This is a genomic window from Leuconostoc mesenteroides subsp. mesenteroides (assembly GCA_009676745.1).
In the GTDB taxonomy this organism is placed as follows: Bacteria; Bacillota; Bacilli; order Lactobacillales; family Lactobacillaceae; genus Leuconostoc; species Leuconostoc koreense.
Genome location: CP046062.1, coordinates 1,588,339 through 1,646,009 on the forward strand (window position 1 = coordinate 1,588,339; position 57,671 = coordinate 1,646,009).

Genomic DNA, 57,671 nt, shown 5'->3' on the forward strand with positions numbered 1-57,671 from the left:
ACTCTCTATGACCAATCGTCAAGTAAAAATTTCTACATAAACTTAGTCATCGATGGTCCAAAATTAAATAAAAATGGTTAAAAAATAAAAAGACTTGGATAGATCCAAGTCAAACATGCTCACAATATCTTACAAAGATTAAATTGTTAACAATTCTTTTTCTTTTTCAGCTGCTATTTCATCAATTGCTTTGATATTTTCATCAGTCAACTTTTGTGTCTGATCTTCTGCCTTACGGGCATCATCTTCAGGCATCTCTTTGTCTTTTTTAATGTCATCCATAATATCACGACGAACATTACGAACTGAAACCTTCGCTTTCTCAGCTTCAGCCTTCACTTCTTTAGCAAGTTCTTTACGACGTTCTTCTGTCATTTGTGGAATCGCCAAGCGCACAATATTACCGTCAGAAGCGGGATTCAAACCAAGATCAGACACGTTAATTGCATGTATAATGGCTTCCAAGGCACTTTTATCAAACGGTGTAATTAACAGTATGCGTGCTTCCGGAACTGAAATTGAAGCTACTTGGTTCAATGGTGTCATTGCCCCATAATATTCAACTTCAACACGATTCAAAATATTAGGATTCGCGCGTCCTGTACGGATGTTAGCTAATTCACGTTGAAGTGCCTCTTGTGCCCCTTTCATACGTTCTTTGGCATTAGTTAAATCAAAAGTCATTATTTTTCTCCTGTTACTGTTGTTCCGATTGCTTCACCAAGCACAACTCGTTTCAAGTTACCTGGTGTGTTAAGGTTAAACACCACCAACGGCATATTATTATCCATAGATAGCGAACTTGCTGTCGAATCCATTACCTTCAGACCTTTTTGCAAAATATCAAGGTGAGTCAATTCAGTAAACTTTATTGCATTCGCATTTTTATTTGGATCTGAGTCATAAATACCATCGACGCCATTTTTTCCCATCAAGATGGCGTCAGCATTAATTTCATTTGCACGCAAAGCTGCCGTTGTGTCTGTAGAGAAATACGGAGAACCTGTACCCGCCGCAAAAATAACAATTCGTCCCTTTTCGAGATGGCGAATCGCACGACCGCGTATGTAAGGTTCAGCAATCTGCTGCATTGTAATAGCAGTTTGCACACGTGTTTGGACTCCAGCGCGTTCTAATGAATCTTGCAAAACTAGCGCATTCATTGTTGTACCAAGCATACCAGTATAATCAGCACGAGACCGCTCCATACCAATTTTTGATGCCGGCTCTCCACGCCACAAGTTTCCACCGCCAACAACAATGGCAATCTGAGTACCTAGGTCATGAACATCTTTTAGCTCTTCAGCAATTGCAGAAACAGTCTCAAGATCAATACCCTGCCCCTTATCTCCTGCCAATGCTTCACCAGAGAGCTTCATCAAAACGCGTTTGTACTTAATATCAGTCATGTTTAACCTCTTTTATTTGCTTATACAAGTATATCAAAAAATTTCAAAAATTTCCGAAAAAAAAGTGCGCTATTTATATAATAGTACACTCTTTAGCTAATTAATCTCATTAATAAACTAATTAATGGTAATTAGTAATTTTTAAATATTAACCAAGTTGCTTAGCAACTTCTTCGGCCAAATCAGTAACTTGCTTTTCAATACCATCACCAACTTGGTAACGAACAAATGACTTAACTGATCCATTTTGTGAAGCAATAAACTGTGCAACTGTTTGGTCACCATTCTTAACAAATGGTTGATCCAACAAAGAAATTTCTGCCAAGAACTTTTTAATGCGTCCTTCGACCATGCGTTCCTTGATGTTATCAGGCTTACCATTCAAATCTTCAGAAGCTAATTGTACTTCTTTTTCCTTAGCAATCACATCAGCAGGTACTTGATCATCAGATACAAATTGTGGTGCAATAGCGGCAACATGCATCGCGATATCCTTGGCAGCTTCTTCTGAAGCACCATCAACAACAACCAATGCTGAAATTGAGCCTGCCAAGTGAGAATATGAACCAAAGTTTTCTGAATCTGACTTTTCTACTACTGAGAAACGACGCAAAGTAATCTTTTCACCAGTAATTTGAGTTGTTCCGATGATCTTGTCGTTCAAAGTTTGCCCTTCTTGAACCTCAAGTGCCAAAGCAGCTTCAACGTCAGCAGGTGCAAATTCAACGATTGTGTTAGCAACCGCATTAAGCAATTCGTTGAATTCAGCGTTGCCGGCCACGAAGTCAGTTTCTGAGTTTAATTCGATGATTGCAGCACGGTTACCCTTAACCGCAACAGCTGTCATTCCTTCGGCAGCGACACGATCACCCTTTTTAGCGGCCTTTGCCATACCCTTTTCGCGCAATAAATCAATTGCCTTATCTAGGTCGCCATCAGCTTCAACCAATGCTTTTTTAGCATCCATCATTCCAACAGATGTCTTATCACGTAATTCCTTTACTTGTGCAGCAGTAATTGCCATTATAGTGCTCCTCTAAAATAGTTTAATATATTTTTATTATAACATATAAAAATACCATTCCGCGTCCCGAACAGGTCCGCTAGGAACGGCATTCATAGAATATAATTAATTAGTTATTGCCTTCTTCAACAATGTTAGCAATTTCTTCGATTGATTCTGTATTTTCGTCACCTTCAACGAATGCATCTTCAGGTGCTGAATCTTGGCCTTGACGGCCTTCAATAACAGCATCAGCAATCTTTGACGTAATCAAACGTACGGCACGAATGGCATCATCGTTAGCAGGAATCTTAACATCGACTACATCTGGGTTAGCATTTGTATCAATCATAGCTACGACTGGGATGTTCAACATGTTTGCTTCCTTGACGGCAATTTCTTCCTTCTTTGGATCAACAACAAACAATACATCTGGCAAACCAGGCATATCTTGAATACCACCTAAGAACTTTTCCAACTTTTCACGTTGCTTGTTCAACAAAACAACTTCTTTTTTAGGCAATTGCTCAAATGTTCCGTCTTCGGCCATTGTTTGCAAATCCTTCAAGCGTTGGATACGTGTCTTGATAGTGTTCCAGTTTGTCAATGTACCACCCAACCAGCGATGGTTGATGTAGTATTGACCAGCACGTGTTGCTTCTTCAGCAATTGCATCAGAAGCTTGTTTCTTCGTACCAACGAATAATACATTAGCACCGTCAGTAGAAGCGTTACGAATAAAGTTATAAGCTTCATCAACTAACTTAACTGTCTTTTGTAAATCGATGATGTGAATACCATTACGTTCTGTAAAGATATATTCGTCCATCTTTGGGTCCCAACGACGTGTTTGGTGACCGAAGTGTACTCCTGCTTCGAGGAGTTCTTTCATTGAAATAACTGCCATGATATGGCCTCCTAGGTTTTTCCGCCGACAAATTCGTTGTTCACGCTGACATTTCTGCACCTACGTGTTCTCATTTATCGTGTGTATTTGCCGCTTTTCGCAACATGTTTCATTCTACATTAGTTTTAGCACCTTGGCAAGTACATTACCAAATTTTGACCACGTGATGTGTTAGTAAGTACTGTTCCTTGTTAGTTCGTGTTAATTTCTTAAAATTCGCTTCTGCTTTTAACGCTTCGCTCTTTGTCTGAAACTCTTCATAGTGAATTAATTTTAATGGGTGTCGCGACTTTACTCGAGTAAACTTAGCACCTTTACCAGACTCATGTGTCGCTAGACGACGTTGTACATTGTCTGTGAATCCGCCATAAAAATAGCCATCAGCTGTATATAAAACATAAAAATAATAATATTTCATTACCACATTTCACCATAGAGAATATCGTGCACTTCTGGTGTATAGTTATTGTCGTCAGTATAGGCAATAAGAGGCGGCATAATACGTACACCACCTGGTCGACCAGATTTGATAGCTTCTATTAAGACCATATTAGCTTCACGGTTCTCTTTGCCATACACAAATTGAACTCTTTTAATCATAAGCTTTCGTGCAGCAAAAGCTGCAAATATATCTGCTAGTCTTTCCGGCCGATGTACCATATAGACCTTGCCATTATTTTTCAGCAGTTTATTAGTAATTTGGGCCAATTCAGGGAGGTTAATCATCAATTCGTGACGCGCAATTTCATAATGTTTATCCATATTCGTCTTGGTCGTCTCATTTAAAGGAAAGTAAGGTGGATTGGTCAGAACAGTTTCAACAGATCCAGGTTTAATTTCGTTAAATATATCTTTCATGTCAGCTTGAACAACAGAAACACGTTCATGTAAATTATTCATTTCAATACTGCGTTGTGCCATTTCAGCTAATTCTGGTTGTATTTCTACTAACTTTATTTCTCCAGTCACTTTGGGGGCATAAAACAGGCCAACTGCGCCAGTACCCGATCCCAAGTCTACAGATAATCCTCTACCTTTCCCCTTTACGTCAGCAAAGTGCGCTAATAAAATTGCATCTAGAGAGTATGAAAACATGTCTGGATTCTGGATAATATTAATATGTTGTGATGGCAGTCCATCGATACGTTCATTTGTTTTAATAAATGGTTGTGTCATTTGCGTTTCTTTCTGTTTATCTGTAAAATTGAAATGATTAATTTATGAGGTAAATAAATATGAAATTCTATGATTTTTTACGTGGCATCGCTGTTGCTTTAATATGGACAGTTACTGGTCGCATTAAATATATGAATCGCGACAGAATACCCCAAGACGATAATTATGTGCTAGTTGGTCCACACCGCACTTGGTGGGATCCAGTATGGTATGCCATGGCGGCCTACCCAAAGCACTTTATTTTCATGGCAAAAGTTGAATTATTTAAATTCAAGCCACTTGCATGGTTAATCAAATCAGCCGGGGCCTTCCCAGTCGATCGTGAAAATGTTGGCCCAAGCGTCATCAAAATTCCTGTACGCGAATTAAAAGATGGCAATCGTTCTTTAATCATGTTTCCTTCTGGTTCTAGACACAGTGACGAACTAAAATCAGGTTCAATTTTAATTGCAAGAATGGCAGGAAAAACAATTGTACCAGCTGTCTATCAAGGTCCCGTTAAGTTCAGTCAACTTTTCAAACGTAATAATACCACAGTTAACTTTGGTGAACCAATTATTATTGATCGTAAAGATCGATTGAACAAAGAAAATATTGCTAAATATACTGAGCAGATGCAAACGGCCTTTCAAGAACTAGATGCTGAGATAGACCCCAATTGGAAATATGTAGATCCAAAACGCTCAGAAAAAAAATAAGCCGATTGGCTTATTTTTTTTGCGAATTGGCACTTTGTTGTTTCATCTGAGCCATCATTTGGTTCAATTTCTTTTGAGATGGTTTTTGTCCCATTGACATCATCATTGACTTCATCATTTCTTCTGAAATAGGTGGGTTTTTTGCAAGATAACTCTTCATTGAGTTACGTGCCAAGAAAAAGCCACCGACTAAACCAATAACTAAAGTTAACACTGCAATCAAAATTGCTAGCCATGTGCTAATCATGCATATTCTCCTTACTAAAATGTCTGATAGTTATTATAGCACAGCCAGCAAAGGCGTGCTATAATAACTTGCAGAGTTAACGTTTTCTATATGAACTATTTTGTTCTTTCAAAAAATAAATAACATAAATTTTTACGAAAATAACGAACAAACGTTTGATTTGTTCGTGTTTTTCCGTTATACTGGTGATAGTAAATTCAACAAGTAGGAAATCCAACATGGCAATTACACAAGAAAGCAAACAAATTCAAGTGCTTCGATTTATCCACGAAGCACAATCAGAAAATGGTTACCCACCAACTGTCCGAGAAATTGGTGAAGCTGTTGGATTGTCATCTTCTTCAACTATTCACGGACACATTGAACGTTTGGTCAAAAAAGGTTATCTCTTAAAAGACGCTTCTAAACCAAGAGCACGTGCGATTGAAGTAACCGATATTGGTTTAGAGATGCTTGGTATTTCAACAACACCAGGAAAGATTCCAGTACTTGGAATGGTGACAGCTGGCACACCAATCTTAGCAGTAGAAGAAGAAGCGACTGAATTTTTCCCTATCCCAGACAATTTAATGCAATTTGATGGTGACCTATTCATGTTGAATGTCCATGGTGATTCAATGATTAACATTGGCATCCTAGATGGAGATAAAGTTATCGTACGTAAACAAGAGAATGCCGACAATGGTGACGTTGTTGTCGCAATGAATGATAGCAATGAAGCGACCGTTAAGCGTTTCTTCCGTGAAGCTGATCATTATCGTCTACAACCTGAAAACAACAACATGGCATCAATTATTTTGCAAAAAGTTTCTATTTTAGGAAAAGTTATTGGATTATATCGCGACGCTATTTATTAAAAAACAAGTAAAAAGGCTCATCTCTGATGAGCCTTTTTACTATGCTTGCCAAGCATTCGGATTTTTCTTCCAATTTTGTAAGGCTTCGACCTGTGTTTTTTCGAGATTTCCACGCTTTACGGCTGTTTCAATTAGTTGTGAGTATGTCGTTAGCGAATTAAATGTTAGTCCTGCTTCTGCAAAATTTTTCCTACCATCTGGTAATTCATAAGAAAATATGGAAACAACACCGAGGACAATTGCGCCCTCATTACGCACTGCTTTTACTGCAGCCAATACAGATCCACCTGTTGATATTAAGTCATCAATCAAAACGACTTTACGATTTTTAACCAATGCACCCTCTGTTTGACGACCGGCCCCATGATCTTTGGGTTTTGAACGTACATAGATCATTGGTTTATTCAATTCTTCAGCTACCCAAGCTGAGTGGGGAATCCCTGCAGTGGCAACACCACCAATAATCTCGACGTCACCATACTCTCTTTTAATTAATTCAGCCAACCCTTTATAAATGTTTTGGCGTACCGAAGGAAATCCAATGGTCATTCGATTATCTGTATATATTGGACTTTTTATACCTGAAGCCCATGTGAAAGGTTCTTCTGGCGAAAACTTTACGGCACCAATTTCAAGTAAATCGTTAGCTACTTGTTGTTTATAGTCTGTCATTTATCTTCTCCATTCGTTAATAACACGTTGGTATGCAACTACTGGGTCAGTTGATTCTGTAATTGATCGACCAACTACTAATCCAGTTGAATTCAACTTCTTGGCTTCTGCTGGTGTTGTCACACGAACTTGATCTCCAACTGCATCACCAGATAAACGAATACCAGGTGTTATACGTAAAAATTGATCATCTGTGTGCAACTTAATTAAACGAGCTTCTAAAGGTGAACTAATTGTTCCATCAATTCCTACTGAGTAGGCGAGCTCAGCCAAATGTGCAACACTTTCTTCAATAGTCGCTGTGGTTAATTGTATCTCTTGCATTTCAGCTTCAGAAAAAGAAGTTAATTGTGTCACCGCAAGTAATTTTAACGAATCACCTTTATTGGCGACAGCTGCCTCTAACATTTTTTTTCCTCCAGCTGCATGTAAGGTTAAATATTGTACATCTAGTTTTGATATATTAGCGACTGCATGACCAACAGTATTTGGAATATCGTAAAGTTTTAAATCTAAGAAAATCGTATAACCCAATGCACGTAGATCTGTGATGAACTCTGGTCCCATACGATAAAAGAGCTCCATACCAACTTTCAATGCAGGCTTTTCTAGCAAATCTGAGAAGGGTTTCAAAAATTGGTAAGTAGTGGTTGCATCAGGAAAGTCCAAAGCAATAAAGACTGGCTGTTCTGTCATTATGATCCTCCTATGTACATAAGCCGAAGCTTATTTGAAAAAATTTTAGTGCATTTCTTTCACTGTAAAACTGCGTGATTCTAATACTTCTAGGAAGGCACTAACTGTATCTAAGGCAGTAAACAAAGGTACAGCATTTTCAATCGCGGCGTTTCTAATTAACCGGCCATCACTTTCAGCACGATCATCTGCCTGAGTCGTGTTAATAACAACCTGCACTTTTTGCTGACGCAGTGCTGCAACCGCATTATTATCGGATTCCGAAATTTTATCGAGTACTTCCACGGGTAAGTCATTGTCTGACAAGTAAGCACCCGTACCTGCAGTGGCAAACAAAGCAAATCCCAAATCATTGAATCTCTTTGCTAATTCAAGCGCCTCTTCTTTGTCATCATCAGCAACTGTGAATAAGACATTACCGTAACGTGGTACTTTGATATTAGAAGCAATAAAGGCTTTATATAACGCTTTTGACAAGTTAATATCTGAACCCATGACTTCACCAGTAGATTTCATCTCTGGTCCAAGCAAAGAATCAACATCGGGCAACTTCGTGAACGAGAATATTGGTGCTTTAACGTGTACCATATCATCGTTAGGAACAAGCCCCGTCTCAAATCCAATTTCTGACAATTTTTCACCTAACATCACTCTTGTTGCTAATTGAGCGAGCGGAAGATGTGTGACTTTAGAGATGAAAGGTACTGTACGTGATGCACGTGGATTTACCTCGATAACATATGCTGTATTTTCATGAATAACAAACTGTACGTTCATCAGTCCTATCGTATTCATAGCTTTAGCCAAGTTAATAGAGGCCTGCACCATTTCATCTTGAACTTTTTGTGACAAATATTGCGGTGGGTAAACTGACATGGAATCCCCTGAGTGAACCCCTGCTCGTTCGATATGCTCCATAATACCCGGGATTACAGCCGTCTCACCATCTGACAAGACATCTACTTCTGCTTCTTGGCCCACTAAGTACGAATCAATCAATACTGGATGATCATTTGAAACCTTGACTGCACGTTGCATATAATCCTGAAGTTCATCGTCAGAAGAAACAATCTCCATTGCTCGACCACCCAAAACATATGAAGGACGAATCAATACAGGATACCCAATGGATTGTGCGGCAACTAATGCACCGTCAACCGTGGTCGCTGTCTTACCAACAGGTTGTGGCAAAGCGAGTTCTTTTATAACCTGATCAAATGCTTCACGATCTTCGGCACGATTTAGATCCTCTACAGAAGTTCCCAAAATATTTACACCATTATCTAATAAAGGTTGAGCTAAATTAATTGCAGTTTGTCCACCGAATTGAACAACTGCACCGATTGGATTTTCTAAATCAATTACATTGAGAACATCTTCCAAGGTAAGTGGCTCAAAATATAATTTATCCGAGATAGAGAAATCTGTTGAAACAGTTTCTGGATTAGAATTCATAATAATTGCTTCGTATCCCGCCTGTTGAATAGCCTTAACTGCATGAACAGTTGCATAATCGAATTCAACACCTTGCCCGATACGAATCGGTCCAGAACCTAGTACAAGTACTGATTTTTTTGTACTAATAATCGATTCGTTTTCCTGTTCATAGGTTGCATAATAATACGGTGTTGCCGATTCAAATTCCGCCGCAACAGTATCCACCATTTTATAAACTGGTTTAATTTCTTTATCTTTACGTAATGTTCTAATTTCAGCAGCTGTCTTACCCCAGATTTTGGCAATAGTTTCGTCAGCAAATCCATTCTTTTTCGCATACTGCAACTGATCGCTATCTCCAACATGGTTGGCAAGGTCTCGCTCGATTTCAATAACATGCAATACTTTATCCAAGAAAAATTCATCAATTAATGTTTTATCATGAATCGTTTCAATTGAAACGCCTCGACGTAATAAATCAGCAATCATAAACAAACGATCATCTCGAGCAGGCATTAACGCTGCTAACAGTTCGTCATCTGAAAAATCTTTATAAGTGATATCATCTAAGCCAATAGCACCAATCTCTAGTGAGCGAACAGCCTTTAACATGGCTTCTTCCATATTGCGACCAATAGCCATCACTTCGCCAGTTGCCTTCATTTGTGTACCTAGGCTGCGATCTGCTGTTGAAAATTTATCGAATGGCCAGCGTGGAATTTTAAACACAACATAATCTAAAGCTGGTTCAAACTCTGCCTTTGTCGTGCCAGTTACCGGATTAATGATTTCATCAAGTGTCAAGCCTACAGCAATTTTTGCAGCCATTTTGGCAATCGGATATCCAGTCGCTTTTGAAGCTAATGCTGAAGAACGACTAACACGTGGATTGACTTCAATAATATAGTATTTGTATGAATCAGGATCAAGTGCCATTTGAATATTGACACCACCCTCAATTTTTAATGCACGAATAATTTTTAACGCTGCGTCACGCATCATCTGAACTTCACGATCGGATAATGTTTGAACTGGTGCCGTAACAATTGAATCACCAGTATGAACACCGACTGGATCAAAATTTTCCATTGAAGCAACAACCAACGCATTGTCATGAGCATCACGCATCACTTCAAATTCAATCTCTTTGTAACCCGCAATCGAACGTTCAATCAACACTTGTGTTACAGGAGAAAGTTCTAATCCATTCGCCGTAATTTCCGAAAGTTCTTCATGCGTTTGAGCAATACCGCCGCCGGTACCGCCTAGTGTATAGGCTGGACGAACAATTACTGGATAACCATGTGTGTCAGCAAAATTAAGAGATTCTTCTAAAGTAGTTGCAATGATAGACTCTGGAATAGGTTCGTTCAAACGTTCCATCAAAGCTTTAAATTCTTCACGATCTTCGGCCTCTTCGATTGCCGATAACTTCGTTCCAAGTAACTCGATTTTTAGTTCATCCAAAATTCCTGCTTCGGAAAGGTCTTTAGCCATATTTAATCCAGTTTGACCACCTAATGTTGGCAAAATAGCATCTGGACGCTCTTTACGTAATATACGTTCAATAAAGTCAATTGATAGCGGCTCAATATATACTTTGTCAGCAATTTCAGCATCAGTCATAATCGTTGCCGGATTAGAATTGACTAAAATAACTTGATAGCCTTCTTCCTTTAGAGAAAGTGCAGCTTGTGTACCAGAATAATCAAATTCAGCTGCTTGACCAATAACAATTGGTCCGGAACCAATTACTAATATTTTACTAATGTCTTGACGTTTAGGCATTTGTAGTCTCCTTCTTTGATTCAGCTATCATATCCAAAAATTCATCGAATAAATATTCAGCATCGTGCGGGCCAGGTGCTGCATCTGGGTGGAATTGAACAGAGAAAGCATTGTAACCTTTCAGACGAACACCTTCAACAGTCTGATCATTGATTTCCTCATGTGTCACAACTAGATCTGTTTTCTCTAAGCTGGCTCGTTCTACTGCATAGCCATGATTCTGTGATGTAAAGTCTAGTCTCGTTTTGGAAATTGTACGCACAGCATGATTGAAACCACGATGGCCGAATTTCATTTTGTAAGTTTCTGCGCCATTGGCGATTGCGAACAACTGATGTCCCAAGCAAATCCCCATTAGCGGCAGATGATTTTGCAACTTCTGAATTGTTGGAATTGCATAGCTTGCATCTTTGGGATCTCCAGGTCCATTCGATAGTAAGATACCATCAGGGTTCGCTGCCAAAACTGTTTCTGCATCCACATTAGCAGGAAATACCATCACGTTAACGCCACGCTTGGCAAGCGAACGAAGAATTGAATTTTTCAGACCAAAATCAATGAGTGCGATTGATACACCATCAGTTGGGTTTTGATACTGTGTTTTTGTTGTTGCATCTCCAACCATTGTTTTCGATATTTCAAACGCTCCTAGTCTCGCAACGACGTCATCCGTTATTTCATCAACAAGAGCTGCTTTCATTGCGCCTTGATTACGCAATTCTTTTGTTAAAGCACGTGTATCAACACCTGTTATGCCAGGCATGCCAGTTTTTTCTGCCCATTCAGGTAAACTCATCATTTTACGCCAATTACTTGGACGTCGAGCGATTTCATGCACCACAATTGCAGATGCAGCTGGTCGCAAACTTTCAAAATCATCGCGATTAACCCCATAATTACCGATTAGTGGGTAAGTAAATACAATAATTTCACCTCGGTATGATAAATCTGTAATCGATTCTTGATAACCAGACATACCAGTGTTAAAAACTAACTCTGCCATGATATCAATATCAGCACCAAAAGCTTCACCTTCATATACTGATCCGTTTTCCAATAATAAGTAGCGTTTTTTCATTTTACGTTATCCTTATATACAATTTCACCATCAACCCATGTAGCCAATGTTTTCCCATACACTTGCCATCCAATAAATGGTGAATTTTTTCCCATTGACTCAAAACTTTCAGCATCTATTTTATAACTATTATCGAGATCAAACAAAGCGAGGTCTGCTTGCGCACCTTCTTCAATACTAGTGGGCGCCTGCAACTGGAATTCGCTGACTGGAGCAGTAACCATTCGCTCAAGCAAAGTTTCTAGCGTCATCACACCATTTTTAACCAAATAAGTATAAAGCAGTTGGAAACTTGTTTCGATCCCGGTAATACCAAATGGTGCCTCTAAGAAAGACTGCTGCTTCTCTTCTTTTCCATGTGGTGCATGATCAGTAGCAACCATGTCGATGGTTCCATCAAGTAATCCAGCAATAACTGCTTCACGATCTTTTTGCGTACGTAATGGTGGATTCATTTTGAACATTGCATTATCAGAATTGATAGCTTCTTCTGATAATAATAAGTGATGCGGAGAAACCTCAGCACTCACATGGATACCTTCATGTTTGGCAATTCGGACTAAGTCAACCGATTCCTTAGTTGAAATATGCGCGACATGGTAATGAACACCAGTAGCTTTCGCTAGTACCAAATCTCGAGCAAGTTGTGAACTTTCCGCCAATCCTGTAATTCCTGGTAATGCTAACTTTGTAGATTTTTTCCCCTCATTCATGACACCATCATGAACCAACGTATCGTCTTCCAAATGCGCGGCTAAAGGTTTGTTAACCGATGCAGCGGCGACCATTGCTTGGAGCATGGTATTTGCTGTCTGTACCCCTTTACCATCATTGGTGAATGCTTTGGCTCCAGCTGCTGACATGCCTTTAATATTAGTTACTTGATTTGACGTCAAATTATTTGAGATGGCACCATACTGTTCAATATGAATCACACCATTTTGTTTATTTCGTGCAATTTGATTCGCTATCTTATCTTCATTATCAGGAACTGGATTTAAGTTAGGCATGGCAACCACAGTCGTAAACCCACCGCGTGCAGCCGCTTTAGATCCGCTATTAATCGTTTCCTTATATTCAAAACCCGGTTCACGAAAATGTACGTGTACATCTACTAATCCTGTTGAAAGAAAAGCCCCTTTAGCATCAAAAACAGTAGCTACATTACTTTCGATGTGACTACTAATCTTTTGAATGATGCCTCGATCAATTAAAACATCTCGAGGAACGAGTTGACTATTCCATAAAATTTTAGCATTTTTTATTAGTTGCATTTACTTACTCCGTAACGTATTCTAAAATGGCCATTCGTGCATAAACGCCATTAGTCATCTGGTCAAATATTCGTGATTTCGGTGCTTCAACTAAATCATCAGCAATCTCGACGTCTCGATTAACTGGGGCTGGGTGCATAATAATGCTATTTTCTTTCAAACTCGCGTAGCGTGATTCAGTCAAACCATACATTTCATGATACTTTTTGGCCGAAAAATTTTGATTTTCAGTATGTGTGATACGTTCATGTTGTACTCTAAGAAACATCACAACATCCTGTTCTGACCAACCAACATCAAGATCAACATGTTCGCCAAATGATTCAAAATCGACTGGTTGCCAGTCTTTTGGCCCACTGAATGTTACTGTTGCACCGAGATTATTGAGTATTTCTGCATTTGAACGTGCTACTCGTGAATGTGCTAAATCTCCAACAATTCGAATTTTCAAACCTTCAAAGTGTCCAAACTCTTGATAAATTGTCACTAAATCTAATAAACTCTGTGAAGGATGTTGACCACTGCCGTCCCCTGCGTTTACAAGTTGTGGGATCGCATGTCCTTCACTCCGCAAGACACTTTCATACCATGAATTTTGAGAGTGACGAATTACTGCAACATCCACACCAATCGCCTTAAGTGTTTTTAAAGTATCAACCAAACTCTCTCCTTTTGTCATTGAACTAGTTTGAGGGTCGATTTTTATTTGCTTCCAATCAAGTTGATTCTCTGCCATTTGGAAACTACTATGCGTTCTCGTTGAATTTTCAAAGAATAAATTTACAGCCGTTATCGATTTTGTTTTAGGTTGCTCACCTGATTTTAACGCTAATGCACGTTGTATTAAGTGTAGCACGTCACTTTTATTAATTGCATTTATATTCAAATAGTTTCGCATATTACCCTTCTTTATACAAAAAACCAAGCGATCTGAGCGACCGCTTGGTTCTAGAAAATAAGGGTAAAAGTGTACACTTTACCAAAAGTATCTAAAGCCTTGCAGGTCTCTCTGGACCTGATTAAAGGTTTTATTTTATTGATAGTAATCATAGCATCTTTTAAAAATTAATGCAACTTACTTACTAAAGAAATTTTTGTTTCCTTGATTGATATTTTCTTTGGCTGTTTTGTTACTATTCCAGAATGGCACAATGACTCTACCAACAACGTGCTTTTTGTCTACAAATCCAAAGTATCGTCCATCATTTGAAACTGATCGATGATCACCCATGACAAAGTATTTATCCTTTGGAACTGTAGAATGATTACGATCTTTGCTCTGCCATAAAGTGCCAGAAGAAAGTGTCTTCAGAGACCATGTGCTGCCAAAAGACATCTCTGTTCCCTGTGTACGTTCATTCAAACCAATGAAGTTCTGATTAACTTTCTTGCCGTTGACATACAGATTAGATGCTTTGTATTCAACCGTATCACCTGGAATTGCAATAATACGCTTCACATACTTATCGTCGCCAGATTGGTACCTAGGATCTTCGTCTTTAGCCTTAAATACAATAACGTCTCCACGCCTATAACTTGCCACCTTGTTTAGAAAAACATTCTCTCTATCTTGTAAGTTAGGTTCCATTGATGGTCCGCTAACTTTTACGCGCGTAAATAAAAATGAGCGAATAAGTACTACAATTAGAATTGCAATGGCAATTGGAAAAACCCACTCCTTCAAAAACTTCATAAACATAAATATCTTCCTTTACATAAAATCACCAACAGAATATCTGTCGGTGATAGTGAGCTTAAATTACTTCTGCAACTTAGAATATGCTTCGGCAACAGGTTTTGTAACGATGTCATTTAATTCTGTGAGCAAAGTGTTCAACGCCTGCTCTGCCTCCATCAGTGCATTGATTTTTTCGTCCTTTTGTACTTTTGCAGCAACAGCATCCCATTCCTTTTCTTGTTCAGGTTTTGGTTGTTGTTGGCTTTGCATCATTTGTTGAACTGCCATTTGAATTGCTTGGAATTCGCCAAACAACGCCTTAGAATCAGCGTCATTTTGTATGGCGTTAAATGCATTTTGCCATGCATTATATTGTTGTGTCTCTGTCAAAACATTTGCCATTTCATTGGCATTATCGTAAATATTTACTGTCATGTTGTTTTCCTTTTTTAACGTTATGTTATATTACTAAAATCATATCACAATCAATAACTAATGTGAAACACTATTCAATCTAACCATTAATTGCCAAATAATCCTTTAACATTGTTCCACAATTGACCAGCTCCTTCAACAGCTTTGTCAACGCCACTATTGAAGTCATCTTGAATTGTTCCCCATAAGTCACTACCCTGATTTGTACGACTTGATGGGGTGTTAGGATTTGTTACTGTAAAGGCAGTCTGATCCGTATTTGGTAAAATTTGTTCCAAAGACGTTTTAACCAAAGGTCCCATTGTAGACGTCAATCCTAACGGCAAAGAACCTGTATTATTCCCTTCAAGCCCCATCCAAGTTGCTTGAACAATATCCTTTGTGTATGCCATTCCCCATGAATCTTTTGATGAACTAGCGTTATTGGTACTGTTAGGATTTTCAGTAGTACCGGTTTTACCGGCAATAGTGTAACCTGATGGCGCAGACCCAACACCTGTACCATCTGTATAAGTACCAAGCATCATCCGTGTCATGTTATTTGCAACCTTACTACTGATGACCTGTGTTTGTTTTGCTTTTGGTGAGCTAACAATTACTTTCCCACTTGCATCAACTATTTTAGTAATATAATGTGCCTGACTCATCACACCACCATTGGCAAAAGCAGTGTATGCTTGTGCCATTTGTTGTGGAGATACACCTTTAGTCAATCCGCCTAATGCCAGTGACAGGTTCTTATCTTTTTCACTCAATGGTAGACCAAACTTAATACCACTCTTATAACCAACTTCTACACCCATTTTATTCAGTAAATAGACTGCCGGAATATTGTATGAATGTTCCAAAGCCGAATACATTGGGACATCGGCTGTTTCAACATTCATAGCATTGTTTGGTGTATAATTGTTCGTCCCAAAACTCATCGACTGATTAGGTAATTGCGTGCTAATACTATAACCTCGCTGTAGAGCTGGTGCATAAACGACCATTGGTTTGATTGCTGAACCAGGTTGTAATTGTGATTGATTAGCTCGGTTAAAGCCACGGAAAGTATGTGATGTTTCACGGCCACCGACTACAGCCAATACTCCACCAGTTTTAGCATCTAATACAATAGATGCTGCTTGTGCATCATCAACATAGTTAAATAATGCTGAATTATCAAAATCATTTTGTAAATTCGTTTGATCTTTTTGGTCTAACGTTGTATATATTTTATACCCACGATTCATAACATCGTTTTCTGTTAAACCATAGGTATTGATAGCTTCGTTAATCACTGAATCAAAATACCAAGGATAATTATAATCACCAGAATCATCATAGGTATCATACAGCGCATCCGTCGTTGATTTAGCTGTGTTAGCCTGTGCTGAGGTTATTTTTTTATTATCAACCATAGTTGTCAAAACTAAATCACGTCGAGCTTTGGAAGCTTCTGGATGATCGATTGGATTAAATTTAGCGGGACTAGTTAACATACCCGCTAGTGTAGCGGCCTGTGTTGTCGTTAATTCACTAGCATGAACACCAAAATATTTCTGTGATGCGTCTTCGACACCCCAAACTCCATGACCAAACCAAGCATTATTAAGATACATCGTAAAAATTTCATTTTTAGTGTAATCTTGTTCAACCTGCATGGATAAAAAGATTTCTTTAGCTTTTCTAGTAAATGTCTGTTCTTGCGACAAATAAGCATTTTTAACCAATTGCTGTGTCAACGTAGAGCCGCCACCAGAAATAGTATTCGATCCGGTTATTTTGTTTTTGACCAATAGAACCGCTGCACGTGCAATTCCTTTTACTGAGAAACCATATTCATGATAAAAATTACGGTCTTCAATTGATAAAACAGCATCTCGCATATTCTGTGAAATTTTATTATACGAAACATAGGTGCCTTTTTGTGAATATAATTCACCTGCTTTTTCACCCTCATCATCGTAAACCGTTGCTGTTTGAGAGAGCGTTGCCTCTAAATTTTTAACGTGTGCAGTTTTAGCTAAAATTGATAAGTAGGCACTTGTGACCAAAAATAATGTTAAAAATAAAATAATCAACAAGCGACCAAATTGCCACCGATGCCAGATTGGTCCTAATTTACCCCACACTTTTTGACTTATTGCTTTCAACCACTTCATTCATCAACCTATCAATTCCGCCCAATGATTAGCTAGCTTTGCGGCATCTGTTTCATTTCTACTTGTAACATAAATTGTATTAAATCCCGCTAGGGTCGTGATTACTTCAGGTAAATTTGCGTCATCAATAATGCCTGCAACTGAGTTACCACTACCATCAGTTGTTTTAATAATCGTTAAGAACTCAACATGAGTCACATATGAAGCATACTCTTTGATTGCTTCATCAACAGCGTTAGTTGTTACCAGATTTTGAACATTTTTCGTTGTATCATTGAGTTGCTGGTAACGTAATTGCCCGCTGTCACTCTTTTGACGAATAATATTCATTGCCCGAATATCTCGTGATACGGTTGTTTGTGTTGTCTCAACACCATGCTTAATCAGCTGAGCAAGTAATTCTTCTTGGCTGGCAATAATATTATCTTGAATAATATCTAAAATAAGCTTTTGCCGTTCTTGTTTTGAAATCATTGATTTCTCCTTTGTATCATGATGCACGGTTATCCAAAAAAATATCATGCCGTTTTATGCATCACTTTAACAGTTAGCTTAAATCATACTTGATTTTTTCAAACTAGTTACATTTCTTCAGGTGCCTTGACGCCTAATAATCTCAAGCTTTCTGTCAAAACAATAGATACTGATTTAACCAACACTAAGCGAGCATTTAATTGCGCATCTTCTGTTAATATTTTTGAATTAGCGTAGTACTTGTTAAATGCTCTTGACAAATTCAACGCATATTTAGCAATAATGCTAGCCTCACGTTGTTGCCATGCACGTTGTACTGTCTTGGGGAAATTGTTAAGTGTCGTAATAATATCCCATGTTGCCGGATCAGTCAAATTCAAACCATCACTCGTCAATTGAACCGACGCCTTGCGTAAGATTGATTTTGCTCGCGCATTTGTATACTGTACGTATGGTCCAGTATCTCCTTCAAAACGAACAACTTCTTCCAAATTAAAGTCAAAGTTGTTGGTACGATCATTCATTAAGTCATGAAAGACAACGGCACCGGCGCCCACTTCTTCTGCGACTGTATCTTTATCAGATAAAGCAGGATTTTTCTCTTGAATTTGCTTCAAAGCCAATTCATGTGCATCATCTAATACATCCTTCAGCAAAACAACATCACCCTTACGTGTTGACATTTTTTTACCATTGAACGTAATTAGACCAAAAGAAATATGTTCAATGTCTTCAGCCCACTCAAAGCCCATTAGTGATAAAACAGCCTTCATCTGTACAAAATGTTCACGCTGCTCCCCACCAACAACATATAACGATTTCGCAAAATCATATGTTTCTTTTCTATAAAGTGCGGCTGCTAAATCACGAGTCATATATAAAGTTGCACCATCTGAGCGCTTAATCATAGCTGGCGTTAGATTTGGATTGATATGGCTCAAATCAACAATTTGCGCTCCCTGTGATTCAACTAAAAGATTTTTGTCTTCTAGAAGATCAACGATTTTATCCATTTTATCATTATAAAATGCTTCGCCGTTGAATGAATCAAACGTGATATCCAAGCGATCATAAATATCAGAAAACTCTTTCAATGATTCAGCACGGAACCATTGCCATAAACGATACGCTTCTTCATCGCCATCTTCAAGCTTCTTAAACCAAGCACGACCTTCATCATTTAATGCGTCATTTTCCTTAGCTTTCTCGTGAAACGTTACGTAGTACTTTAACAGAGTAGCGATTGGGTCTGATTTCACTTCTTCTTCAGAACCCCAAGCTTTGTAAGCATATATTAGTTTACCAAATTGCGTACCCCAGTCACCCAAATGATTTATTTTGACTGGTGTGTAACCATTTTTTGCTGTGATATTTGCTAGTGCATTACCGATAACAGTCGAACGTAAATGTCCCATTGACATTGGCTTAGCGATGTTTGGACTGGACATATCAATCGTTACCTTAGCTCCATGTCCATCTGCATTGTCACCATAAGCACCTTCCAAGTCAAATACTGTCTTCAATACTTGATTAGAGGTAGCTACTTTGTCCAAGAAAAAGTTAACATAAGGTCCAGTAGCTACAACCTTTTCAAATCCTTTTTGATTAATTGCTGCAACGATATCTGCAGCAATTAATTGCGGTGCTTTATGTAATTTCTTAGCCAATGTAAATGTTGGAAAGGCAACATCGCCAAGATCAGATGATTTTGGTGCTTCTAGTTTCTCAGAAATCTCTTGCAAAGTAAGGTCTGTGAGCACTGCATTAAGTGCCTCAACAATTTGTATATTATCTACCATTTTTTTTCCTTTTGGTTTTTAATTATGATTTTTAGTAAAAATACATTATAATCAAAAATTCGATATTCTTATTATACCGTATTTTAAGCATTATTCATCTAAAAATAAATAAGCTCGTCTCTTGTTTTCATCAACAAAGAGACGAGCCTAGCCCGCGGTACCACTCTAATAGCTTTCGCCACTCAAATTTATTAACTTCAGACTCCTAGTACGCGCCGTTTTGACTATGGCTTGACTCTCATCAACTCAAGCTCGCTTCATCATAGCTTCCAAACTTCTTTACTTATCTTCGTCTTTTACAGATTTTTCGGGTACAGGGCCATGTTTGATTACTTCAACCTCATCCATACGAACAACAGCGCGGTGGTTCATTTCGTTAACTGCTGGTTGGTCAGCCGCCGCATTTTCCGTAATTTCAACTAATAATGAATTTTCATAAATCTTTTCAACTTGACCTGTAAAAGGTTTTTCTAAGTTACCATAAGCTGGTGCTAATAAAACATCTCCAAGGTTAAATCCAGAGGTATTTTCTTCTACTTCTTCTGCCATGTTTGCCTCCATTTTAACGTTATTTAACAGTTCATTTTAGCATAAAACAAATGTTTATGCGAGTGTTTTAATTACCCTATCTAATATAGTTCGCGCAATATCAATTTTGGGTAACATTTCAATTTTTTCCGGGTCTTTATCACGTGATAGAATTGTTACTTGGTTATTATTAGCGTCAAAGCCGACATTCTCATCACTGACATCATTGGCAACTAAGAAATCTGCATTCTTCTTGGATAACTTTTTTTGTGCAAACGCAAGAACATTTTGCGTTTCAGCAGCAAATCCAACAACAAGTTGTCCGTTTTTCTTCATATGACCAATATCCGATAATATGTCCGGATTTTGAATTAATTCAATTGTTAAATTCTCGTGCCCTACTTTTTTAATTTTGTTTTCAGCCTCTGAAGCAGGCCGATAATCAGATACAGCTGCCGAACTGATAAAAATATCTGCGTCAGTAAATTCTTTCATAGCCGCTGCATGCATGTCACGTGTAGAAGTAACAACTATTTCTCGAACGCCATATAACTCTTCTCGTTTCGTAGTGGTTATAAGCACCACTTTGGCACCTAACTCTGCGCCTGCCTGTGCCAAAGCATAACCCATTTTCCCTGAAGAACGATTTGTTAGGTATCGTACTGGATCAAGTGCTTCACGTGTTCCGCCAGCTGTAACAACAAGTTTTCTTCCTTCTAACTCACCGCCACGCGCCTGTATACGAATAGCTGCCTGATTTATAATGGCCACTGGTTCCGGTAGGCGGCCTTGCGACTCATAACCTTCTGCTAAGAAACCAATTGCTGGGTCAATAATAAACCAACCATCACTTTTTAATAAATTCAAATTACGTACAACCGCAGCATTGTCTAGCATAACATCGTTCATCGCTGGGGCAATGACTTTAGTCGCAGATGATGCCATTATCGTTGCAGTCACAGCATCATCAGCGATACCATTTGCTATTTTTCCAATAATATTGGCAGTAGCCGGGACAACAAATATCATGTCTGCCCACTTAGCCCATTCAATATGAGTAACTGCAGCACTATCATCACGAAAAAGATTAGTTAATACATCGTGCTTAGACAAAACAGCTAATGTTTGCGCGGTGATAAACTTTTGAGCTGCAGCCGTCATGCCCACACGAACACGAGCACCACTTTTAACAAATTCGCGTACTAATGTTGCTGACTTGTAAGCCGAAATACTACCTGTCACCATCACTAATATATTTTTATTTCTATAGAAATTATTCATGTCATACATTATATCATGGAATATTTTAAACACGAAAAAAAGCGATATTCTAAAAATATCGCTTTTTTCTATGAACTCGTAGAACTAGAACTATGGGCTTGTGCCTTAACATAATCAATTGCTACCACTACAGCCACAACAACAGATTCCAAAGACTCGTCTTCAATTGTCATGTCATAGGTACTTGTCATTGCCAACCAACGCTGATCAACAGAACCAATTGCACGTCCATCTTGCATGATAGTAAAATTCATGTCCCAGATATTACCTTCGACACTTAAACCAAGTCCCTCAATTTCGTATCTTGGTTTAAAAAAGGAAAAACGTTTAATAATTTCAACTTCTTCCGGAAATTCATTAATAACTAACTTAAACTTTGGTAAAAAAGCAAACATTTGATGCGTTAAACGCGCAATAGGTATACTGTTTGAATCCAGAATATCAAAGTACTTTGGTATACTAAATGTACTACCAGAAACCGTGTAACATGTATTTTCATTGTCGTCGGTTATATCAAACTTTCCGCCCAAAGAAAACAAATGTTGTTTCATCAGTAAATGTTTCATTTAAGTCCTTTTTCTAGTAATTTACCAGCAACTGGTATTTGGCCCAATTGGTCTACTTCCTGACCATTCACAACTACCAAATTACTAGATGATTCAGCCAAAGTTGAGAAAGCATTGATTGACTGATTTTGGAAGTACTTATCATCAGCACCAGCTAGACCAGCTTGAACAGTGTCAATACGATATTTTTCAGCTTCAGCACGCGTTTTTGTGGCGTCAGCTTCAGCCTTGGCAGTAGCCATCAGGGCATCATTTTTAGCTTTCGTTGTTAATTCAATTGAACGTGCTTCACCTTCAGCCTTAGCAATTGTGGCAACTCGCTCACGATCTGCCGTTAATTGTTTATCCATCGCCTCCTGAATTGAAGCAGAAGGGCGTAATTCATCAATATTGATACGATCAACATTGATACCATACGTATTCGTTAAATCACCAATGGCAGTGGCTAATTGGACGTTAATTTTGGTTGTAGAGCCAAGCGCTTCATTCAACTCCATGCGACCAATAATATCACGTAAGTGTCCACGCACAAGTTGTGCCATAGATTCAACTGAATCTGTGTTTTCATACATGTATTTCACCGCGTCAGTCACATGATAATTTAAAGTAACACTTGCCTTAATATCAGCATTATCGGCAGTAATCACTGAGTAATCAGGCAAACGTAGTGGACGCATAGCCAAACTTACCTTACGAATTTTTTGAAAGAACGGAATATAAAAATGTAATCCAGCCTCTCTTCGAGCACGATATTTTCCCAATGTCTCTACGAGTCCCGCATTATTCTGCGGAACAATCTTAAAAAAAAGCATAACTTCTCCCTCTAATCTTTCATGATTTGCCGTAATGTCAATATATTCCCGTTTGCCTCGAGAATCACGTAATCTTCATTACTTTTAGCAACAGCACTATTATCAATCAAATATCGATAATAGATACCAGAAACATTGACTAAACCGCTCTTAATGTCAATATCTCTACCTGGAATAACCTGACCTACAAATTGACGATCCTCAAAGTCGCTTGGATGATAGTTAGCCATCAGTAATTGCGTGATATAATTATTTAATGACCGCCCTTCCTTACTAGCCTGTTCCGCCAAAAACTCATGTAGTTTTGGATCAATTCTTAATGGTATGTTGCCTGACTTCATGTTTTTTTCTTTAACCATATCTTTATGATATCACAATTAAATCATTTTGCAATTACTAAATTATTTTTAGATAATAAAAACGCCTAACTATTATGAGCTAGGCGTTTTTTACTTGTTAATTACTTTTTATCATTCTTTAAATTGTCAATACTATCTTTGACAGCATCTTTAGCTTCCGTTACAGCATCCTTGGCTTTTCCAAACAAGCCTTGTGCCTTACCTTCTGCTTCACGTTGCTTATCACCGGTAACCTTGCCTTCAACTTCTTTTGCTTTACCAGCAACCTTGTCCTTAGCATTATCAAACTTTTCTTCAACTGACATATAATACGTTCTCCTTGAGGTTTATTTGATGTTACAAATTCATTGTAACATTTCTACAAAAAAATGACAGTAAAAAGAACTATTATGGAAATCTGACCTAACTTGTCGCATTGAAAGTTATAATTGTCAGGGTAATTGATCAATTGAAAGCCACGAGATTATTTCATGTCTACACAGAAAAATCTTCCCATTCAATCAACTACCTTATATTCAAAAAAACCACGTGGCATGAGCGGACACGTGGTTTAAAGATTAGAGTTCTGGTTTCCGTGGCAAATAAAAAATCGAAAACCATACACATATTTTAGTTTTATTTATCGCATAATACAACAACCTTTGCTAGGCAATCTCACTTGGTTTGTTCAAAAATAGTTACAAATAATTTTTATTAATTCTTTATTGACGCAGATATCACTTATTCAGTGCATTCGTTAATCGTTTTAAACAAGAAACCGTTTATTACATATGTACGATGCCCCCGAAGGGAAGAAGCAATACATTTTGGGAGTGTATTTAATAATTTCTAGGGACATCTTACCTAAATGTTAGCACGCTAATGACATTTTCTCTAGTAATAACACTTATAACAGCTAATTAGCCCGTCAATCATCGTGTATCCATATCAATTAAAGTTCCATACAAAATAAATACCGACCAGGATGTTTTCTGGCCGGTATTTTTTGGAATGAGTTTCACTCTTTCTATTTGAGATATTTACTCAAAACAATTTCTTCCCCATGCATAAAGCATATCATGAAACACCAATAGAAAATTCAATTGTCCATTATTAAAATTAACTTATTGAAATGAAATCTAATTATTATTTTAAATATAAAAATATCCAAACTATAGCAAAAAAAGCACCCGAAGATACCTTTTTTAGCAATCCAAATAACGGTGTTATGATTTTGTATATTAATCAAGTTTCAGGAAATTACATAATGCATCTGGATCACTACGAGCTAAATGGTAACATACTAAAACTGTCTTGTCACTAAAACATTTGTACGATTATGAAAACTAGAAATATATTCGTCTTTATAAATCAACTTGTTCATTAAAATACTGTAGCTATTCATTCTAATTGCAAACTGTTAACAACAAAAAAAGCAAGACTTAATTTCTCACTCAAGAAAAAGCCTTGCAAACTCAGTAATTCTCGGCTTACCAAGTTTATCGATAAACATATATAATGAATATCATTTTTGTAAACATCTTGGTAACGCTTACATAATGATTATATACATTTTTAATATGATTGGCAATAATTATTTTGCATAATGTCTCATTGATATTTACCACTGAATTTTAGTTTGGTGATTATAGTTTATCAGAAGTTATTTCCAATCTAACCACCAATAAATAATTTGACATCCACTACAACAATGATAAGCGGATAAGAAACTGTCTGTAAAAACTTCAACTCAATACTGAGATCTTGTTGATCAGTTAACCACTTAAATTTCATGCCATTATTTGAGTACTATCCGTGTTTTGGCACATAACTCCCCCTCAATGTCATTTAGTTTTATGGTCGTGCTTATAAAGGACCTATACTTTATAGAACTCCCTAAAGCAGTGTAGCAAATAACCTTATTCTACTTTAGACTATTATGCATGCTTGCAGTATACTTTCTCAATTGTTATACTGTAGTTTCATATGCAACAATCTACATTATAAATATTTGGGAGAAAATAATGGAAGAAAACGAAAAGAATGTGCCAGAAAATGTTAAAGGTTGGAATTGGGGCGCATTTGCGTATACTATTTTTTGGGGAATTGGAAACAAGACGTACCTGCCTTTATTATGTTTAATTCCCGTTTTTAATTTCGTTTGGGCTTTTGTGTGCGGATTTAAAGGCAATGAATGGGCATGGCAAAAAGGTAATTACAAAGATGTCGAAACATTTAAGGCTGTACAATCCACATGGAACCGTGCGGGATTAGCAAATTTCATCGTTGGCATCGCATTTTTACTGGTTTACCTCATATTTATTGTTGTGCTTATATCATCAGCAACGAACGCAAAAAATTTTTAACAGCCAACTAAAAAATTAATAACGAACAATAAAAAGCCGACTAGTATTAATCTAGTCGGCTTTTTAACGAGTTTCATTTTAATAACTGTCTTTGAAATTCAACTCCCCCATTGCTTCATGGTAACACAACTATGCATATTTAATTATATAGTTTTGGAATATTCATACAAAAATCTTAGCAGAATTCATAACAAATCGAGAAATATCTTGGTGTTTGCCTACCCAATGACGTTAAATTTAATTCTGCTATGTCCCCAATTTATGCAAATTAAAAGCCTAACAGGTTCCACAACTGATAGCCAGAAACACTTAAGGGAGTAAGTCACTCTGTAAAATGGAATGCCTGTCAGACCATACATTCATTATACATGATGATTTGTTAAAAATGTAACAAACTGTCGTGTTTTAAACATCGCTACCAAAACTGTATAATGTTTATTTTTTTAGTCGAAAGCACTAATGTCCATTCGGTGGTTTATTCATTGAAAGAAAAATAATGCCTTTTTGATAGTGAGTTAAAAAATAAAACCAAAAATACCAACCGTAAATTCATCTGATTGAACGTTTTTATTATATTTAAATTTAAAACCACTCATCATCTACTGCTCTTTGTAATGTCATTGGGCCAGTTTGCGATTTAATCACAAAATCATCTGATGTTAATCCCGTCCTCTTTACAAAATTTGTAATGAAAGTGCTGATATCTGTATTGGGATCATCATTTGTGCGTAAGGTTACAAGATAGTGTTTACTTTCGGGATTACTCCAGATGCCTAAATCACTCAGCGCATCCAAGTCTAATCTGCTAATTGAGTTATCAATTGTAATTTTATATTGTCGGCGATGCAAAACATTACTTATTCCCATGATAGTCTCCTATGATTACTTATTCTGATATTAAATACCTAAAAAATATCATGAAAACGCTTTCTTGTCAAACAAACAAATTTTATTCGCTTTTTCTTATTTTATATTTTGCCAAATCTATCAGTAAAACCATCAATAATTAATGTGATTAAATATGTTTCAAACAAAGGTATAGCCACAAAAAATACTTGCATCACGTTAGATAGCATCGAAATTTTATCTTCTAGTCCCCCAATTCCCCAGATAGCAAAAAACAACGCCCAGATCAGACGTTGTTTTTTGTTTGTATAATGCTCTGTAATCCTTGTGAATCTAAAAGTGGGCTTTTATCTTATAAATTGGTTGACCTTTAGCCATAAACTTCTGTTCATACTCGGTCTCAACATTCCCTTGTACCTTATCTTCATCAGCATGCAAATCCAACGTGTAATCTTCCGATGCCCATCGCATGCCAAAGTCCATAAAACTAACCATTGAATACTCAAATAAATGACGATTATCTGTTTTGAACTCAACTTCGCCATGATCTGGCAAAACCGCTTCATAAGATTTCAAGAATGACTTATAAGTTAATCGACGGGATTCATGACGCTTTTTTGGCCAAGGATCAGAAAAGTTCAAGTAAACTTTGCTAACTTCTCCCTTCTCAAAATATGTCTCAACACCATTTCCATTACCATAAATATAACGTAAATTTGGTAATGTACCGACTTGATCAAAGCTCTTACGCGCTGCAATGGCAATTGCCGTTTCTTGAATTTCCATACCAATATAATTAATTTCCGGATGTGCCAAGGCCATGCCAAGAATAAACTGCCCTTTACCAGAACCAATCTCCAGATGTATTGGTTGTTCTTGATCAAATAATGATTGCCATTGTCCAATTTGTGCCGTTGCACGATCTTGACCAATCACTATATCTGAATGCTCAGCTAGCCAATCGCTAGCCCAAGGTTTTGAGCGTAAATGCATAAAATTTCTCCGTTACTTTTTCATTTTTTTAATCATGTATGGAATATAACTTTTTTGTAGCCCAACAGTAACTACAATCAATAATACAAATAATAACAATATCCGTTGTAAAGATCCACTTGTTACGGCTACCGTAACAATCAACAACGTGCAAACAATGTAATTCACTAACCTATGCACCCGAATAAAGGCGCTTTGTTTCTGAGAATTGGTAATTGGCATTAAACGCGTCCAAATTTTCTTCTGCGTATCTGAAAATAGTGGCAATAACTGAAAATTAACAAGATATACGACCAATGCACCAATCACAGCAACTAGCCAATCGGGTGCAGTCTGCAACACACCTACGACAATCATCCCCACAACTATTAATCTAAGCACTAAAGGCAATATTTCCGTGTCTCGCGCCAACCTTGTCCAGTATAACCGCACCATTGCTGGCTTGTCCTTTATCAAACATTGCAAACAAAAATCAAGGTAACGTCGTCTTTTAATCGATTTAGGTTGATTGGGAATTTCAGCAAAAAGTGCAAAAAAATGCAATACTCTTTGCTTTTGCTGTTGTGCTTGTTGTGTTGCGATGACCCAGTTAATTGCAAATGATTTTGCCTTATGATTGCTGATATGAAAATAGTAAGCCGTTACTACCATCAGTATCAACCAAGTACTCATCAAAATACACACTTGCATCTGAGTCAATATAAGAATAAATTCTAAGAAAATGCTAGGCAATAAAACACGAAAGAGAAGTCCTTCAGCTGTTGAATTCGCTTCAAATATTATAATCGTTTGCACACGTTGCTTCAAAAATAGTTTATCTCGTTCAAATAACAAGAGAAGCATCTTATAACTGATTGCAAAAATCAGCAAAGAACTAATCCGTAATAAACCGTTGACATAAATTCGCAATAGAATTGGTACGATGGCACCGACAAAAGTAGCTTGCCATACACTCGCATATACAATACTCAAGGTCACAGAACGCGTCAAATATTTTTTGATAATTTCCGAGTCATTTCCGAGTAAGTAAAGCCGGTCTGCTGGCTTAAAGTACGTAATTAAATCACCTATCTGTAGTCCTATAAGTAACCACGCAATGATGATTACTTGCCACCAATTAGAGCGCCAAAACATCATCGACTGCGGCGTACTGAGCAATTCGCGATAAGCAAGTACAATACCACCCAAAGCAATAACCAAAAAAATTACAAAATGATCATTAAATAATAATCGCAGATACTTAGCACTTGTTCGTTGTTCATCCCGAAAACGCCGCCAAAATAAATCGCTAGCCTTCATTAGCTAACTCCTTTTGCATTAAATCAAACAAATCATCAAGATGATCGACTGTCAACTGATTTTCTTCTGCTAAAGCGGAAGGCGTCCCCACGAAACGTACTTTACCGTCATGCAGCACAACGAATCTGTCCACAAAGGTCGCCGCGGAAGCTAATAAGTGCGTTGTCATTAAAACACTATTCCCAAGTTTTGCTTGTTCCCTCATCAAAGATACGACATCCCGCTGCGCTAATGTATCTAACCCCAAAAAAGGCTCGTCAACAATTAGCAATGGGGCGTTTAACATAAATGCAGACACGAGCATTACTTTTTGTCGCATCCCTTTAGAAAAGTGAATTGGTAACCAATTTAGCTTATCTTCTAGTCTAAACATAGTTAATAATGGTACAACACGTCCCCAAGTATTCTTGTCATCTTTTTCATGTGCCGCTAGCATCAAATGTAAATGTTCACCCAATGTCAATTCGTCATACAATATTGGTTGTTCAGGAATGTATGCAATTTGTGATTTAAAGGCTGTCGGCTCTGATACTATATTTATATCATTAAGAATAATAGAACCCATTTGAGGCTGTAACTCCCCGATGATGTGATTAATTGTCGTTGATTTCCCAGCACCATTTAGACCAATCAGGGCAACGATTTCACCATTAGGCACGTCAAAAGAAATGTTTTTCAATATATTATTTCCTGCGTACCCACCAGATATATTGTTAATTTTTAATCCCATATATTTATTATAGCAAGCATTACGTGACATTTGTATGAAATATGTAAATATGGATAATAACTGTCTCTTTTCAATTCGTTTACTAAAACAACGCTTTATTTTTGTTGAATCCTCTTATTTGTTATAATAGAAAATAACAAATAGAAACGGAGATTATTACATTGGATATTTTTGACAAAATTATTGCAGGTGAAATACCAAGTTATAAAGTTTATGAAGATGAAGACGTTCTCGCATTTTTGGATATCTCACAAGTAACTCCTGGACATACACTCGTTGTACCAAAGAAAAACGTTGATAATATTTTTGACTACGATGATAATACTGCCAAAAAGGTTTTGTTGAAGTTACCTGTCATTGCGCGTGCCATCAAAGCGAGTGACGACAAGATTACAGGCCTCAATGTTCAATCAAATAATGGTCCTTCTGCCGGCCAAACCGTTATTCACTCTCACTGGCACTTAATCCCTCGTTATGATGATGACAATCTAAATAGTGTTCTCGCTCCAACAATTGATAATAGCGCTAATTTTTCTGCGGAACAATATCAAGCAATTGCTGATAGTATTGCTTCACAATTTTAAGACATCCGATGTAACGGTAACGATGTTTGGGAGAAATAATTATGAAATTATTTGATCAATTCAAAAATCTCATCACGAATATAAAAGAAATCACAGCTTTACTCAAACAACTCCAGGTACAACAGCATGAATTAACAGAACAATTAAAAGAAATACAAAGTGTTTCTGAAGATATTCAGTCAGATATTGAAAAAATGAATTTCAAAAATCAACCACATATTTCACGTATTAATGAGGCTACTGAGCATTTAAATACTGAATTATCTAAGTTTAAAGCGCATTAGATTCATTTGTGGTAAAATACTTAGTATTGTATCTAGAAAAGGAAAGTATTATCACATGCGAAAATTTATTTGGGGACTTCTCGTCGTTGTTTTTGTCGGGGGACTGGTCTTTCTTGGTTTCAACTCATCAAAAACATTAATGACTTCAAAGGTTGGTAAAATTACTGAAAAACAGTTTTACGAAGATATCAAAAAATCATCAGCCGGTCAGCAAGAATTTGCTAATATGGTTATTAATAAGGTTCTAGGAGCTGAATATGGTGACCAAGTTTCTGACACAGATGTACAAAACGCTTACGACGCGCAAAAGGCGCAATATGGTTCATCGTTTAAGACTGTTTTGGCATCAAACAACACAACTGAAGCTCAATTCAAAAAGAATATCAAAAATAATCTGATTATCAATGCCGCTATCAAGGCTAATTATAAGGTAACTGATAAGCAACTTAAATCTGCTTATGAAAATTACCACTCAGATACGACGATTTCAATGATTACGGCTAAGGATGAATCTAAGGCTAAAGAAGCCATTGACGCATTGAAGAATGGTGATAACTGGAATACAGTCTATAAAAAGTATTCTACAGATAATACTTATAAATCATCAAATGGTAAAATGCCGGCATTTAATTCAACAAATGCAAGTATCGACTCAGCTGTTCAAACTGCAGCATTCAAACTAGATAAAGTTGGCGACTATTCAACGGAGCCTGTAACTGGTACAAGTGGCAGTTACTACGTTATTAAATTAGATAAGAAAACAGACAAACCTTCAATGAACAGTTTGCGTAGTACCTTATCCACTCAGATAGTGACTGATTTCATTAATGATTCAAAAAATACCAGTGAAATACAAGGTATTGTTGGAAAGATTTTGCGTAAAAACAATGTTAATGTTAAAGACAGCGACTTGAAAACAGCTTTGAACGCCTACCTAACAGCGGGCATTTCTTCATCAAAGTAACTGTTGCATCATTTATCGTCAATGATTGCGCGAAGAAAAACGATCTAATTGCTTAGATCGTTTTTTTACACCAATTTTTATGTAACAGCTGTTGAGTTATCCTGAAAAATTCTGAATCGAATTGTATCCTCTAGTCATATTACACAAGAAAACTAGGACGAATCCCAAACATACTAAATCCATAACAAAATGCTATGGATTTTTACTTATAAACAGATGTTTTTGTTCAATGTCCCAATGTCCAACCACCGTCAATTGGTACCACCGTACCATTAATATAGTCAGCTTGAGGACTTGTCAAAAATAGTGTTAAATCGGCAACTTCTTGTGGCAGAGCCCATCGTTTTGCGGGAGTTTGATTGGCAACTTGTTGGGCCATACTAGCATCACCGGCAAAGTCTTTGGCATTCATTGGTGTATTAATTGCTCCCGGCGCAATAGCATTAATGTGTAGTCCTTTTGATGCATAGTCAAAAGCTAACTGTTTGGTGTATCCAATAATTGCATGTTTGCTGGTTGTATATGCTGCCCCGCCTCCACCAGCAGTAAATCCAGCTATGGAGGCCATGTTAATAATGTGTCCATACCCAGAGGCAATCATTTTGGGTAATACAGCATTTGATAAAATAAACATGGGTGTTAAGTTTATATCCATCACCTGTTGCCAAGTGTCTAAGTCAATGGTTAAAGACGGCCGATAATCATCTAATATGCCTGCTGTATTCAATAGAATGTCAATTGAAACAGCGCTAGTTATTTGTTTCACTAACGTTTCTAGTTTTTTGTGTTGTCTCATGTCAATTTGATATGTATGCAAGTTAACATGTGTGTACACTATTTTCTCTTTGTCTAAAGCATATACAGTTGCACCTTGAGATAAGTAAGTTTTCAACTGCGAAAAACCGATACCTGACGCGGCACCGGTTAATAAAACATTTTTATTTGTATAATTTTGATCAATCATTTATCTAATCTAATCATCTTACTCAGTGCAAAAATCAAAATACCACCAACAAGCAATGACACAACTTCCCCTGGCAAAACACTAATGTAGTACGCGAACCATTGTGAAAAAAGACCGCCTGATACGCCAGAAGGAAACGAACCACTGGCACCAATATTAAAGGCAAATGTAAACTCTGCTGCTAAAATACCCATTCCCAATGTAGAAACTACGAAAGAGCTAATTAAAATTTTTACCACCGTATTTGTTACTTTCCGAGTTAAAAAATAAGTCACAGTGGTCATAATCAAGGTACCTGCGGTACCAAATATCCAATCAATCCAACCTAATGGTGAAATGAGATTAGCGATAAAAACACCCAGCCCCAATGCCAAAATATATCTCTTATTCCACGCAGATAAGTGATTTAAACCCTCAGATAAACGTAATTGAACTGGTCCAAATCCAATCGGTGCTATGACTAATGTGATTGCTGCATATAACGCAGCAACAATTGCTGTTAATGTAATATTCCTTGTGCGGTTGCTTTGCTGCGCACTTATTGTCTTTTGCATAAATAGTATCTCCTAGTTTTTTTAAGCGGGATGGTTGATGAACCGCTATTATTAAGTTTTAGAACAAAATCAATTAATTTGTACTCTCATCCATGAAATCTTTCAGTTGCTTTGAACGACTTGGATGACGTAACTTGCGTAATGCTTTCGCTTCAATCTGACGAATACGTTCACGTGTTACACCAAATACACGACCGACTTCTTCCAATGTACGCGTACGTCCGTCTTCTAATCCGAAACGTAAACGCAAAACATTTTCTTCTCGGTCAGTCAATGTATCCAAAACAGATTCCAATTGTTCTCTGAGCATTTCATACGCTGCAGAGTCAGCTGGAGAAACTGCCTCATTATCTTCGATGAAATCACCCAAATGAGAATCATCCTCTTCACCAATAGGAGTTTCAAGAGATACTGGCTCTTGAGCAATTTTTAAGATTTCACGCACTTTGTCGGCCGTCAAATCCATTTCCGCACCGATTTCTTCTGGAAGAGGTTCACGTCCCAAATCTTGTAACAATTGACGCTGTATACGAATCAGCTTATTAATTGTTTCAACCATGTGGACTGGAATACGAATCGTACGCGCTTGATCAGCTATGGCACGTGTGATGGCCTGACGAATCCACCATGTGGCATACGTTGAGAACTTAAAGCCTTTGGTATAGTCGAATTTATCTACGGCTTTCATTAAGCCCATATTTCCTTCTTGGATTAAGTCCAAGAATTGCATGCCACGCCCAACATAGCGCTTAGCAATTGAGACAACCAATCGTAAATTGGCTTCTGCTAACTCTTGCTTGGCTTCGATATCACCATTTTCAATACGCTTGGCAATATCGATTTCTTCATTTCCCTTCAATAAGTTAACACGGCCAATTTCTTTAAGGTACATGCGAACTGGATCATTAATTTTGATACCAGCTGGCGTTTCCTCGGCTTCTGCTAACTCTTGATCAGTGGGTTTGTTTTGTTTGGCCTTTAATACTTCTGGTGCTGGATCACCATTGTCATCAACAATTGCAATACCGGCATCTTCGACTTTTTCCATCAGACGTTCAATGTTTTCTTCGTCTAGGTTAAAAGGTTCCGCCAAACGCTTCGATAATGCTGCATATGTTATTTGTTTTGCTGCTTTATACTCAGTAATTAAAGCTTTAGTTGCCTTGTCGTACTCAGGATTTTTCAATGGGCCAGACTTTTTAGCTGATTTTGGCTTGGAAGCTTTTCCAGCTGCTGCTGCTTGTTCCGGAGTTTTCCCTTGCGCCAAAGCTAGTAATTCAGCCTTTTTTGCACGACTATTATACGCTATTTTTTGCTCATCGAGATAATCTTTAATATCCGAAATTTTACTTGAACTTGAAATGATTGTCATTTTTACTCCTATATTTTACAGTGAGACTATTTACTTAACATCGATTCGATTAGTGTTGGCGTTTTTTTATGTTTATTAGTTCCGTTGAAAGTTGGACTAATTTGGCATCATCATGCTGCTGCTTAGCGACTTCAATTAGTTGTTTTAACTCCTGAACACGATTTGACACAGGTGCTTCTTCCATAATTATACGCAAATAATCTTGAACTGCATCATTTTCGACCTTTATGTCACCAAAACTATGATCAATGGCCATTATTTTTTGGTTCAAATTTGGTTTTTGAATAAAATCCATAAACTGAGCAATATCAAATGTCCCCAGATGATCTTGTTGATAAATCTCCGCCAGCATCATGAGTAATTGATATTCAGGATGAACAAAAGCAAACCCCGCTGTCGATTTAACACGTTCTAACGTATATGGATCTTTAATCATTGCCATGATTAAAGCACGTTCTGCCAGCTCTACTTTTGAAATTTTTTGATATTGATTAGGCTCAGCTGGAAAGCCAAGCTCATATTCAGGGGACTTTGGGCTAAAGTCATTCGCAGTATGAGATACTTGCGAAACTAATTGATGATTATTTTGTACTCTTACCGACTGCTTAGTTTGCTGTAATTGTGCTTGCAATGCTTGCTTTGATGTGCCAAATTCATTGGCAATCCGAGTCAGTTGAATATCTTGTTCAACTGGTGTAGCTGTATATAAGATCTGCATGACTTCATGCAAGAAAGTTAGATACTGTGCTTGATTGCTCAGATTCTTACCATTTTTGGCTGCATTAACCAAAAATTCAATTGGTGTTAAAATACTTTGATTCAGTGACCTTTTTAAAACTGGTAATCCGCGCTGTATTCGAACTTCGTCAGGATCAAGCAAGTCAGGTAGATGAACAACACCGATTTCTATATCTTTAGCATTATTTTTGAAGAGCTCAATTGAACGCTTCGCAGCATTTTGCCCAGCTTCATCACTATCATAAACAAGCAGTATTCTTTTTGCAATGCGTGCAAGCTGTCGGACATGATCAGGTGTTAGCGCGGTTCCCATGGTTGCCACACCAACTTTTTCATCGGCCATGTGTGCTGAAATAACATCCATAAAGCCTTCAAAAATCATCGCCGTACCCGTTTGTCTAATGATATTTTTGGCTCGATCTAGATTATATAGAATACGCCCTTTAGTAAAAAATGGACTTTCTGGGCTGTTCATATATTTGATTGCATTTTCAGCGTCTAACGCTCGACCAGAAAAACCAACCACTTGACCTCGTTCAGTTTTAATTGGCCAAACGATACGTCCTGAAAAACGATCACGCATATCGCCACTCACACTATTCTCGATAAATAGCTCAGAAGCCATTAATATTTCATGGGATAAGTTTTTCTCTTTCGCATAACTCAATAGCAGGTTATCGTCCGGAACAAAACCAATCCCAAATTCTTTAATAATGTCATCACTTAACTGCCTTTTGTCATGTAGATAGGCCAATGCCTGTTCACCGGAAGTCGTGTTCAGTAATGTATGCTGATACAATCGTTGTGCATCAGTGTGTAATTGATAAATTGCTTGCGTTGTGCCGTCAATTTGATTACCATTATTTGCAGAAATATTTGCATCAATTGGAATATCAACACTTTCCGCTAGTGACAAGATTGCCTCAGGATAGCTATATCCTTCCTTTTCCATAATAAAGGAGAAAACGGATCCGGATCGGCCACAAGAAAAACAATTAAATACTTGCTTGTTCTCTTCAACAAATAAGGAAGGATGCCTGTCATCATGGAAAGGACATGAGCCTGTCCATTGCCGACCTTTTTTAACCAATTGTGTATATTGACCGATAACATCAACGATATTCACTTTTGATCGTACATCATCAATAAAAGATTGTGGAATACGATTTGCCAATAGAACCACCTTTCAAATAATAAAAGTCGCAAACTATGCGGTCTGCGACTGAAATCATTTAACTGTTTTAATTATAATGTTTTCAGCAATATTTGTCAACCCCTATTTCTGAGGTAGAAATGCCTATATACCAGCATTTAAAGCTATTTCTATTTTAAACAAATAGATATTATGTTAACTAAAAACAAATTGGACAATAGTCTCTGTAATTTAACAATATTAAAAATAAGAAAATTTTATAATTTCTAATCAATAAGCTTAGCAATCATTTTCTCATAACTATCAACAACGTCATATTTAATTTCATTATTGGAAATCACTTTAAAACAGTCACGAGCAAACTCAATTTTTGCATTTTCAACCTCTTTAAGTATTAATTGAATGCTGTCAGATTCACCTTTGGTTTCGGCAATAAAATACACATGCTTCTGATCAGGCTCGTTCAGAACGACTGCCCTATCTGGATTGTATTTACCAACTGGTGTGTTGATATAAAATCCGCCAAGAAGTTTAACATGCATTTCCACCTCGTTTCGGACATCTAATTCACTCTATATATTGTGCCATTGACATATTTTATTTAAATGCCATTCTAATAACTATAAAAACATTATTTCAAAGTACTATTTTATAAACTAAAAAGGTTTCTCTGTTAAACAGAGAAACCTTTTTAGTTTATTTGGATTTGATTAGTTTCTCATATCGTTCAACAATCACACTAACATTTTGTTGTCCTCTATAAATGGCATAACCAATGATGAAAACAATTAAAATATTGATTGTACCTAAAACTAAACCTGTACCAAATAACCAAACATTTCGATGGACAAAGAAATAAGTAAGAAGGATACTTAGACCAACAATCATTGAGAAAAAAGATTGCCAATGCTGAAGATTTTTAATCATTTTCTGCTGATAAGAAATTTCACTTTGATATCCCTTATCCAAATTTTGTATACCCTTTGTCATAATAAATACCTTCTTTGTTTCTTAATAACTTAGTCCCGGATTGAAGAATCCAACTAGCACACCGATCAAAGCAATAACCACCAAAATGAGCATCACTCGAATAGGTGAAATATTTTTCTTAGCCATTAACCACCAACAAAGTACAATAAACAAAGCAGTCAATAACCCTGGATAAACCGAATCCAATTTGTCTTGCAAAACTAAGTACGCTTTTCCAGAAGAGTTGGTTAACTTAAAGGATGTTTTTACAGTTACCCAGGTGGCAGCAACACCACCGACAACCATACCACCGACTGTCGCAATTGCTTTACGAATCGCCTTTCCTTGCGCACCAACTAAAATCCCTACTGCCTTATCTCCTAATTCATAACCTTTGAAGTAGGCAAAACGCATACCAAAGTAACCGAGTAAGTTCCAAACAATAATATAGAATATTGCACCCAGTGGTGATCCGCCATCGGACATCCCCAAAGCAATCCCAAGAATAACTGGTATTAATGTACCAACAACCAACGAATCACCAATTCCTGCAATTGGCCCCATTAGACCAGCGCGCAACCCATTAATTGTTGTATCATCAACATTACCATGATTAGCTCTTGCTTCTTCCAAGCTAGCTGTAACACCGACTATAACGGTACCTAGCTGTGGCTCTGTATTGAAAAAAGCCGTGTAGGTTTTCATTGCCTTTTCTTGGTCTTCCTTATTGTCATACAATTCTTCCACAATAGGTAACATTGAAGTCAAATAACCAAATGTTTGCATATGTTCTTGAGAGAACGCTGTAAGATGGCCGTAAAACCAGTAATGAAACGACTTGTTTAAAGTTTTACGAGAGATTTTCTTTTTTTCTAAGTTATCCATCTTAAATATCCTCGTCTTCCTCATCATCGGCTATCATACTCGTATTTGATACCGGAGATGCAACTTGTCGATTGGTGCTGATTGCCATGTCTAACTTGTATGAAATCATGGCAAAAATTAATGAAACAACTGTCACTGAAACCAAGTTCAAACCTAATGAAGCAGCAAACGTAAATCCTACGAAAAACGGAATGAAATCAAGTGGACTATCTACTATTTGCTTCAACAAAATTGCGATACCTACACAGGGGAGTAAAGCACCAACTGTAAACAAGGTTTTCATTGGAATACCATCCATTGGTAATGCTGTTTTCAATGCAGTAACAGCACTAGACCCAAAATGTGTCATGAATAGTGTTGGAATAAATGAGAAGAAAAAGTGTGAAATCCATGGAAGTCCCCAATCCACAAGATATAATTTCTTAAATTGCCCTTTTTCAACAGCTCGCCATCCAATATGTTGCCAAACCAAGTTCATAGTTGCTGTTCCGTAGAACAAAACCGTACCAACAGTTCCAACTAAAGTACCCATTGATTTAGCTAAATCAGCAGCATTCCCTGATGTTGCTGATAATCCTTGCGCATGAATAGCAACCATTGCTAATGGTATACCGATGTAAGAGACTGCCCGAAGATCTGCTGAAACAGTTCCTCCAGGAGTAACCAATGCGATATAGACTAACTGCATCGCAACACCAGCAGCGATACCTGTTTTCAGATCTCCCAAAACCAATCCACAGACTAAGCCACCCACTAACGGACGCCCTAGAGTATAATTTCCAATTGTAGATCCTGCCATACCTGGCATGGAAGACAAACTTGCAAAAATACCTAAAATACTTGCTTGCACCCAACTAATTGTCATATTTCTAACCTCTTTTTATGTTAGACTACAGATCAAATTTCCCTCTAAAGGCATCCCAATAGCCAATCGATACATCCGGTAACAATTGAAATTTAACTCGGTATCCTTTTGCTTGAATATCATCAAATGCTCTAGCTTCCTCAGATGTAATAGACTGATTATTTCCTAGTTTCACTGCGTTTGGCCGATCATTAGCTGGACCAACAATCACTGTTTTTACATCGTCAGGTTTAAAGCCAAAATCAACCAAAATTTTTTTCATATCCTGAGGTGTTTTCGTAATTAGAAAATATTGTCTATCGGAATCCAAAACTTGCTGTGCTTTTGCTTGAAAATGGTCTAGTGTCCAAACAAACGTTTTCTTTTCTGAGGCACTTTTGAATGCATCCTTTAGAATAGGATTTGTGGCTGCCGCATCATTAACCGCTATCAAGCCATCACACGGATATTCTTTAGCCCATCGAGTCACGGTTTGTCCGTGAATAATTCTATCATCAATACGTACAAATGAAATACTCATAATTAGTTTGTCCTTTCAAATCTCATCATCGTCCTCTAAATCATCATTGATCTCAAATTGTTTTAAAGCAGAAGTACCTTCACGCAATACACTGCTAATTAGTTCGTCTTTACTGGAACTATCTTTCAAGATGGCAGCATTGAGTGCCATTGGAAAATTCATCCCACCAAGTACAATTGCTTTTTGTAACCTATTTTCTTGGTTTAACACGTTCACAACTGTAGTCAGTGGACTACCGCCGATCATGTCCCCAAGAATAAGCAATTCTGAATTTTGTTCAAGTGTTGATAATAAAGATTTGAAACGATTTTCAAAATGATCTGTATCTTCACCCGATTGGAGCCCTATTGCTTTCACGGTTTCAATTCCATCACCAACAAACATTCCCAGAGCGTCCTTAAGCCCCTCCGAGAACTGGCCATGGCTAACCAAAATAAGATAGTTCATTCTTTTCTCCCATCTTTCATAAACGGAATGTTGTTTCATTTGTTACTATGAAACTCTTTTTCAGGTATTATGTAAGCGCTTGCATATCCTAAATATTATTCTACTCTTACTATCGATAAAATACAATAATAAATAACAATATTATATGAAGTCTCTCATAACTAAAAAACCATAGCACTTTGCTATGGTTCGTCATGTATTTCCTTTAAAGATGCAGACATCTCGAGTATTTTCTTTCTGATATTTTCCACAAATAAAAGCGTTTCATCATCAATACCATTTTCAAATGTCCAGTTAAGCGTGTCAAAAACAATACTAGCACCAAATTTTGCAATCAATTCGTTATACTTCAAAGATGATTTTTCACTAAGATATTTCAACCAATGCTGATATAATGTATCCTCAAATTTTTGTTTTAAATTAAATTCCGGTTCATTGATTGTAAATAAAGCTTGAATAATCTGTTTGTTGTTGACTAATTCATTGTAGAAATGTGTAATCGTCTCTTCAAATTGCCCAGAAATGAGTCCCTCAACTCTTTTATCGACAATATGTTCAAAGACTGTAAACTGTGTTTCGACAAGCTGATTCAAGAGATCATATTTATCTAAATAGTGCAGATAAAATGTTGATCGACTCGTCATAGCTTGCTTACAAATTTGTTCCACAGTTATTGATTTGAAACTTTGTTCATTCAGTAAGCTAATAAAAGCCATTTCAATGTTTTTTTTCGTTTTTATTTTTCTAATATCCGCCATACAAAGTAATCCTTTTCTGTCCATAACTAGACAGGCCAAATCATAACGTCCATTTCTGGACGTTATTCACATCAACTGATAATTGTTCGACCTTATTTTACTAATTATAATGAGTTTAGTAAATAAAGAAAGAGGTACTACTATGTTTTATGAATATATCAAAAACAACCCACAATGGAATTTGCAAATCAATCGTCAACTTGAAGGAATCAAAGAGAGTCCAAAAGTAAAAGATGATTTAAAAATAATTATACCTAAACTAACAAATGATGTTTCTTGGTACGAAACCTGGTTCTCATTCGGTGAGTTACGTGAAAAGAGAGAAGATTATGCTCTTGCCTGTGCTTATTTTGGTCTTGCGCAGTTTTACTTAAACCAAGATAACGATAATAAGCAAAAAGTTGTTCATCAATATTTAAATAATTTTTACCGTGCACATACTGAAATCGATTATGAAAGCTATCAAGTACCGTATCAAGAATCTTTTTTACCTGCCATAAAAGTCAATATAAATCCTACAGCTACTAAAACTTTGATTATCATCAATGGTTTTGATAGTTTTATGGAAGAAATATTGGTTGCGGTTAATTTCTTTAAGGAAACCGATTATAATGTGATTTTGTTTGACGGACCAGGTCAAGGACGAGCTTTAATTGATAACAACATCAAGTTTACACCATATTTTGAAGATCCTGTCAGTGCAGTTATTGATTATTTTAATTTAGATGAAGTTGATGCAATGGGTGTTTCATGGGGTGGTTATTTCGTCATTCGTGCTGCTGCCTACGAAAAAAGAATCAAGAACGTTGTTTGTTATGATTTCTTTTATGATGGATTGAATACTTTTTTGAAAGATTTTTCAAAGGACACACGAAAGCATATTCGTCAATTATTACAAAATAACGATGTTGAAAAAACAAACCAACTAATCCCTACTTTGATTAATTCTGATGCTAACTTAAACTTTCTTTTTACAAAGGGTTATGAAAACACTGGTACTGATACCCCTTACGCACTGTTAAAAGAGATTGAAAAACATACCGTCAAAGGAATCGGACATTTAGTGGATCAAAACGTATTGTTACTTGCTGGAAAGGATGATCAATATGTTCCTTTTAGTGACCTGGTGTTAGAACAACAAGAATTAATAAACACAAAATCACTTGAAACTAAAATTTTCACTAAAGAAACTGGTGGTGAACAACATTGTCAAGCGGGAAGATATGATTTAGCTTTAGTTGCCATTCAAAAATTTTTAGCCGCACACAGTGAAGATTAAAGTACCTTGATATGAACCTATGGTATAATGAGAACTTCAGAAGGAGTTTAAAAACATGGGACGATATCAAATTGACTTTAAACAGAAACAGGCTAATGCTAAGTATAAGTCTAATCAACAAACGCAAGCTACTAAAGCCGAAAAAGTTGCCGCTATTAAGTCAGCCTTACTTTCACAAGCAAAAAAACAAGATAAGTAATTATCTTGTTTTTTTGTTTGTTCGGAAAAAATAGATTAATCAACCAAAGGTTCGCACACTTTCAATAATTTCCTCGGGATAACTAATTAATTTTGCACCTAATTTTAATAACTCATTTGTTCCCCGAGAATTTTCAGAGAAAATAGGACCAGGTACAGATAGGACTTCTCTGTTATTTTGTAACGCGTAGTTAGCAGTTATTAAACTACCAGATTTTATTTGGGCTTCAATAACTAATGTAGCTGATGATAATCCTGCTATAATACGATTTCTTGCAGGAAAATGAGATTTTTGTGGTCCAACGTCGTGTGTATATTCACTCAAAACAATGCCATATTGTGCAACTTGTTGCTGTAGTAATTTATTCCTTGCTGGATAAGCAACGTTCAACCCCGTACCTATAACTGCTATAGGCACACCTTGATTGGCAAATGTAACTTGGTGAGCCATTACATCGATACCTTTAGCTAGTCCTGAAACAATAGCCGTTCCCCTATTTATTACATTTGGCAATAGTGATCGTAAGCATGACAATCCGTAGGAAGTAGCAGTTCTCGTGCCAACTACCGCTAAGTTAGGTAATTTCAGTGCACTTACATTACCTTCGTAAAAAAGAATTAATGGTGGGTCAAAGATTTCTTTAAGTTGTATCGGATAGCAGTCATCAAAATAAGTAAAATAGCTTTCCTGACTTGCTGCTGCTTGCTGACAAGCTGCTATATATGTATCTTTTATTTTATTAACATGTTGTGGTAAGGGTCTGACTACCGCCAGTACAGTTTCAATATTCCAAGGATAACTCTCCGTTATCAAATGATTATCAATCACTTCAATGATTCTTTTTTCTCCAGCATAACCAATACCTGAAGTTAAATGTAAACCTAATAAAAATTTTTTTAAAATCATATTATTTTCCTCTTGAAATAATACGAATCCCAAAAAGAAAAAGCTTATGATTTATCACAAGCCCTCCACAATTTCACTTAAATATTCCCAGCGATTCATTTTTTCTTCCAAAGTTTCATTTAATGAATCTAACTCTTTTTGTAAATCGCCTAATAAGACATAATTTGTACCATTTTGAGCCATTTCTTCGGGAATTTCAGAAATTCTTTGTTCAACTGAAGCTATATCATCTTCAATGGTTTGCCACTCTTTCTTTTCATTGTATGTTAACTTCTTTTTTTGTGGCTTCTTATTGATAACTATTTTTTCTTCTTTTTGTGCTGGTACTGCTTTCGCTAAGTCACTCGCCAGATAGTCACTGAACAAGCCATCAAAACGTTTAACAACACCATCCCCCTCAAACATGTATAGTTGATTAGCAACTTTATCCAAAAAATAACGGTCATGGGAAACGGTAATCACGGCCCCATCAAAACGAGACAGAAAATCTTCTAGAACAGTTAATGTGCCAATATCAAGATCATTCGTCGGCTCATCAAGTAAAAGCACATTAGGTTGTTGAAGTAGTAGTTTCAATAAGTACAATCGCCTTTTTTCACCACCAGACAACTGTCGAATTAATGTGCCATGCATAAATGGTGGAAATAGAAACTGCTCCAATAAATCTGAAACACTAATTTGATTGCCATCTTTGTCTTTTACAGTAGTTGCAACATCTGACAGATAGCCAATCACACGCTTATCATCAGGAATCTCTTCAGTAACCTGTGTATAATAGGCCATCTTTACAGTTTCACCTAATTCAATGATTCCGCTAGTTAATGGCACTCTTCCAGCTATTGCATTCAAAAAAGTAGACTTTCCTGCACCATTAGCACCTGTGATACCAATACGATCACCTGAAGAAACTCGTAAATTGAAATGATCTAAAATTCTTTTATCGTCGAATTGGATGACGGCATCTTCAATGACAATAACCTTTTTTCCTAAACGTTGCTGTCCCAGATTAACAGATACATCTTCATCAAGCTGTAAAGTACCGATATTAGCTTCTAGCTCAGCAAATGCGTTTTCCCTACCTTTTTGTTTGGTTGTTCGTGCACGAGCGGACTTACGCATCCATGCTAGCTCTTGTTTGTATAGTTGCTGTTGCTTATGTTCAGCAACCTTTCCTTGTTCAATACGCTGAGATTTTCCGCTCATATAATCCTGATAATTACCTTGATATTCATACAAATCACCAAATGATAATTCGAATATCCTTGTTGTAACAGCATCCAAAAAATAACGATCATGAGTAACAACTAAAACTGCCCCCTTATAGGCAGCTAAATATTTTTCTAACCAAGCAATAGAATCAAAATCTAAGTGGTTAGTAGGCTCATCCAATATCAATAAATCTGGTTCTTGAATTAAAACTTGGGCTAATCCGACTCTTTTTCGTTGTCCTCCTGAAAGTTCACTCACTTTTTTATGCAGCTCTGGCATATGTAACTGCGTTAAAATTGTTTTTACCTGAGATTCTGTTGTCCAAGCATCATCTCGGTCCATAGCATTTTGGGCTTTTTCAAAGTTTTGGGCAACTTTTTCATCTGTCGGCTGTTCCCCATATTTTCGCAAAGCATTTTCATACTGCCTTATCGTCTGGAATACTGGTTGATCACCAGAGAAAATTGCATCCATTAATAAGAAGTGATCATCTAAATACGGGTCTTGTGTCAGATATCCAATTGTGTAATCATTTTGTTTCGTGATTGATCCAGCATCAGCTGGTTTTTTTTCAGAAATGGCATTCAGAAGAGAAGTCTTTCCACTACCATTTACACCAATTAAACCAATTCGATCACCTTCCGTAACCAGAAATGAAATATCATTGAAAAGAACCTTTTCGCCGTATGTACTTTTTAAATTGTCTACTCTAAATTGTTTCATAATACTATTATAACCATTATTGGGGGTTTATATATCAATAAGTTTTAGATATAATAAGATAACCATTTTAAGGTAACAGAAAGGATTATTTTCATGAATTTAACTGCTAACATCGCTGGTTTCAACTTCGATCACATTTTACTCAACGCTGCAGGTGTTGTGTGTCAGACTAGCGACGAATTAGATAGTGTTCTAGCATCTGACTATACAGGCGCAGTTGTTACAAAGTCAGCAACGCCAAACCTTCGACCAGGTAACGTCTCACCTCGATATCATGAATTGACCAATAGTCTAGGCACAATTAATTCAATGGGCTTACCCAATGAAGGATTTGACTATTACATGGATTATGTTACCCAAAAACAAACAGACAAGCCAATCTTTTTCTCAGTTGCTGGTTTATCAAAACAAGAGAACTTAGATATGTTACACAAGATAGAAGACTCAGAATTCAATGGGCTTGTTGAATTAAATTTGTCCTGTCCTAACGTGCCCGGCAAACCTCAAACAGCTTATGATTTTGAAACAACTGAAGAAATTTTAACTGAGGTATTTTCATTTTTCACCAAGCCTCTCGGCGTTAAGTTACCACCCTACTTTGATATTGTACATTTTGACAATATTGCAAACATTTTAAATAAGTTTCCATTAGCCTTTGTTAATGCCATCAATTCAATTGGTAATGGCCTTGTTATTGATGAAGAAACTGACACGGTTGTGATTAAACCGAAAGGTGGTTTTGGTGGTGTCGGTGGTCCCATCGTCAAAGCAACAGCATTAGCTAATGTTAGAGCACTACGCCAACGATTAAACCCAAGCATTAAAATGATTGGTACTGGTGGTGTAACTTCTGGACGCGATGTTTATGAACACGTTTTATGTGGTGCGGACTTAGTTGAAGTTGGTTCACAATTAGCAATCGAAGGAATATCTGTTTTTGAGCGTTTGGAAAAAGAGTTATCAGTTATTTTAACAGAAAAAGGCTATCATTCACTTGATGAGATTCGTGGGCAATTGAAAATAATTGAGTAATTAAAAAAAAGTTGGCTTACGCCAACTTTTTTATTTTGTATTTTGTAATGTCACCACATCGCGTGCGATCATTAATTCCTCATTTGTCGGAATCAGTAACCCAGTTACTTTAGAAGCGGATGTTGTAATAATTGTTTCTTTACCACGAACATTGTTTGCTTCTTCATCTAATTCGACGCCCGCAAATGCCAATGATTTCAATACTTTAGCACGTGTTACTGCATCGTTTTCACCAATACCAGCTGTGAAAATAATGGCATCCACACGACCTAGTTCAGCAAAATACTGTCCTGCATAACGAATCACTCGATCATAGAACATGTCCAATGCCAATTGTGCATGAGTATTGGTCTCCTGAACGTTTTCCAAATCACGCATATCACTTGAAATAGTTGAGATACCTAAAAGACCAGACTTTTTGTTTAAGACATTGAGCATTTCTTCATTTGAAAGGCCTTCACGTTCTTGAATATAATAAATTAACGATGGATCTACATCCCCAGAACGAGTCGCCATTGTCAAACCAGCCAGTGGTGTGAATCCCATTGATGTATCGTATGACTTACCGTTTTTAATTGCAGTCACAGATGCTCCTGCACCTAAATGAAATGAAATTGCATTAAATTTATCTAATGGTATGCCTAATTTGTCTGCTGCTCTTTCAGTTACATAGCGGTGTGAAGTTCCATGCGCACCATACTTACGAGCACCGTAACGTGCGTAGTATTCATATGGTAAGCTATACAGATAATTTTTTTCAGGCATTGTTTGATGAAATGATGTATCAAACACTGCCACAGAAGTTGCATGTGGCAATAATTCTTGGAACGCACGAATACCCATTGCATTAGCTGGATTGTGTAGTGGTGCATAATCAGCTAAGCGATCTATCTTAGATAATACGTCATCATTCACAACAACTGAATGATTGAACCACTCACCACCAGCAACAACACGATGGCCAACACCTGTTATTTCTTGAAAATCTTTAATAATGCCTAAATCTGATAACTTTTTTAGCATCAGATCAATTGCTGCATGATGATCTTTAATTGGTAATTCAGCTTCATATTTCTGATCACCACTTTTAGTTAGTGAAATGGTCCCCTCTTCAGTACCAACCAAACGAACAGGTTCAACATCTGCACCATATTTTACTGTGATGATTGCATCGTCCATACCAATTCGTTCGATTATCCCTTGTGTAATAACTGTTTCCTCGGGCATTTCTAACAATTGGAACTTAAGTGAAGAACTTCCGGCGTTTACTGCCATTATTTTTGACATCTGCGTCTACTCTTTTAATCCTTTTCTTTTCTAAGATTATATTATACAGTAAATTCAAAATAATAACGATAATATATTCTAAATTAGGTAAGCGTTTTCAAAAATAGAAATATGGTAAACTACTATTATATATAAAAAAATGTGCGTAAGGATATTATGTTTAAAAAATGGCTTTTAAGTAATTTAATTGGTATCATCATTACTACCAGTATACTAATTACGGTAGTAGGATTACTTATTTCACTCGTTTCAAAAGAAGAAATTATGACCCACCCTGACAATGTTCAATTTCGAAACGGCCCTGGACGACAATACAAATCATTAGATTCACTAAAAAGCGGTACACGCTTAATTGTGATTGACAAGAAACACGGCTGGTGGCAAGTTCGCCGCTCTGACAATGAAAAAGTCGGCTGGGTGGCCAGTTGGGTGGCCAACTCAACCTTACTAAAAACAGCACAGCCAATTAGCGAGGCCACTATTGTTTTAGACCCTGGTCATGGCGGTTCCGATACTGGTGCTCTATCATCAAATGGTAAGTACAAAGAAAAAACATACACTTTGCGTACTGCAAGGCATGTTAGAACAGCCTTAAAACCAACCGGGGCTCGTGTCATTATGACAAGAGATAGTGATAAAATTGTACCACTTTTGAAAATAGCTATTCCTGGTGAAAACAATAAAGCCGATGCACAGATATCTTTTCACTTTGATTCTTCAGCAGAAGGTACCAAAGCAAGCGGTATTTCACAATATTATTATCACAAAAATTCTAAAACGCTAGCAGAAGTAGTTAGCTCCTCATTAAATAATATGCCTTTGAATAACCGAGGGGTTGATACAGCTGCTTACATAGCAATTAAAAATACTAGTCAACCTGCAATTTTACTTGAAAATGGCTTCATCAATAACAACACTGATTTGAAATATATTCGTCAAAGCAGTTATCAAAAGAAAATTGCCAAAAACTTAACTACTGCCCTAACAACTTACTTTAAACAAAACACGGAGATGAAATAATGTCACTATTTAAAAAAGCAAAATCACAAATCGAAGAGAATGTAGCTCATCAAGCCACAGAAACAGTTGAAAATCATTTAGATGGTATGATCGTGCAACCATTTGCCTACAAAAAACTACTCATTATCTATCGTATCGAACAATATCCTAGTACTAGTAATCACATTGAAAATAAAATATTATCATTTGATCGTAAAGAACCATTGTCAGAAGATCGTTATAATGAAATTATTAATCGCTTGAAAAATGATGAAAGTGATCGTATTGCCATTGTTAATATCTTACCTCTAGTTGATTAATGAAAATTAAAAACCTTACCTGTTAAGTGGTAAGGTTTTTATAATACAACCGACGTATGTCATTGTGATGCCAACATAGTTAATCCAATACGGTTTCTTTTTTCATCAACATCAACAACCCAAACCTCAACAATATCGCCAACAGATACAATCTCAGATGGATGTTCAATACGACGTGTACTCATTCTAGAAATATGCACCAGTCCATCATGTTTAACGCCTAAATCCACAAATGCACCAAAATCCACAACATTGCGCACGGTACCTTGTAGTTTCATACCTGCTTTCAAATCTTCAATGTGCATCACATCGGCTTTTAGTAAAGCTCCTACCATGTCTGAACGACCATCTCGTCCTGGCTTTTGTAAACTCATAACCATGTCATGCAACGTCTGCATACCAATATCCAATTGCTTAGCTGTGTGCTCATTGTCTAATTCGTTCAACATCGCATTCGCTTCATCTGTCGCCAAGTTTACTGGGTTTATGTTTGCTAATGATAACAACTTTTTAGCAGCGGCATAACTTTCAGGATGAATATCCGTGTTATCTAATATGTTCTTACCATCTACAATGCGCAAAAATCCGGCAGCTTGTTCATACGCTTTAGGTCCCACGCGCGGTACTTTCTTAATTTGTGTACGTGAAGTGAACTCACCAAATTTGTTTCGATAATTAACGATATTTTGAGCCAAATTTTTATTGAGACCGGCGATGTGAGCTAATAGCGCAGGTGAAGCCGTATTTAAATTAACCCCAACTCGGTTAACTGCTGTTTCGACAACATTGTCTACTTGTTCATCTAGTGCTTTTGCATTTAAATCATGCTGATACTGACCAACACCAACGGACTTTGGATCAATTTTGATTAATTCAGCTAACGGATCCTGAATTCTACGCCCAATTGAAATTGCACTTCGCTCTTCAACGTGTAAATCAGGAAATTCTTCCCGTGCCTGTTCAGAAGCAGAATAAACTGAAGCACCAGCTTCATTGACAATAGTATATTTTACCCCTCCTGGTAAATTTTTCGCGACAAACTCTTCAGATTCACGAGACGCCGTGCCATTCCCGATTGCTACTAGCTCTACTTTGTAATCTGATATCAATTGTTTGAAAATATTAACTGCTTCGGATCGTTTCTGCACATTAGCTGGTTTATGCGGATAAATAACCTGCTTAGCTAAAAACTTGCCATTGCTATCAATAATTGCTAACTTTGATCCTGTACGAAATCCTGGATCAAATCCCATCACAATTTTATTTTTCAGAGGTGCTTGCATCAAAAGATGATAAAGATTGTCACCAAACACCTTAATGGCTTGTTCTTGTGCTTGGGTTGTTAATTCTTGTCTAATCTCTCTTTCCACTGCTGGACGAATAAAGCGTTTATAGGCATCTTCAATAGCATGGTGTAATATTTCATATCCTTGGCCTGCTGGACTTTGCCCATTCAACTCTTTCGTTTGAATAAAGTGCATCATGCGCGCCTCAGAAAAATCAATTTTCACAGATAGTATGCCTTCTTTTTCACCTCTATTTACTGCTAAAATGCGAAATTTATTGTTGAGAAGTGATTTAATTGTTTCAGTGAAATCGTAGTATTGCTCATAAACCTTTTGCTCATCTTTTTCAGCCATACCACGCTTTAAGCTAGAAACCAACACTCCATCTACAGCCATTCTCAAACGTAGCCACTGACGATAATTAGCTTTTTCACCGATTTGTTCAGCCAAAATTTCATGCACTCCTGCACGCACATCGACTATCGTTGGCAAAGTTTCAGTCACATAATTTGAAAACGCCTCATTAATATTACTATTAATATGTGTCATCACCCAATCAGCAAGTGGCTGCAGACCATTTTCTCGTGCAATCATCGCCTTAGTTCGCCGTTTTTGTTTATATGGTAAATATATATCTTCCAAGTCTTGAAGCGTCTGAACATCTTGAATATTTTTTTGCAAAGTTTCAGTTAGTTTGTTTTGTTCAAAAATAGCTTTTAAAACTGTATTTTTTCGTTCTACTAACTCTTTTGACCTCTTTGCAATGGATTGAATATCACGAATCTGTACTTCATCCAATTCACCCGTCATTTCTTTTCGGTATCTGGCAATGAAGGGTACAGTTGATCCTTCATTAAGCAAGGTTAATGTAACATTAATTTGCTTTTTGGTAATATCTGTTACTTTAGCCGCAACACTTTGCACAATAACATCTTGCGTTGGCTCATGTTGTATTAATTCTGTCATTTTTAGTGTGTTTCCTCCACAAAAACTATTATACTAGATTATTGCTGAAATATATTTCAGGATAAGAATCATGGATACACAAAAAAACACTACCAAAGAGTAGTGTTTTTTGTCAAATCTATTGTATTAGCAATACATTAGTTTCCGCATGTTCTGAAACATATCGAGCAGTTGAGCCCATGAATACACGCATAACAGCATTAGTGCCAGTTTTCCCCATTACAATTAAATCAGGATTTAGTTGCTCTGGAACCTGGTCAGCCAAAATAAAACGAGCATCACCTTGTAAGACATGCGTATTAACGACAATGCCAGATTTTTTTACAACATTTGCAGCCTCATCGAGTTTTGCTGAGGCTGTATTAGTCATTCTCTGTACCAAAGAATCATAAAAGGATTGGTCAGAGTCATAATAAGTGATAGTTGGATACTGAATTACATTAACAATATCGATTTTAGCATCAAACTTCTTCGCTAATTCAACGCTAAAATCAACTGCTCTTTGCGCTGCTTCACTTCCGTCTATCGCAACAACAATTTTATTAATCATAAGTGCTTCCTCTCTGATATGATCATTCGTATAACACCACTCAAATAAACTCTTTGTTAGCATAACACCGCTTTGTGTAACAAAAAACAACTTGCCTTTTGATGAAAACCACCCCAAAATTTTACACTGGAGAACATAATCATCTTGCCTAAACTAGTCATTTAACATCATGCACGTGGCAATACTTGTAAATTGATAGCATAAACTACGAACAAGTTGTTTTTGGGGTTAGCTAACCACCTATAAAAGCTCATCTAATCTATAAGTTCAGTATAACTCTTATAAATTCTTTTTGCAAACGCTTACAGAACGATTAAAAAGCTCTTGCTGACATGAATCATTCCTTTTTCTCTTCAGTTTGATTCAATAATTTTTCTTGCAAATTAACTGATTTTTTCAGTAACTCGTTGGTTTCATGCTGTATCTTAATTAGCTTTTTCGTTTCTTCAAGTTGTGCGTTATAGCCCAAAGTCTCTGAAGCCTCTTTGATTAAAAACTTATTGACCAATTTAACAAAGAAAAAGACACATGCGGCAATAGTACATAACGTTAGAAAGTTTTCAAAAACAGTGCGCAATGGATCTAAGACTAGGTTACTCTTGGCCGAATGACTTTTTGAAAACAGTAGTAAGGAGAAATAATAAAACAAGTTAGAAGCAAAACTAATCACACTCTTGATTAAATCAGTCAAACTACCCCCGACGATAACACCAATAGATAATTGAATAATAGATGGAGAAGTTATAAACTTTCTAAATTCATTAACTTGTTCGGTAGCAATATTATCAGCTATTGGTAGCTTTATTTTTTGCATATTTTCATTCCTTTTAATTTGCCATTCGTTCGTATGATGACAAGATAATGTTTAATAATTACTTGTTTATTATTCCATGTTGCACTGAATTTTTCAACTAACTTTTCTAATCAAAAACATGTTATGAAAATGGAAATCTATTATATAACGTTGATGCTCTTCCTTAATATATTTAGATACGCTATCGCGAAAAAATAATTGTGAAATAAAATTTTTTGTACTTCTTTTGAAATAATCATACTACACTAGCAAAACTTAGCTTACTTATTAATTGTCATTTTGTTTGACAAAATATTTTATCTATAGTATATTTAATTCAATTCATAACTAGGAGTTCATTATGGCATTATCTTTCACTACAGTTTATTCAACATGCTGCAGTACAACGCGTTTTCGATGTTGTACTGTTTGTTGAGCATAAATTTTTGGGTATACCATAACTTAAAATTTTTCTACTGACACAGTTAAACTATCAAAACGCGAAAATTCAATTGGATTTTCGCGTTTTTATTTGTTTTTACTAAAAAGATACAAGGATGCATTATGCTAATTAAAAATATCCATCAACTAATTGGTCAAACACCGTTAATTGAACTGCAAATACCTGTTCCAAACCAAAGTCGCATTTTTGCAAAACTAGAGATGTTCAATCCTGGTGGCAGTATTAAAGACCGTTTAGGTCAATTCTTAATATCAGATGCTTGGCAGCGAAACTTGATTAATCAAAACTCAACGATTATTGAACCAACCGCTGGGAATACTGGTATTGGTTTAGCATTAGCTGCCCAACAATATAAATTACCAACTATTCTTGTTGTACCTGAGAAATTCAGCGCTGAAAAACAGCAACTCATGAAAGCATTAGGCGCAAAAATCATCAATACACCTTCTAACGAAGGTATTAAAGGTGCTATTTCCAGAGCAAAATCGATAGCAGCTAAAACTGAAAATAGCTACTTACCTATGCAATTTGCTAACCCTGCTAATCCAGAAACATATTACAAAACGTTAGCACCAGAAATCGTTAAAGATTTGAAGAATGAAAAGATTGACGCTTTTGTTGCTGGTGCTGGCAGTGGTGGCACTTTTGCTGGAATTGCCAAATACCTTAATGAATATGATGCAACAATAAAAAATATTGTTGTAGAGCCCGAAGGATCTATTTTAAATGGCGGCCCAGCACATGCTCACCGCACAGAAGGTATTGGAGTTGAATTTGTGCCACCATTTTTTGAATCAATTCACATTGACAAAACATTAACTATTAGTGATGACGATGCCTTTCAACAAGTTCGATTTGCTGCCAAAAATCTAGGTCTTTTTATCGGTAGTTCAAGCGGTGCAGCTTTAGCTGCTAGCCTACAAATGGCAAAAACTTTACCACCAGAAAGTAATATCGTCACGATATTCCCAGACAGTAGCGAACGTTATATGAGCACAAATATTTATGGAAACTGAGGAAAGAAAAATGAAATTTGATACAAAACTTATTCATGGCGGTATTAGTGTTGACCAGTCAACTGGCGCAGTATCTGTCCCTATTCATATGGCTTCGACCTTTAAGCAAACAAAAATTGGTGAGGCAAAATATGAATACTCAAGATCTGGCAACCCAACTCGTGAAGCCGTAGAAAGCTTAATTGCAGACTTAGAAAACGGTACTGCTGGTTTTGCTTTCGCATCTGGATCAGCAGCGATAAGTACTATTTTTTCACTATTTTCATCTGGAGATCACATTATTGTTGGAAATGATGTTTATGGTGGTACATTTAGATTAATTGATAATGTCCTAAAAAGAATGGGTCTGACATTTACAATTGTCGATACTCGTGATTTATCTGCTATTCAGGAAGCTATTCAAGAAAATACGGTAGCTATTTACCTGGAAACGCCTACCAACCCGCTATTGCGCATCAGTGATATTAAAGCAATTTCTGAACTTGCTCACCATCATAATTTATTAAGTATTGTTGACAATACATTTGCTTCTCCGTATGTACAAAATCCGATTGATTTAGGTGTAGATATTGTTGTTCACAGTGCTTCAAAGTATTTAGGTGGTCATAGCGACCTCATTGCCGGTCTAGTTGTTACTAAAGGTAACGAACTTAGTGAAAAAATTAAATTTTTACAAAATGCAATTGGTGCAATTTTGGCTCCTCAAGAAAGTTGGCTTCTACAACGAGGTATGAAAACACTTGGATTGAGAATGCGCACTCATCAATCAAATGCTCAAATAATATTTGACTACCTTAAAAAACAAAATAAAGTTGGTAAAATATATTTCCCTGGTGATCCTGACAGCCCTGATTACGCTTTAGCCAAACAACAAATGAATGGTTTTGGTGCCATGATTTCCTTTGAACTAAAGGCTGGGCTGGATCCAGAACAGTTCATCAGTAACTTAAAAATTATCACATTAGCAGAAAGTTTAGGTGCACTTGAAAGCCTAATTGAAATCCCAGCTAAAATGACGCACGGCGCCATTCCTCGTCATATCCGACTATCTCATGGTATTCAAGACGAACTAATTCGTCTCTCGGTAGGTGTTGAAGACATTAACGATTTAATTGCGGATCTAGACCACAGTTTTAATCAGTTGAAATAATAGTGGAGAAGAAATGTTTTTTACTGCTAAATCAATTTTGGAGCGGGATCCCGCTGCAAAAAGTCTTATGATGGTAATTTTAACTTATCCTGGTTTACATGCACTGTGGTTTCATCGTATTGCGCATTGGCTTCATATTCATCATCGTTATTTGCTCGCCGCTATTATTGCTCGTTGGTCAGCTAAACGAACTGATATATTCATAGCACCTGGTGCACAAATTGGTTCTGGCGTATTTATTGATCACGGCATCGGTGTTGTTATTGGTGAAACTGCAATTATTGATGACGGTGTAACCATATTACATGGCGTCACTCTGGGAGCTCGTCATACGATGACAGAACGTAGACACCCTCATATCGAAAGCAATAGCTTCATTGGTGCTCATGCGCAAATATTGGGCAATATTACTATTGGTGCAAATAGTAAAGTTGGTGCTAATGCTGTTGTTTTAAACGATGTCCCTCCTTATTCTACTGCTGTTGGTAATCCTGCTCGTCTAGTCTAGTTTTTTCATTTTTAGATAAATATAACGAATACGCGGTAATTGTGTGGCTGAATCCGTATGTTTTGTTTAAACGTTTGTAAAGTGGTATGCTTAAATTACAAACTCATTTAGAGTTAAGTAAAATTTATAAGGGGGTTCATATGGCTTTCAATAAACAAGTTGCCAATATGATAAAGGAAAAAGTTGGAAAAGGCGAAACAGGATTTTGTTTATCACAATTCAATCAAATTGATGTTGTTAATACTGCGAATGCACTCGCAGAAGAATTAAATCTTGTGCACACGGATATTTACCCTGAGGTAAACGCCGTTATCGGTGTTCGATCGCACAAATAACCTTTCACTATCGAATTCACTCTCATTTTTTCAATAAAATGCTAAAAAGTAAAAAGCCGACTAAAAATAATTTAGTCGGCTTTTTACTTTAGGTGTCTAATGGTGCTACTTGTTCAAGATTACTTATCAACTTCGTGATCAGAAACATTTTTCCCTCCGAATCTTGAACACTGTGGGTAAGGTTAAATCAACTAAAACAATAAATTTCATAATCTCGAGTAATCAAGGTTGTAATAAAAATAAATGATTCAAATCTATTCTCAAATTGACTAAACTAAATTCGCATAAAATAATCTAAGAAAGTAAGTGTTCGTCAGCTAAGATTTCATTGTTTATATCATTCAGAAATCTCTCACGACTTACACAACTTTTTAGACATAGATTGTCAAAAAGAGTTGACCCACTTTAATATCAGAATAACGCTCAACGTAGATAGTCACATGATAAAAGAAAAAGAGCAAACTCAAGATGAGCTTGCTCTTAATGTACTAGATAAAAATGTCAGGGAGTATCTTCCCCAAACTTACCCAGAAACACTGTTAAATAGCAGTATATATAAGTATTAATTACTTAACGGCATCCTTCAAAGCTTTACCTGGCTTAAATGCAGGTACCTTTGAAGCAGCAATTTGAATTTCTTCACCAGTTTGTGGGTTACGGCCCTTACGAGCAGCACGATCACGAACTTCAAAGTTACCAAATCCGATCAATTGAACCTTCTCACCGTTCTTCAATGCTTCTTCGATTGATGCAAAAACTGCGTCAACTGATGCAGTTGCATCCTTCTTTGTCAAACCTGTTGCTTTAGCAACTGAATCTACTAATTCTTGCTTGTTAGCCATTTTCTTGTCTCCTAATAAGAGTTATTTTAACGCAAAATGCGCTCCGTGAAATCTGTCGAAACATTATTTCATGTAACTAGAATAACATAAGAATCGCCAAATGTGTAGTGTTATCAAGGGTTTTCAGGATTTCGTAACATTTGTGTTACATTAAAAACATATTTTTGCAACGTTTACTTTCGTGCGCGGACTATGAGTTTAATTGGCGTTCCAGTAAAATCAAATGATTCTCGAATTTTATTTTCTAAGAATCGTTCATATGAGAAGTGCATCAGTTCAACATCATTAACAAATATGACAAATGTTGGTGGTTGCGTTGCAACTTGTGTTGCATAATATACACGTAACCGACGACCATTATCCGAAGGTGTTGGATTTATTGCAATAGCATCCATAATAACATCATTTAATGTTGACGATGTGATACGCTTACGATGATTATCATCAACGTCTTTAACCATTTGTGGCAATCTATCTAACCGTTGCCCTGTTTTAGCAGAAACGAACACAATTGGTGCATAATCTAAGAATTTAAATTCTTCACGAATTAAATTCTCAAAGTCTGACATTGTACGATCATTCTTTTCAATAGCATCCCATTTATTGACAACAATAATCATTGCTCGGCCAGCTTCATGAGCGAACCCGGCTACGTGTTTATCCTGTTCTCTAATTCCCGCTTCTGCATCAATAACCATCAGAATGACATTGCTATCATCAATAGCTTTCATGGCACGCATTACTGAATACTTTTCAGTATTCTCATATATTTTTCCGCGTTTACGCATACCGGCTGTATCAACCATCACAAATTCGTCACCCTCTTCAGTCACAAATCGTGTATCAATAGCATCACGCGTTGTCCCTTCAATATCAGAAACAATCACACGTTTTTCACCAAGCATAGCGTTAACAATTGATGATTTACCCACATTTGGGCGACCAATTATACTAAAACGAATCGCATCGTCTTCTTGTTCCGCAGCTTCATCAGGAAAATGTTTTACAATTTCGTCAAGTAAATCACCTAATCCCAAACCATGCGATCCTGAAACTGGGTACGGATCTCCGAGACCTAATGCATAAAAATCATAGACCTCATGGCGCATTTCAGGATTATCTACCTTATTGACAGCTAAAACGACAGGCTTATTAGATTTATATAGCATACGTGCAACTACTTCATCAGCCTCAGTTAATCCCTCTCGACCGGAGAC

60 protein-coding genes, 1 pseudogene and 1 riboswitch (1 of these 62 running past the window's edge) are annotated in these 57,671 nt (G+C 36.8%); of the genes and pseudogenes, 14 read left to right on the forward strand and 47 right to left on the reverse strand.

The features are described from left to right. Nucleotides 1-138: 138 nt before the first annotated feature. From GJV51_07910 to GJV51_07935, 6 genes are all read right to left on the reverse strand, one after another. Nucleotides 139-684, reverse strand: coding sequence for a ribosome recycling factor (locus GJV51_07910; protein QGM25904.1), 546 nt, complete (start codon nt 682-684; stop codon nt 139-141). After that, entirely contained in the window at nt 684-1,409 is a 726-nt protein-coding gene (locus GJV51_07915; GenBank protein ID QGM25905.1) for a UMP kinase, read from the reverse strand. Before GJV51_07915 ends, GJV51_07910 begins: the two co-directional genes overlap by 1 nt. Before the next feature lie 148 nt (nt 1,410-1,557). After that, on the reverse strand, nt 1,558-2,433 hold the full coding sequence (locus GJV51_07920) for an elongation factor Ts (GenBank protein QGM25906.1): 876 nt from the start codon (nt 2,431-2,433) through the stop codon (nt 1,558-1,560). A 109-nt stretch (nt 2,434-2,542) separates the two neighbouring features. Continuing rightward, a complete protein-coding gene (gene rpsB, locus GJV51_07925; GenBank protein QGM25907.1) occupies nt 2,543-3,319 on the reverse strand; it encodes a 30S ribosomal protein S2 in 777 nt (258 codons plus the stop codon). A 145-nt stretch (nt 3,320-3,464) separates the two neighbouring features. Beyond that, complete coding sequence (locus tag GJV51_07930) at nt 3,465-3,737, reverse strand: GIY-YIG nuclease family protein (protein QGM25908.1); 273 nt, start codon at nt 3,735-3,737, stop codon at nt 3,465-3,467. Further along, complete coding sequence (locus GJV51_07935; GenBank protein QGM25909.1) at nt 3,737-4,495, reverse strand: methyltransferase; 759 nt, start codon at nt 4,493-4,495, stop codon at nt 3,737-3,739. The genes GJV51_07930 and GJV51_07935 overlap by 1 nt, the downstream gene beginning before the upstream one ends. 59 nt (nt 4,496-4,554) lie before the next feature. On the opposite strand from GJV51_07935, the gene GJV51_07940 reads away from it, so the two are divergent. After that, complete coding sequence (locus tag GJV51_07940) at nt 4,555-5,193, forward strand: 1-acyl-sn-glycerol-3-phosphate acyltransferase (protein ID QGM25910.1); 639 nt, start codon at nt 4,555-4,557, stop codon at nt 5,191-5,193. A gap of 10 nt (nt 5,194-5,203) precedes the next feature. On the opposite strand, the gene GJV51_07945 is transcribed toward GJV51_07940, so the two are convergent. Continuing rightward, nucleotides 5,204-5,440, reverse strand: a complete 237-nt coding sequence (locus tag GJV51_07945) for a YneF family protein (protein ID QGM25911.1) — start codon at nt 5,438-5,440, stop codon at nt 5,204-5,206. A gap of 218 nt (nt 5,441-5,658) precedes the next feature. Here GJV51_07945 and lexA point away from each other — a divergent pair, with 218 nt between their 5' ends. Continuing rightward, a complete protein-coding gene (lexA, locus tag GJV51_07950; protein QGM25912.1) occupies nt 5,659-6,297 on the forward strand; it encodes a transcriptional repressor LexA in 639 nt (212 codons plus the stop codon). A gap of 39 nt (nt 6,298-6,336) precedes the next feature. On the opposite strand, the gene GJV51_07955 is transcribed toward lexA, so the two are convergent. From GJV51_07955 to GJV51_08035, 17 genes are all read right to left on the reverse strand, one after another. Then, nucleotides 6,337-6,969 carry an orotate phosphoribosyltransferase gene (locus GJV51_07955; protein ID QGM25913.1) on the reverse strand — a complete coding sequence of 211 codons (633 nt, stop codon included), beginning with the start codon at nt 6,967-6,969 and terminating at the stop codon, nt 6,337-6,339. Further along, the gene (gene pyrF / locus GJV51_07960; protein QGM25914.1) at nt 6,970-7,665 is read right to left on the reverse strand and encodes an orotidine-5'-phosphate decarboxylase; all 696 of its coding nucleotides are present in this window, start codon (nt 7,663-7,665) and stop codon (nt 6,970-6,972) included. A gap of 45 nt (nt 7,666-7,710) precedes the next feature. Continuing rightward, nucleotides 7,711-10,890, reverse strand: coding sequence for a carbamoyl-phosphate synthase large subunit (carB, locus tag GJV51_07965; GenBank protein QGM25915.1), 3,180 nt, complete (start codon nt 10,888-10,890; stop codon nt 7,711-7,713). After that, on the reverse strand, nt 10,883-11,968 hold the full coding sequence (gene carA / locus GJV51_07970) for a glutamine-hydrolyzing carbamoyl-phosphate synthase small subunit (GenBank protein QGM25916.1): 1,086 nt from the start codon (nt 11,966-11,968) through the stop codon (nt 10,883-10,885). Before carA ends, carB begins: the two co-directional genes overlap by 8 nt. Beyond that, on the reverse strand, nt 11,965-13,242 hold the full coding sequence (locus tag GJV51_07975) for a dihydroorotase (GenBank protein QGM25917.1): 1,278 nt from the start codon (nt 13,240-13,242) through the stop codon (nt 11,965-11,967). The genes carA and GJV51_07975 overlap by 4 nt, the downstream gene beginning before the upstream one ends. A gap of 4 nt (nt 13,243-13,246) precedes the next feature. Continuing rightward, nucleotides 13,247-14,140, reverse strand: coding sequence for an aspartate carbamoyltransferase catalytic subunit (locus GJV51_07980; GenBank protein QGM25918.1), 894 nt, complete (start codon nt 14,138-14,140; stop codon nt 13,247-13,249). A gap of 177 nt (nt 14,141-14,317) precedes the next feature. Then, nucleotides 14,318-14,941 carry a signal peptidase I gene (lepB, locus tag GJV51_07985; GenBank protein ID QGM25919.1) on the reverse strand — a complete coding sequence of 208 codons (624 nt, stop codon included), beginning with the start codon at nt 14,939-14,941 and terminating at the stop codon, nt 14,318-14,320. A 60-nt stretch (nt 14,942-15,001) separates the two neighbouring features. Beyond that, entirely contained in the window at nt 15,002-15,355 is a 354-nt protein-coding gene (locus tag GJV51_07990; GenBank protein QGM25920.1) for a hypothetical protein, read from the reverse strand. 86 nt (nt 15,356-15,441) lie between these two features. Beyond that, nucleotides 15,442-17,502, reverse strand: a complete 2,061-nt coding sequence (locus GJV51_07995; protein QGM25921.1) for a PBP1A family penicillin-binding protein — start codon at nt 17,500-17,502, stop codon at nt 15,442-15,444. Nucleotides 17,503-17,505: 3 nt separating this feature from the next. Beyond that, nucleotides 17,506-17,976, reverse strand: coding sequence for an arginine repressor (locus GJV51_08000; protein ID QGM25922.1), 471 nt, complete (start codon nt 17,974-17,976; stop codon nt 17,506-17,508). 107 nt (nt 17,977-18,083) lie between these two features. Continuing rightward, nucleotides 18,084-19,775 carry an arginine--tRNA ligase gene (locus GJV51_08005; protein QGM25923.1) on the reverse strand — a complete coding sequence of 564 codons (1,692 nt, stop codon included), beginning with the start codon at nt 19,773-19,775 and terminating at the stop codon, nt 18,084-18,086. A gap of 279 nt (nt 19,776-20,054) precedes the next feature. After that, nucleotides 20,055-20,324, reverse strand: coding sequence for a hypothetical protein (locus GJV51_08010; protein QGM25924.1), 270 nt, complete (start codon nt 20,322-20,324; stop codon nt 20,055-20,057). A gap of 54 nt (nt 20,325-20,378) precedes the next feature. After that, nucleotides 20,379-21,584: a bifunctional phosphopantothenoylcysteine decarboxylase/phosphopantothenate--cysteine ligase CoaBC gene (gene coaBC / locus GJV51_08015; protein QGM25925.1), complete on the reverse strand. Its 1,206-nt coding sequence runs from the start codon at nt 21,582-21,584 to the stop codon at nt 20,379-20,381. A gap of 68 nt (nt 21,585-21,652) precedes the next feature. After that, nucleotides 21,653-22,150, reverse strand: a complete 498-nt coding sequence (locus GJV51_08020; GenBank protein QGM25926.1) for a hypothetical protein — start codon at nt 22,148-22,150, stop codon at nt 21,653-21,655. Continuing rightward, on the reverse strand, nt 22,147-22,962 hold the full coding sequence (locus tag GJV51_08025) for a paraslipin (protein QGM25927.1): 816 nt from the start codon (nt 22,960-22,962) through the stop codon (nt 22,147-22,149). Before GJV51_08025 ends, GJV51_08020 begins: the two co-directional genes overlap by 4 nt. An 11-nt stretch (nt 22,963-22,973) precedes the next feature. Then, on the reverse strand, nt 22,974-23,321 hold the full coding sequence (locus GJV51_08030; GenBank protein ID QGM25928.1) for a toxin-antitoxin system HicB family antitoxin: 348 nt from the start codon (nt 23,319-23,321) through the stop codon (nt 22,974-22,976). A 101-nt stretch (nt 23,322-23,422) separates the two neighbouring features. Further along, entirely contained in the window at nt 23,423-23,626 is a 204-nt protein-coding gene (locus GJV51_08035) for a CsbD family protein (protein QGM25929.1), read from the reverse strand. 1,698 nt (nt 23,627-25,324) lie between these two features. Between GJV51_08035 and GJV51_08040 the strand changes: the two genes are divergently transcribed. After that, complete coding sequence (locus GJV51_08040) at nt 25,325-25,666, forward strand: ribonuclease G (protein QGM25930.1); 342 nt, start codon at nt 25,325-25,327, stop codon at nt 25,664-25,666. Between the two features lie 582 nt (nt 25,667-26,248). Here the strand turns inward: GJV51_08040 and GJV51_08045 are convergent. From GJV51_08045 to GJV51_08060, 4 genes are all read right to left on the reverse strand, one after another. Then, nucleotides 26,249-26,533, reverse strand: coding sequence for a hypothetical protein (locus tag GJV51_08045; GenBank protein QGM25931.1), 285 nt, complete (start codon nt 26,531-26,533; stop codon nt 26,249-26,251). A gap of 312 nt (nt 26,534-26,845) precedes the next feature. After that, nucleotides 26,846-27,505, reverse strand: a complete 660-nt coding sequence (gene trmB / locus GJV51_08050; GenBank protein QGM25932.1) for a tRNA (guanosine(46)-N7)-methyltransferase TrmB — start codon at nt 27,503-27,505, stop codon at nt 26,846-26,848. A gap of 12 nt (nt 27,506-27,517) precedes the next feature. After that, nucleotides 27,518-28,804, reverse strand: coding sequence for an ABC transporter permease (locus tag GJV51_08055; GenBank protein QGM25933.1), 1,287 nt, complete (start codon nt 28,802-28,804; stop codon nt 27,518-27,520). Continuing rightward, a complete protein-coding gene (locus GJV51_08060) occupies nt 28,794-29,534 on the reverse strand; it encodes an ATP-binding cassette domain-containing protein (GenBank protein QGM25934.1) in 741 nt (246 codons plus the stop codon). Before GJV51_08060 ends, GJV51_08055 begins: the two co-directional genes overlap by 11 nt. Nucleotides 29,535-29,695: 161 nt before the next feature. Here GJV51_08060 and GJV51_08065 point away from each other — a divergent pair, with 161 nt between their 5' ends. The 3 genes from GJV51_08065 to GJV51_08075 are packed head-to-tail and all read left to right on the forward strand — an operon-like array spanning nt 29,696 to nt 31,366. After that, the gene (locus GJV51_08065) at nt 29,696-30,118 is read left to right on the forward strand and encodes an HIT domain-containing protein (protein QGM25935.1); all 423 of its coding nucleotides are present in this window, start codon (nt 29,696-29,698) and stop codon (nt 30,116-30,118) included. A 41-nt stretch (nt 30,119-30,159) separates the two neighbouring features. Further along, complete coding sequence (locus GJV51_08070) at nt 30,160-30,402, forward strand: hypothetical protein (GenBank protein ID QGM25936.1); 243 nt, start codon at nt 30,160-30,162, stop codon at nt 30,400-30,402. A 55-nt stretch (nt 30,403-30,457) separates the two neighbouring features. Continuing rightward, nucleotides 30,458-31,366 carry a peptidylprolyl isomerase gene (locus tag GJV51_08075; protein QGM25937.1) on the forward strand — a complete coding sequence of 303 codons (909 nt, stop codon included), beginning with the start codon at nt 30,458-30,460 and terminating at the stop codon, nt 31,364-31,366. A gap of 226 nt (nt 31,367-31,592) precedes the next feature. Here the strand turns inward: GJV51_08075 and GJV51_08080 are convergent, their stop codons facing one another. From GJV51_08080 to GJV51_08130, 11 genes and pseudogenes are all read right to left on the reverse strand, one after another. Continuing rightward, entirely contained in the window at nt 31,593-32,330 is a 738-nt protein-coding gene (locus GJV51_08080; protein ID QGM25938.1) for a 3-oxoacyl-ACP reductase, read from the reverse strand. Next, nucleotides 32,327-32,884, reverse strand: coding sequence for a QueT transporter family protein (locus GJV51_08085; protein QGM25939.1), 558 nt, complete (start codon nt 32,882-32,884; stop codon nt 32,327-32,329). The genes GJV51_08080 and GJV51_08085 overlap by 4 nt, the downstream gene beginning before the upstream one ends. A gap of 6 nt (nt 32,885-32,890) precedes the next feature. Then, nucleotides 32,891-32,936: riboswitch (PreQ1 riboswitch) on the reverse strand. A gap of 21 nt (nt 32,937-32,957) precedes the next feature. Continuing rightward, nucleotides 32,958-34,070, reverse strand: coding sequence for an RNA polymerase sigma factor RpoD (gene rpoD, locus GJV51_08090; protein ID QGM26122.1), 1,113 nt, complete (start codon nt 34,068-34,070; stop codon nt 32,958-32,960). A gap of 235 nt (nt 34,071-34,305) precedes the next feature. Beyond that, complete coding sequence (gene dnaG / locus GJV51_08095; GenBank protein QGM25940.1) at nt 34,306-36,168, reverse strand: DNA primase; 1,863 nt, start codon at nt 36,166-36,168, stop codon at nt 34,306-34,308. 245 nt (nt 36,169-36,413) lie between these two features. After that, nucleotides 36,414-36,716: pseudogene (locus GJV51_08100) on the reverse strand (hypothetical protein). 127 nt (nt 36,717-36,843) lie between these two features. Then, the gene (locus tag GJV51_08105; protein QGM25941.1) at nt 36,844-37,137 is read right to left on the reverse strand and encodes a PTS sugar transporter; all 294 of its coding nucleotides are present in this window, start codon (nt 37,135-37,137) and stop codon (nt 36,844-36,846) included. Nucleotides 37,138-37,158: 21 nt separating this feature from the next. Continuing rightward, nucleotides 37,159-38,001, reverse strand: coding sequence for a PTS system mannose/fructose/sorbose family transporter subunit IID (locus tag GJV51_08110; GenBank protein QGM25942.1), 843 nt, complete (start codon nt 37,999-38,001; stop codon nt 37,159-37,161). A gap of 1 nt (nt 38,002) precedes the next feature. Next, the gene (locus GJV51_08115) at nt 38,003-38,866 is read right to left on the reverse strand and encodes a PTS sugar transporter subunit IIC (protein ID QGM25943.1); all 864 of its coding nucleotides are present in this window, start codon (nt 38,864-38,866) and stop codon (nt 38,003-38,005) included. Between the two features lie 25 nt (nt 38,867-38,891). After that, complete coding sequence (locus tag GJV51_08120) at nt 38,892-39,386, reverse strand: PTS mannose/fructose/sorbose transporter subunit IIB (GenBank protein QGM25944.1); 495 nt, start codon at nt 39,384-39,386, stop codon at nt 38,892-38,894. Between the two features lie 15 nt (nt 39,387-39,401). Then, nucleotides 39,402-39,833, reverse strand: a complete 432-nt coding sequence (locus GJV51_08125; GenBank protein ID QGM25945.1) for a PTS fructose transporter subunit IIA — start codon at nt 39,831-39,833, stop codon at nt 39,402-39,404. A gap of 182 nt (nt 39,834-40,015) precedes the next feature. Next, nucleotides 40,016-40,591 (reverse strand): TetR family transcriptional regulator, encoded by a 576-nt coding sequence (locus GJV51_08130; protein QGM25946.1) that lies wholly within the window; start codon nt 40,589-40,591, stop codon nt 40,016-40,018. A gap of 142 nt (nt 40,592-40,733) precedes the next feature. Here GJV51_08130 and GJV51_08135 point away from each other — a divergent pair, with 142 nt between their 5' ends. Further along, on the forward strand, nt 40,734-41,870 hold the full coding sequence (locus tag GJV51_08135) for an alpha/beta hydrolase (protein QGM25947.1): 1,137 nt from the start codon (nt 40,734-40,736) through the stop codon (nt 41,868-41,870). Nucleotides 41,871-42,108: 238 nt separating this feature from the next. Here GJV51_08135 and dprA read toward each other — a convergent pair whose 3' ends face one another. Together dprA and GJV51_08145 are read right to left on the reverse strand one after the other, a co-directional pair. Continuing rightward, entirely contained in the window at nt 42,109-42,975 is an 867-nt protein-coding gene (gene dprA / locus GJV51_08140; GenBank protein ID QGM25948.1) for a DNA-protecting protein DprA, read from the reverse strand. Between the two features lie 54 nt (nt 42,976-43,029). Further along, nucleotides 43,030-44,907 carry an ATP-binding cassette domain-containing protein gene (locus tag GJV51_08145; protein QGM25949.1) on the reverse strand — a complete coding sequence of 626 codons (1,878 nt, stop codon included), beginning with the start codon at nt 44,905-44,907 and terminating at the stop codon, nt 43,030-43,032. Between the two features lie 93 nt (nt 44,908-45,000). Between GJV51_08145 and GJV51_08150 the strand changes: the two genes are divergently transcribed. Beyond that, nucleotides 45,001-45,939, forward strand: coding sequence for a dihydroorotate oxidase (locus GJV51_08150; GenBank protein QGM25950.1), 939 nt, complete (start codon nt 45,001-45,003; stop codon nt 45,937-45,939). A gap of 30 nt (nt 45,940-45,969) precedes the next feature. Here the strand turns inward: GJV51_08150 and GJV51_08155 are convergent, their stop codons facing one another. Then, nucleotides 45,970-47,226, reverse strand: coding sequence for an acetate/propionate family kinase (locus GJV51_08155; GenBank protein QGM25951.1), 1,257 nt, complete (start codon nt 47,224-47,226; stop codon nt 45,970-45,972). Nucleotides 47,227-47,382: 156 nt separating this feature from the next. Here GJV51_08155 and GJV51_08160 point away from each other — a divergent pair, with 156 nt between their 5' ends. Continuing rightward, nucleotides 47,383-48,246, forward strand: coding sequence for an SH3 domain-containing protein (locus GJV51_08160; GenBank protein QGM25952.1), 864 nt, complete (start codon nt 47,383-47,385; stop codon nt 48,244-48,246). Then, nucleotides 48,246-48,545 carry a hypothetical protein gene (locus tag GJV51_08165; GenBank protein ID QGM25953.1) on the forward strand — a complete coding sequence of 100 codons (300 nt, stop codon included), beginning with the start codon at nt 48,246-48,248 and terminating at the stop codon, nt 48,543-48,545. Before GJV51_08160 ends, GJV51_08165 begins: the two co-directional genes overlap by 1 nt. A gap of 59 nt (nt 48,546-48,604) precedes the next feature. Here GJV51_08165 and GJV51_08170 read toward each other — a convergent pair whose 3' ends face one another. The 3 genes from GJV51_08170 to GJV51_08180 all read right to left on the reverse strand — a co-directional run bounded on the left by GJV51_08170 (nt 48,605) and on the right by GJV51_08180 (nt 52,161). Continuing rightward, on the reverse strand, nt 48,605-50,797 hold the full coding sequence (locus GJV51_08170) for a S1 RNA-binding domain-containing protein (protein ID QGM25954.1): 2,193 nt from the start codon (nt 50,795-50,797) through the stop codon (nt 48,605-48,607). Nucleotides 50,798-50,915: 118 nt separating this feature from the next. Further along, nucleotides 50,916-51,347, reverse strand: coding sequence for a universal stress protein (locus tag GJV51_08175; protein QGM25955.1), 432 nt, complete (start codon nt 51,345-51,347; stop codon nt 50,916-50,918). Between the two features lie 337 nt (nt 51,348-51,684). Continuing rightward, the gene (locus GJV51_08180; protein ID QGM25956.1) at nt 51,685-52,161 is read right to left on the reverse strand and encodes an MscL family protein; all 477 of its coding nucleotides are present in this window, start codon (nt 52,159-52,161) and stop codon (nt 51,685-51,687) included. Between the two features lie 543 nt (nt 52,162-52,704). Here GJV51_08180 and GJV51_08185 point away from each other — a divergent pair. The 4 genes from GJV51_08185 (at nt 52,705) to GJV51_08200 (ending at nt 55,612) form a co-directional block, all read left to right on the forward strand. Beyond that, nucleotides 52,705-53,619, forward strand: coding sequence for a pyridoxal-phosphate dependent enzyme (locus tag GJV51_08185; protein ID QGM25957.1), 915 nt, complete (start codon nt 52,705-52,707; stop codon nt 53,617-53,619). A 10-nt stretch (nt 53,620-53,629) separates the two neighbouring features. Beyond that, nucleotides 53,630-54,769 (forward strand): aminotransferase class V-fold PLP-dependent enzyme, encoded by a 1,140-nt coding sequence (locus tag GJV51_08190; protein ID QGM25958.1) that lies wholly within the window; start codon nt 53,630-53,632, stop codon nt 54,767-54,769. A gap of 13 nt (nt 54,770-54,782) precedes the next feature. Beyond that, nucleotides 54,783-55,277 (forward strand): serine acetyltransferase, encoded by a 495-nt coding sequence (locus tag GJV51_08195; protein ID QGM25959.1) that lies wholly within the window; start codon nt 54,783-54,785, stop codon nt 55,275-55,277. Nucleotides 55,278-55,417: 140 nt separating this feature from the next. Continuing rightward, complete coding sequence (locus GJV51_08200; protein ID QGM25960.1) at nt 55,418-55,612, forward strand: hypothetical protein; 195 nt, start codon at nt 55,418-55,420, stop codon at nt 55,610-55,612. A gap of 566 nt (nt 55,613-56,178) precedes the next feature. Here the strand turns inward: GJV51_08200 and GJV51_08205 are convergent. After that, on the reverse strand, nt 56,179-56,454 hold the full coding sequence (locus GJV51_08205; GenBank protein QGM25961.1) for a DNA-binding protein: 276 nt from the start codon (nt 56,452-56,454) through the stop codon (nt 56,179-56,181). Nucleotides 56,455-56,627: 173 nt separating this feature from the next. After that, nucleotides 56,628-57,671, reverse strand: the 3' portion of a protein-coding gene (locus GJV51_08210) for a ribosome biogenesis GTPase Der (GenBank protein ID QGM25962.1). The gene runs 267 nt beyond the window's last position; only the last 1,044 of its 1,311 coding nucleotides appear in the window; its start codon lies off the right edge, out of view; its stop codon occupies nt 56,628-56,630.

Coding starts and splice junctions, on each gene's coding strand:
- GJV51_08110 (QGM25942.1), bottom strand. CDS start 38,001: ATGGATAACTTAGAAAAAAAGAAAATCTCTCGTAAAACTTTAAACAAG.
- pyrF (QGM25914.1), bottom strand. CDS start 7,665: ATGACAGAACAGCCAGTCTTTATTGCTTTGGACTTTCCTGATGCAACC.
- carB (QGM25915.1), bottom strand. CDS start 10,890: ATGCCTAAACGTCAAGACATTAGTAAAATATTAGTAATTGGTTCCGGA.
- GJV51_08175 (QGM25955.1), bottom strand. CDS start 51,347: ATGATTAATAAAATTGTTGTTGCGATAGACGGAAGTGAAGCAGCGCAA.
- GJV51_07935 (QGM25909.1), bottom strand. CDS start 4,495: ATGACACAACCATTTATTAAAACAAATGAACGTATCGATGGACTGCCA.
- GJV51_08130 (QGM25946.1), bottom strand. CDS start 40,591: ATGGCGGATATTAGAAAAATAAAAACGAAAAAAAACATTGAAATGGCT.
- GJV51_08150 (QGM25950.1), top strand. CDS start 45,001: ATGAATTTAACTGCTAACATCGCTGGTTTCAACTTCGATCACATTTTA.
- GJV51_08020 (QGM25926.1), bottom strand. CDS start 22,150: ATGAAACATTTACTGATGAAACAACATTTGTTTTCTTTGGGCGGAAAG.
- GJV51_08035 (QGM25929.1), bottom strand. CDS start 23,626: ATGTCAGTTGAAGAAAAGTTTGATAATGCTAAGGACAAGGTTGCTGGT.
- coaBC (QGM25925.1), bottom strand. CDS start 21,584: ATGAATAATTTCTATAGAAATAAAAATATATTAGTGATGGTGACAGGT.
- GJV51_08010 (QGM25924.1), bottom strand. CDS start 20,324: ATGGCAGAAGAAGTAGAAGAAAATACCTCTGGATTTAACCTTGGAGAT.
- GJV51_08165 (QGM25953.1), top strand. CDS start 48,246: ATGTCACTATTTAAAAAAGCAAAATCACAAATCGAAGAGAATGTAGCT.
- GJV51_08145 (QGM25949.1), bottom strand. CDS start 44,907: ATGAAACAATTTAGAGTAGACAATTTAAAAAGTACATACGGCGAAAAG.
- GJV51_07990 (QGM25920.1), bottom strand. CDS start 15,355: ATGACAGTAAATATTTACGATAATGCCAATGAAATGGCAAATGTTTTG.
- GJV51_07945 (QGM25911.1), bottom strand. CDS start 5,440: ATGATTAGCACATGGCTAGCAATTTTGATTGCAGTGTTAACTTTAGTT.
- GJV51_08075 (QGM25937.1), top strand. CDS start 30,458: ATGCGAAAATTTATTTGGGGACTTCTCGTCGTTGTTTTTGTCGGGGGA.
- GJV51_07920 (QGM25906.1), bottom strand. CDS start 2,433: ATGGCAATTACTGCTGCACAAGTAAAGGAATTACGTGATAAGACATCT.
- GJV51_08155 (QGM25951.1), bottom strand. CDS start 47,226: ATGTCAAAAATAATGGCAGTAAACGCCGGAAGTTCTTCACTTAAGTTC.
- GJV51_08085 (QGM25939.1), bottom strand. CDS start 32,884: ATGCAAAAGACAATAAGTGCGCAGCAAAGCAACCGCACAAGGAATATT.
- GJV51_08080 (QGM25938.1), bottom strand. CDS start 32,330: ATGATTGATCAAAATTATACAAATAAAAATGTTTTATTAACCGGTGCC.
- dprA (QGM25948.1), bottom strand. CDS start 42,975: ATGATTTTAAAAAAATTTTTATTAGGTTTACATTTAACTTCAGGTATT.
- GJV51_08190 (QGM25958.1), top strand. CDS start 53,630: ATGAAATTTGATACAAAACTTATTCATGGCGGTATTAGTGTTGACCAG.
- GJV51_07955 (QGM25913.1), bottom strand. CDS start 6,969: ATGACAGACTATAAACAACAAGTAGCTAACGATTTACTTGAAATTGGT.
- GJV51_07975 (QGM25917.1), bottom strand. CDS start 13,242: ATGCAACTAATAAAAAATGCTAAAATTTTATGGAATAGTCAACTCGTT.
- GJV51_08115 (QGM25943.1), bottom strand. CDS start 38,866: ATGACAATTAGTTGGGTGCAAGCAAGTATTTTAGGTATTTTTGCAAGT.
- GJV51_07930 (QGM25908.1), bottom strand. CDS start 3,737: ATGAAATATTATTATTTTTATGTTTTATATACAGCTGATGGCTATTTT.
- GJV51_08000 (QGM25922.1), bottom strand. CDS start 17,976: ATGATTTCAAAACAAGAACGGCAAAAGCTTATTTTAGATATTATTCAA.
- GJV51_08200 (QGM25960.1), top strand. CDS start 55,418: ATGGCTTTCAATAAACAAGTTGCCAATATGATAAAGGAAAAAGTTGGA.
- GJV51_08135 (QGM25947.1), top strand. CDS start 40,734: ATGTTTTATGAATATATCAAAAACAACCCACAATGGAATTTGCAAATC.
- GJV51_08205 (QGM25961.1), bottom strand. CDS start 56,454: ATGGCTAACAAGCAAGAATTAGTAGATTCAGTTGCTAAAGCAACAGGT.
- trmB (QGM25932.1), bottom strand. CDS start 27,505: ATGCATTTACGCTCAAAACCTTGGGCTAGCGATTGGCTAGCTGAGCAT.
- GJV51_08185 (QGM25957.1), top strand. CDS start 52,705: ATGCTAATTAAAAATATCCATCAACTAATTGGTCAAACACCGTTAATT.
- GJV51_07910 (QGM25904.1), bottom strand. CDS start 684: ATGACTTTTGATTTAACTAATGCCAAAGAACGTATGAAAGGGGCACAA.
- GJV51_08060 (QGM25934.1), bottom strand. CDS start 29,534: ATGGGATTAAAAATTAACAATATATCTGGTGGGTACGCAGGAAATAAT.
- GJV51_08005 (QGM25923.1), bottom strand. CDS start 19,775: ATGGTAGATAATATACAAATTGTTGAGGCACTTAATGCAGTGCTCACA.
- GJV51_08170 (QGM25954.1), bottom strand. CDS start 50,797: ATGACAGAATTAATACAACATGAGCCAACGCAAGATGTTATTGTGCAA.
- GJV51_08160 (QGM25952.1), top strand. CDS start 47,383: ATGTTTAAAAAATGGCTTTTAAGTAATTTAATTGGTATCATCATTACT.
- GJV51_08195 (QGM25959.1), top strand. CDS start 54,783: ATGTTTTTTACTGCTAAATCAATTTTGGAGCGGGATCCCGCTGCAAAA.
- GJV51_08030 (QGM25928.1), bottom strand. CDS start 23,321: ATGGTTAAAGAAAAAAACATGAAGTCAGGCAACATACCATTAAGAATT.
- GJV51_07940 (QGM25910.1), top strand. CDS start 4,555: ATGAAATTCTATGATTTTTTACGTGGCATCGCTGTTGCTTTAATATGG.
- GJV51_08045 (QGM25931.1), bottom strand. CDS start 26,533: ATGGGAATAAGTAATGTTTTGCATCGCCGACAATATAAAATTACAATT.
- GJV51_08120 (QGM25944.1), bottom strand. CDS start 39,386: ATGAGTATTTCATTTGTACGTATTGATGATAGAATTATTCACGGACAA.
- lexA (QGM25912.1), top strand. CDS start 5,659: ATGGCAATTACACAAGAAAGCAAACAAATTCAAGTGCTTCGATTTATC.
- GJV51_08105 (QGM25941.1), bottom strand. CDS start 37,137: ATGACAAAGGGTATACAAAATTTGGATAAGGGATATCAAAGTGAAATT.
- GJV51_08025 (QGM25927.1), bottom strand. CDS start 22,962: ATGCTTTTTTTTAAGATTGTTCCGCAGAATAATGCGGGACTCGTAGAG.
- GJV51_08040 (QGM25930.1), top strand. CDS start 25,325: ATGGAAGAAAACGAAAAGAATGTGCCAGAAAATGTTAAAGGTTGGAAT.
- carA (QGM25916.1), bottom strand. CDS start 11,968: ATGAAAAAACGCTACTTATTATTGGAAAACGGATCAGTATATGAAGGT.
- GJV51_08180 (QGM25956.1), bottom strand. CDS start 52,161: ATGCAAAAAATAAAGCTACCAATAGCTGATAATATTGCTACCGAACAA.
- GJV51_08125 (QGM25945.1), bottom strand. CDS start 39,833: ATGAACTATCTTATTTTGGTTAGCCATGGCCAGTTCTCGGAGGGGCTT.
- GJV51_08070 (QGM25936.1), top strand. CDS start 30,160: ATGAAATTATTTGATCAATTCAAAAATCTCATCACGAATATAAAAGAA.
- rpsB (QGM25907.1), bottom strand. CDS start 3,319: ATGGCAGTTATTTCAATGAAAGAACTCCTCGAAGCAGGAGTACACTTC.
- GJV51_07980 (QGM25918.1), bottom strand. CDS start 14,140: ATGCGAAACTATTTGAATATAAATGCAATTAATAAAAGTGACGTGCTA.
- GJV51_07915 (QGM25905.1), bottom strand. CDS start 1,409: ATGACTGATATTAAGTACAAACGCGTTTTGATGAAGCTCTCTGGTGAA.
- GJV51_07995 (QGM25921.1), bottom strand. CDS start 17,502: ATGAAGTGGTTGAAAGCAATAAGTCAAAAAGTGTGGGGTAAATTAGGA.
- lepB (QGM25919.1), bottom strand. CDS start 14,941: ATGTTTATGAAGTTTTTGAAGGAGTGGGTTTTTCCAATTGCCATTGCA.
- GJV51_08055 (QGM25933.1), bottom strand. CDS start 28,804: ATGAAGGCTAGCGATTTATTTTGGCGGCGTTTTCGGGATGAACAACGA.